Genomic DNA, 42,897 nt, shown 5'->3' with positions numbered 1-42,897 from the left:
AAATAAATGGATGCGGGCCACTGCTTTATGCGCTTGCCTGCTAGATCAGCGAATCACTGAGGTGATTCGGGGTGCCGAAGCGGTGAGCGGTGATGGATACGGCCTGCTCATGCAGGAACGGAAGCATCTCCACCCGTCCGGCAGCGGTCACCGGCGATGCGTAGATGGCCACATCCGGCTTGCCGTTGGCTGCCTCGGCGACAGCCTTCATCGAGCCGCCGATCAGGCGGATGCGGGCAGCGGACTCCGGACCGGTCTTCGCAGCCAGCTTCGCAGCACGGGCGGCGAATGCCGCAGCGTCTTCGCGCACCACGGTGACCGAGTTCTCGGCCAACAGGTTGCGCACGCCCAAGGGCAGCTGCACGTCAGCGGAGAAGATCACGCGGGAACCTGCGGTGACACCGGCGGCAATGACGCGCAGCGCCTCGGCCAGTCCGTGGCCGCTGGTGGCTTCTTCGAAGCGCACGGTCACGTCAACCGCGCGGTAGCGGAAGATGTTGCGCTCGGCGACCAGCCCCGAGCGGTCCTTGGCCTGGTTGAACTCGTTGTTCCACCACAGCTTGTCGCTGGCCAGTGCCGAGCCCAGCCACTGCGCCTGCTCCGAATCCAGTTCTGCGGTGTTCAGCAGGCGCTGGTCGAATGCCGAGAGCGCTGCGCCCTGCGTGGCGGGGGCGTCCACCCAGGAGCCCATGCCGACCAGGTAGTTCGGGCCGCCGGCCTTGGTGCCTGCGCCGATGGCCGACTTCTTCCAGCCGCCAAACGGCTGGCGCTGCACGATGGCACCGGTGATGCCGCGGTTGGCGTAGATGTTGCCCGCCTGGATGTTCTCCAGCCAGTAGCCCATCTCCGCCGAATCCAGCGAATGCAGGCCCGAGGTCAGGCCGTAGTCCACCTCGTTGACGATCTCCACCGCTTCTTCCAGGGTCTTGGCGGTCATCACGCCGAGAATCGGGCCGAAGTATTCGGTCTTGTGGTACTCGCTGCCGCGGGCCACATCGTAGCGCACGCCCGGCGAGTAGAGCTTGCCCGAGTCATCGAGCTGCTTCGGCTCAATGGCCCAACGCTCGCCGGCGCCCAGGGTGGTCAGGCCCCGCTTGAGCTTTTCGCCCGGCTCGCCGATCAATGGACCCATCTGGGATTCGGGGTTCCACGGGTAGCCGACCTTCAGCGACTTCACCGCATCGATCAGCTGGTTGTTGAAACGGCGGGATTCAGCCACCGAGCCCACCAGCACCACCAGCGAGGCTGCCGAGCACTTCTGTCCGGCGTGGCCGAAGGCCGACTGCACGACGTCGCGCGCAGCCAGATCCAGGTCGGCGTTCGGGGTGACGATGATGGCATTCTTGCCGGAGGTCTCAGCCAGCAGCGGCAGGTCCTTGCGGAAGGAGCGGAACAGTTCCGCGGTCTCGTAGCCGCCGGTGAGGATCAGGCGGTCCACGCGCTCATCGGAGACCAGCTGCTGGCCCAGGGAGCGATCGCCCACGAAGACCAGCTGCAGCACGTCCTTGGGCACGCCGGCATCCCACAGGCACTGCACCATGACGGCGCCCACGCGGGCGGCCTGGCTGGCAGGCTTGATGATCACCGAGGAACCGGCGGCCAGCGCCGAGAGGGTGGAACCGGCCGGGATCGCCATCGGGAAGTTCCATGGCGGGGTGACCACGGTCAGCTTCGACGGGACGAACTTCGCGCCATCCACGGTATCCAGTTCACGGCCCAGTTCCGCGTAGTAGTGCGCGAAGTCGATGGCCTCGGAAATTTCCACATCGCCCTGGTCAATGGTCTTGCCGCATTCGGAGCCCAGGACCTCGAGCAAGGTGGCGCGGCGCTCCTCGAAGAGCAGGCCGGCACGGTGCAGGATCTGCGCGCGCTGCGCCGAGCCCAGCTGCTGCCAGCCGGCGGCGGCATCCACGCCCATGGCGATGGACTCGTCGAGTTCGCCGGCGCTGTTCAGGGTGTTGTTCTTGACCAGTTCCTTGCCCAGCGGCGATTCCTGCATCTTGGCCAGGATCTCGCGTCCCCAGGCACGGTTCTGGTTCAGGTCCGGGTCGGTATCGGGGGTGTTGAAGAATTCGGTGGAGCCGTCGGCGAAACCGGCCACGCGGGTGCTCAGCGACGGATCCTGGACCTGGCGGTTCTGCACGCGATGCGGGGCAGGGACCACATTGGACATGGCTTCCAGGGATGCGAGGAAGCGGTTCTTCTCGCGTTCGAACAAGGCCTCGTTCTTGGCCAGCTCGAAGACTGCGGACATGAAGTTTTCCTGGCTGGCGCCCTCTTCGAGGCGGCGGATCAGGTAGGCGATGGCCACGTCGAATTCCTGCGGGTGCACCACCGGGGTGTAGAGCAGCAGCGAGCCGACGTCCTTTCGCACCGCTTCGGCCTGGCCGGTGGCCATGCCCAGCAGCATTTCGAATTCGATGCCGTCGGTGGCGTTGCGCGACTTGGCCAGCAGCCAAGCCAGCGCGACATCAAAGAGGTTATGCCCGGCGATGCCGATGCGGATGTTCTTCACGTGTTCCGGACGCAGCGCGTATTCCAGCACGGACTTGTAGCTGGTGTCGGAGTCCTGCTTGGTGTGCCAGGTGGCCAGCGGCCAGCCGTGGATGTCAGCTTCCATGGTTTCCATTGGCAAGTTGGCGCCCTTGACCACGCGGACCTTGATCGGTGCGCCGCCTTCGGCCACGCGGGCCGCGGAGAATTCCTGGAGCTGGATCATCGCGCCCAGGGCATCTGGCAGGTAGGCCTGCAGCACGATGCCGGCGGGCAGGTCCTTGAATTCGGGCTTGGACAGGATCTTGGTGAAGACCGCGATGGTCAGCTCCAGGTCCTTGTACTCTTCCATGTCCAGGTTGATGAATTTCTTCTTCGGGCTGTTGGCAGCCAGCTCATACAGCGGCTGCAGCTTGTCCACGATGTGCTCCACGGCTTCATCGAACGCCCAGTGGTTATGCGGGGCGACGGTGGAGGAGACCTTGATCGACACGTAGTCCACGTCATCGCGTTCCAGCAGCTTGGTGGTGCCATCCAGGCGGCGGGCCGCTTCGCCTTCGCCGAGGATCGCTTCGCCGAGCAGGTTGACGTTCAGATCCACGCCCTCGCGCTTGATCTTGGAGATCGCGCCGCCCAGCTTGGCATCCGAGGCGTCAATGATCAGGTGGCCGACCATCTCGCGCAAGACCTTGCGGGCGATGGGGACAACTACCTGCGGCACGATTGGGGCCATGGCGCCGCCAACTGCGACGGCCTTGCGCATGTACCAGGGAAGGAAGCCTGGAACCATTGGGGCCAGCGCCTTGAGGTTGGCTGCCGCGACGTTCAGGTCTTCGGGGCGGATCACGCCATCGACGAAGCCTACGGTGAAGTCCAGGCCCTTGGGGTCCTTGAGCACTCCGGCCAGGCGGGCGGCGGCGGCATCTACGGGATATTCGGAAGCTTCGGTGAGCCAGCGGCGCACCAGCTTGATGACGTCGTCAGCGAGTTCGGCCGGCGAGGTGAGCGGGTTGCCGTCGGCATCTAGTGCGGCTGGCACTACGTGCTGGGTGGAGGTGAAAGACACTGGTGGTCCCTTCGATGCAATTCGTACTTGTGGTTCGGCACCGAACGCTGATGTCGTTATGGCTAATCCGGCGGCCTGCTGCTGCCAGTGGGCCGATAAGAAAAGCTGTGTGCAAGATCGAGTATGAACCTATATTGTCTTAAGCAAAAGTGAACAAAACCGAAGATGTTCGTTCGGTTTTGCCGAAGTGTCTGGACTCCGTGAGTCCCCATTAACTGAATGGCGGGAAATCCGTGCTTGAACTGAGAAGATTGCGCTTGCTTCGCGAATTGCATATCCGCGGAACCATTGCCGAGGTGGCCGATGCGCTGAGCTACTCCCCCTCCTCCGTGTCGCAGCAGCTGAGCCAGCTGGAAACCGAAACCGGAGTGGAGCTGCTGCGGCGCACCGGACGCACCCTCAAGCTCACCCCGCAGGCCCAGATCCTGGTGGCCCACACCGAAGAGCTGCTCGATTCCATGGAACGCGCCGAAGCGGATCTGTCCGCGGCCATGTCCACGGTGTCCGGAACCGTCCGGCTAGCGGTTTTCCAGACGGCCATGCTCCGGCTCATGCCGCCGGTACTGCGCGAACTGCGCACCAGGCACCCCAATCTGCGGGTGGAAATGAGCCAGCAGGAGCCAGCCGACGCGCTGAATGAAACCAGCAGCCGAAGTTTCGATTTGGTGGTCGCGGAGCAGTACTCGGGGCATTCCGCACCGCACTATGACAACCTCGATCGGCGTGTTCTGACTCACGATCCGATCCGACTGGCCTTGCCGGCACGGGGCGCGGCCGGAAACGCGGAATTCGACCGGGTGCACACCTTGGAGCATGCCAATTCCCTGCCCTGGGTGGTGGAGCCAGCGGGCGCCGCCAGCCGGCACTGGGCCCTGCAGGCTTGCCGGCTTGCGGGGTTCGAGCCGGACCTGCGCTACGAAACCGCTGATTTGCAGGCTCACGTGCAGTTAGTCGCTTCAGGCAACGCCGTGGCGATGCTCCCGGAGCTGGTTTTGCGCGACCAGCGCAGCAGCCTGCGCACGGTGGATCTGCCCGGCTCTCCGGAGCGCACCATCTTCACCGCCATGCGGCATTCCTCCACCCAGTCCCCGGCCATCCGCGCGGTGCGCAAATCGCTGCACGCGCAGCCCGGAATGAGTGATGCAAGCAACTCCGCGATTTTGGCTACCCCTGCAGACTTCGATACGGTCGAGTAGATAACAGAATGATCACAGACCTGATGGCACCCGGCGACAAACCGGAGAATTAGTGCCATAGTGGTGACTCGCACCACAGAAATCCGCGCCTATGGCGGCTGAGAAAAGCCCCAGGCACAAACGGTAATGAGGAAAAATGTCCGACCAGACTTTCCAGATGATTGCGATCGCAATTTACATGGCCGCCATGCTTGGCATCGGCTATATTGCATATCGCCGCACCAACAACATTGACGATTACATGCTGGCCGACCGCGGCCTGAAGCCGTGGGTCGCAGCCCTTTCCGCAGGCGCATCCGACATGTCCGGCTGGCTGCTCATGGGCCTGCCCGGCGCCATCTACCTCGGTGGCTTGCACGAAGCATGGATCGGCATCGGCCTGATCATCGGCGCATGGCTGAACTGGAAGTTCGTCGCCCCGCGGTTGCGTTCCTACACCGCGATCTCGCAGAACGCCATCACCATCCCGAGCTTCTTCGAAAAGCGCCTGAAGGACAACAGCCACCTGCTGCGCATCGGCGCATCGGTGATCATCCTGGTGTTCTTCACCTTCTACGTATCCTCGGGAATGGTGGCTGCAGGCAAGTTCTTCGAGGCTTCCTTCGGCTGGCAGTACCTTGCGGGCATGTTCTTCGTGGCCGGAATCACCTTGCTCTACACCCTGTTCGGCGGCTTCCTCGGAGCATCCTTGACCGATATGGTCCAGGGCGTGCTGATGTTCGCCGCGCTGATTGCCGTGCCAATTGTGGCAGTCATCCAGATCGGCAGCATCGGGGACATCACCTCGAAGGTCACCGAAGTCAATCCCGAAGCGTTCAACCTGTTTTCCTCCTTCAGCGACAACAGCGCGATCCTGGCCGCCGTGGCCATCTTCTCCACCGCAGCGTGGGGCCTGGGCTACTTCGGCCAGCCGCACATCATCGTGCGCTTCATGGCGCTGCGTACCCCGGGCGAAGCGAAGACCGCACGGCGCATCGGCATTGGCTGGATGTTCCTGACCACCCTGGGCGCCATCGCCACCGCGTTCATCGGCGTCGCGTACTTCGCCGATCAGCCGCTGGACAAGGCCAGCAGCGAAACTGTCTTCCTGCTGCTGAGCCAGATCTTCTTCCACCCGCTGATCGCCGGCCTGGTGCTCGCCGCTGTGCTGGCGGCCATCATGTCCACCATGTCCTCGCAGCTGATCGTCTGCTCCTCGGCATTGGTGGAGGACCTGTACAACATCACCGGCCGCAAGGCTTCGCCCAAGGCCCTGGTCATGCTGGGCCGCTCGGGCGTGCTGCTGGTGGCCGTCATCGCCGCCCTGCTGGCGCTGAACCCGAACTCCTCCATCCTTGAGCTGGTTTCCTTCGCGTGGGCGGGCTTCGGCGCCGCCTTCGGCCCGGTTGTCCTGCTGGCCCTGTACTGGCGCAAGCGGACCGCCGTGGGCGGTTTCGCCGGCATGGTCACCGGCGCCGTCGTGGTGTTCATCTGGGGCAACGTGGACGTGCTGGCCTCGGCCATGTACGAGATCGTCCCGGGCTTCCTCGCCGCACTGGTTGTCGCATGGCTGGTTTCCCGGGCAACCTACCGCCCGAACCCGACCATCGATGCCGAGTTCACCGAAATGGAACAGGAAGTCGGCGCGAAGGTTACCGCCTAGCCAACGCCCCGATGCAAAGCTCCCTTGGTCCGCATGGACCAAGGGAGCTTTTCCTGTTCTGGGACCCTGGTGTAACAGTTCAGGCAGGCTTCGATGTCTATCCTGCCGAAGTGCACCGGGCACAGTAGCCTAGAGCTATGCCCGATAAACCGAGCTGGAAGGAACTATTCCAAGATGAGCACCACGAGTAAATTCACGCACTGGCAGCGCACCGAGTCACAGTTCCTGGCCGCTGACCCGCAGGCCGTCTACTCGATCGTGGGCAACCTGTCGCAGACCGGCCAGTGGATGAAGAGCTTCGACGGCTTCGTCGTGCATGACGACCAGCGCGGCGTGGGCACCAAGGTGGACCTGCTGCCGCCGGGCAAATTCTTCGGCCCGCTGCACCGCAGCACCGCGCCTTCGGGTTCCATCACCCGGCGCAACCAGGACACCCTCATGGTGGAGTTCACCCAGCCGCAGCCGGCCGGTGAAATGGTCTTGCGCTGGCAGGTAGAGCCCCATGAGCACGGATCCGTGCTGCACTTCACCGCTGAGCTCAACGGCCCGGGCACCACCGCTTTCAAATTCACCGTGGCCAACGCCCTGTGCAAGGACTTCGCCATCGCGGCGGCCCGCCTGTACCGGATCATCGCCCCGGGTGCGCACCGCAAGCGCGATGCCCATGTGGTGATCTCCGGCGGTCGCGGATTCCTTGGCCGCAACCTCGTCGCCGATCTGGTCTGCCGCGGCATTTCCGTATCGGTGCTGACCCGCAACCCGGAAAATGATTTCCCTGCCGAGCAGTACAGCTGGGATGGCGTGCACCAGGGGCCCTGGGCCCGCGCGCTGTCCAGCAAGAATACGGTGCACCTGGTCAATCTGGCTGGCGAGCGCGTCGATAAGCGCAACACCCCGGAGAACATCGCAGCGCTCACCGACTCGCGCGTGGGCTCCACCAAGACCTTGGCCGAAGCCGCAGCCTCGGTGCCCCAGCTGGCCACCTGGATCCAGGCCAGCACCACCGCCATCTTCGGTGACGCCGGCGAGGAAGAGCTGACCGAGTCCAGCCCCGTGCCCAGCGACCAGCGCGCCCTGCCGGAAATGACCGGGGTCGCTTCGGCATGGGAGCAGGCCTTCGCCGAAGCTGCGGTCAACGCCGAGCAGCGCTATCTCTTGCGCACCTCGCTGGTGATGCACCCCGATGCTCCCCTGCTTGGCCCGCTGAACCTGCTGGTGAATACCGGCATGGGCGGTCCGCTGGGGGACGGCAAGCAGTGGTTCAGCTGGATTGGGCTGGAAGACTGGCTGCGCTTGATCCGTTGCCTGCTCGGCTTCGAAGAGCCCTCCATCCCTGCCGGCCTGGTTCATGCCGCCAGCCCGAAGCCGCTGCGCAATGCCGAGGTCATGGCCGCCTTGCGATCCATCGCGGGGTTGCCTGGCCTGCCCACCGGCTCGGTGCTGCCCAAGATCGGCGCCGCGGTCATGGGATCCAATGCCCGGGTCGCGTTGACCGGCCGCAAGGTCACCAGCGAAGTCTTGCAGCAGGCCGGATTCGAATTCCAGCAGCTGGATTTCGCATCGACGGTGTCTGGCTAGCAGCCGCCAGTTACCGCAATAAGGAGTAACCTTTACCTAGCTTTGAGCCCGAACCTGCCGTTGCATGCCACGTCACAGGCCGCATCGGCGGGGCGGGCTCAATGTTCACCACGCGTTAAGCAGAACGTGTGCCGGTGCTTACGATGAGCGCTGAGCATGAAACTGTCACGCATTGTGCCGTGCAACCGCCCTTCTTCGGACAGTTTCAAAGGACATCTCCACATCATGGCCAACATTCTTGAAGCCCACGCCCCGGCTTCTCGCCACCGCATGCCCAAACCCAGCGATCTGGACAAGCTGCGCCACAAGGCGCGCGTTGTTACCGATCAGCTCAGCGCAAACGTCGCCGTCGACGCGGCCTACAACGAGTCCGAACCCGCGAATCTCCCGGCCAAGGTCCTGCGCATGGACCGCAAGCTGAAGAACATGAGCGAAGTTCGCCATTTCTTCCGCACCAATACCACTCCGATCTTCTTCCTCGGCGCCACCCCGGTCAATCTGCTGGGCCTTGACCGATGGGTCCGCAAATTCAGCTACATCACCTACTACGACGGCTGGGACGGCCACCACCCGCGGGTCTTCACCCCCGCCGAGAAGCCCTATGTCGATTTCCAGAGCGCCGAAGAGATCAACAACTGGCTGCTGGAGAACTCCGAGGTCCGCGAATACATCGATTCCCAGTGCACCCCGGGCGGTCCCCGGCCGAAGATCGCGATGGTCTTCTTCGACGAGGAAACCGAATCAATCTGCGAGGAACTGGGCTACGACCTGATCCTGCCCTCGGCCGCCTTGCGCACCGAACTGGACTCGAAGATCGTTACCACCAAGCTGGGCAATGCCGCCGGCGCACCATCGGTGCCCAACGTGCTGGGCACCGCCGATAACTACGACGAGCTCATGGAACTGGCCGGGGAAGCCGGCCTGGGCAAGGACCTGGTGGTCCAGACCCCCTACGGGGATTCGGGCAAGACGACCTTCTTCATCGACTCGAAGGCGCAGTTCAAGGCGCATGCCAAGAACATCATCGGCGAACAGCTCAAGATCATGAAGCGCATCAACAACCAGCCGGTAGCCGTTGAGGCAGTGCTGACCGAATGCGGCACGGTGGTGGGGCCGATCCTGACCGAACTGGCCGGCTACAAGGAACTGACTCCGTACAAGGGCGGCTGGTGCGGCAATGAGATGCACCCGGATGTGGTCACCGACTCGCAGCGTTCGCGCGCCATCGATCTGGTCCGCAAGGTGGGCAACGGTCTGAAGGACACCGGCTACCGCGGCTTCTTCGAGGTGGACGTGCTGGTGGACACCGACACCGACGAGGTGTACCTGGGCGAACTGAACCCGCGCATCTCCGGGGCCAGCGCCATCACCAACGTCACCGCCGGAGCCTATGCCGACGTGCCGCTGTTCCTCTTCCACCTGCTTGAATTCCTTGATGTGGAATTCGAGCTGGACGTTGACGAGATCAATGCTCGCTGGGAAGAGATGAGCGGGGCTGATGTCTGGAGCCACATGATCATCAAGGAAACCGATGACATCCTGCAGTACATCACCCATGCCCCACGCACCGGAAACTATTACCTCGACTCGCGCGGCAAGCTGCAATTTTCCCGTTCCGCATTGGACTGGCACCAGCTGCAGACCCACAAGGAAGCATTCTTCCTGCGCATCTACGGCGTAGAGGATTACCGATGGAAGGGAGCCGATCTTGGGGTCCTGGTCACCAAGGCCAAGCTGCAGTACGAAGGCAAGAAGAAAACCAAGCTCAGCATCGATGCCAAGCACTTCATCTCCTGCATCCGATCCCAATACAAGGGAATTGACGTTCCGCCATCAGAGCATGGCAACTGAAGCGACTGATGCCGCCGGGCACATGGCGGCCAACTTGGCAGGTCCTCCCAGCAAGGCGCTGAACATCGCCACCTGGCAGTACCCGCAGAATATCAAGCGCTCATTCCAGAACATCGCCAGGATCCATCCCACCGTGAAGGTTTCGCGCGGCGATGGCCCGATCGTCAGGCTGCACCTGGCCGAGGAGAAGCTGGGCAAACTGGAAGTGGCCAAGGCGAGCATTACCGACCCGGCGCTGACCGTGCGCGGGGTAATGCACGCGACCAATACCGACGCCGTGCTGGTTATGCACAATGGACGGATCCTCTGGGAGAAGTACTACAACACCATGACGTCGCTGACCGATCATCTGCTGATGTCGGTCAGCAAGACCCTGGTGGGTTCCCTGGCCGGGGCGCTGGTGGACGCCGGAATGCTTGATACCGAGCAGGCGGTAGCCACCTACGTGCCGGCGTTGGAACGCAGCGGCTATGCCGGCGCCCGGGTGCGCGACCTGCTGGATATGCGCTCCGGGATCAAATTCTCCGAAGAGTATCTGGATCCCAATGCCGAGGTGCGCCAGCTGGAGGAGGCCATCGGCTGGGCCCCGTCGCGTGGCGGCATCGGGCCTATCGGGATGTACGAGTTCTTGCTGACCCTGCAGGCCAAGGGACCGCACGGCGGGGTCTTCGAATACCGTTCCTGCGAGACCGACGCCCTGGGCTGGGTGCTGGAAGCCGCCGGCGGCGCCCCGCTGCAGGAACTGCTTTCGGATTATGTCTGGTCCAAGCTCGGTGCCCAGCAGGATCTGGTGATGGGCGTTGACCAATTCGGCACCGGAATGTTCGACGGCGGATTCAACGCCTGCCTGCGCGATTTGGCGCGTTTCGGCCATCTCTATGTCAATGGCGGGCGTGCGCTGACCGGCAAGCAGGTTCTCTCCGAGGCATGGATCGCCGACACCTTCGCCACCGGTCCCGCACTGGTCCAGGCGTTCGCCCAGTCCCCGGGCGACAACATGATGCCCGGCGGGCACTACCGGAACCAGATCTGGTTCCCGAACCCTGCCACCGGGGCCGCGGTGGCCCTGGGCATCCATGGCCAGATGATCTATATGGATCCGGCGACCAAGCTGGTCGCGGTCAAGCTTTCCAGCTGGCCGCTGCCGCAGGATGCTTCCAAGCTGTTCCCGACCATTCGTGCGTTCGAGGCGATCTCGGCGCATCTGGCCGGACGGAAAATACAGCCTTAGGGCTGCTTACGATTCAGGCCCTGATTTGCGCATTCGGTGCGCGAATCAGGGCCTTTGCCGTGCTGGCAGCTATTCTTGCGTGCAGCGTTCTTCGCCGCGGAAGCCGGAACCCACCCGGGGATGCCGGGTGGGTCCGCAAGCTGCGTTCAAGGCAAGCCGCTCTTCGCGCTCAGGACTGCTGCTCCGCGACCTGTTCCAGGGCTTCGCAGGTGAACACCTGGTAGCCCAGGTCCTGGTGGTAGCCGTGGATCTCTCTGGTATCGAGCCGGTCCATGTAATCCAGAATGCACAGGGTAATGACCTGGCCGGGGACCAGCACCGGGAATCCCGGCGGGTACGGGGTGACGAATACCGCCGACACGACGCGTTCTCCGTTCACCAGCTGGGTGCGGATCTGCGCGGAGGACAGGAAATGCGTCGCCGGGTCCTGGTAGGTCAGGTAGTAGGCCGAGCGCATGTCCCCGCTTCCGCCGCCTCCTGCGAATTCAGGAGCGAAGGCGCTGAAATCCGGCAAGGGAATCTGTTCGGCCGCAGGCTTCTTGCCCAGTGCCAGCACTCTCCCATCCAGGCGGCGTTTGCGGTCCAGTTCCTCGGCGATCTTCACCAGCACCTCGATCAGGTGCGCCACGGCCGAACGGGTGGTGCCGATATTGGTCATCAGCAGCACCGAGGTGCGGCTGGTCTTGTTGACCTGGATCGAATGCCCATCCATCAGGTACTCGTGCTTGAAGGTGTCCCCGTCTACGCCGGTGCGGCTGATGTCCAGGGTCAGGCGCGAGGGGTCGACCACGAACTCGTCTTCCGCCCAGGCTTCGTCCCAGGCTGCCAGCCCGTCGCGCACCGGGTTCTGCGTGGTGGACTGGCGGTACTTCTGCGGGATCAGGTCCGTCGAATGCAGGATCTTGAAATACTTGCCCAGCAGCTCGTTGCGCGCCATGGCCCGCGAAATCGACTGCGCCAAATCGACCTGGCGCTGCACCAGCGCATAGCCTTCCAGCTCGGCCTGGCGCCGGCCGATATCCAGCGAGGCGAGGATCTGGTAGTTCGGCGAGGTGGAGGTGTGGGTCATGTAGGCCTCGCGGAAGGCGTTGAGGTTGCGCACCGCGAAGTCCTGGTCGTAGATGTGGATCATCGAGCCCTGGCGCAAGGAGGTCAGGGTCTTATGCGTGGACTGGGTGGAGTACACCCGCAAGCGGACCTGCTCCGGATCCGGAATCAACCGGGTCTCCAGCCAGGCCTGGTCATTCTCCGGGTGCTCCATGGTGCCCGGTGCTGGAAGGGCCGCACGCTGCGCGGCGTAGCGCTGGTGGTAATCCGCGGTTTCCAGCTGCTTTTCCAGCACGGCCGCCACGGTCATGGCGGTGCGCTGGCGGTACACCGGGTGGAATCCTGCGAAGGCGAACCAGGCCTCGTCCCAGAGGAACACCAGATCCGGCTTGATGGCCAGGCATTCTTCCATCACCCGGCGCGGGTCGTAGATGATCCCGTCGAAGGTGCAGTTGGTCAAGGTGAGCATCTTGACCTTGTGCAGCAGGCCCTCGCGGCGCAGCTGCAACAGCCGTCCCTTGATCTCCTCCAGCGGCACCGCCCCGTACATCGAATGCTCGTTGAGCGGGTAGGCCTCCAGATAGCTCACGTTCGCCCCGGCGAGCACCAGCGAGTAGTGGTGGGACTTGTGGCAATTGCGGTCCACCAGCACGATGTCCCCCGGCGCGAGAATCGACTGGTGCACGATCTTGTTGGCGGTCGAAGTGCCATTGGTGACGAAGTAGGTGCGGTGGCTGCCAAAAGCCCGGGCCGCCAGCTCGTGGGCCTTCTTGATGGAGCTTTGCGGGTCCAAGAGGGAATCGAGCCCGCCGGAGGTGGCCGAGGTTTCGGCCAGCAGCAGGTTCTTGCCATAGAAGTCCACCAGGTCCCTGGCCCAGGGAGAGTTCTGCACCGAACCTGCGCGGGAAATCGGCATGGCGTGGAAGACCCCGCCAGGCCGCTTGGCGTACTTCTGCAGGGCGTTGAAGAACGGGGTCTGGTAGCGTTCGAGCACTTCCGAGACAATCGACAGGTGCAGGTCCATCCGGTCATTGCGCGAGAAGATCCGGCGGAAACGCCCGGTGATCTCGTGGGCAATGGATTCCAGGGCGACCCCGGCGATCAGGTACACCGGGACTTCGGGGCGCAGTTCATCGAGGATATTTTCCAGGTCCAGCAGGCCCTGGATCTGCCTGGTGGATTGGAAGTAGCCTTCCATCCGCCGGGCTATGAAATTCTTGAGCGTCGAGGAGAGCCGGCGACGCGTGCGCACATCAAAGCGGGCGGTCAGCACGACGGACTGGATGCCAGGATTGATCAGGATCGCGGCCAGGGCGTCTTCCACGCTGGGCACCACCACGAAGTTGTAGTGGAACGGATCGGTGCGCTGGCGCTGTTCGGCGATTTCTTCCTTGAAAAGCTCGATCTCCTCCGCCGGGCCATTATCCACCAACAGGATTTCCACCATCGGGGCCTGCACCCTGGCGTTGCCAGGTGCACCGTTGCCCAGCTGGGATGGATCCTGTTCCGCCTCGTCATGGCCTTCAAGGTCAATGTACTGGGTCAGCGTCCTGAAGGTCTGGTTCGCCTGGTAGACCAGCTTCATCGCATCTTCGTACTGCCCGCCGGACATGAGCCGGGAAACCTCGTTGAAGTATTCGATGCCGGGATTCGCCCAGTACGGTTCTATGGCTGCCAGCAGCCCCAGCAACCGGCCGGCTTCCAGCTCATGCTCCGTGCGGCGGTCTTCCTCCTGGTATTCAGAAGAGATCTCGCTGAGCACATAGCCCAAGTGCTCCCACGCGTCCTTGCGTTTGCGCCACGCGCTTTCAGGCGTAGCCGTTCCCTGGTTCGTCCCGTAGGTCAACCTCTTGCTCACGGTTGCCGGTATTCCTTTCACCCCTGCAGCGTTAACTGGTTGTTAACAGCGCGAGCGAAGCCATGCCGCTCGGTATCGTGAGACTATGCCACTTCCGAAGCGGTTCCGAACCCTTGAGGCGATATTACGCATTATTATCGCCTTACGGCGAAGTGTTCACCTGCCGTTCACCTTCCTGGGCCCAGCGGCGAACAGCGGCCAAAGACGAGTTGGACTCCAGTTGAATTCTGGTGCTGCACGACGCGGTTTCCTGGTCTGGTTCAGCTACTGATCAGCCGCCCACCGCGTTTGCGGGCGCTAACCACCAGAGAGGCCTTAACTTGCAGCATCGAGTTCCCCCAGGCGCTGTGGGAAATGAAGTCATAGAGCTCGGCCTGGTTGGCCACCGTCACGTCGACCACCAACTGGCAATCCCCGGCCACGGCCGCTGCATAGCGAACTTCCGGTCGGGTGGCGAGTCGCTGGCCCAATTTTTCGACTTGGGATGGCGTCGTCGAAACCCAGAGCAATGCCTCGACCGGCAACCCCACGGCCAGGGGCTCAACCAGGGCGCGAATGGCGATCTGCCCGGTGGATAGGAGCCAATCGATCCGCCGCGCAACAGAGGTCTCGCTCATCGCCACCCGGCGGGCAATCGACTCGAAGCTGGCTCTGCCGTCATCGTGCAAAGCATCGATGATCTGCTCGTCCTTGGAGTTGAGGTTCGGCTGGATGCGCCAGCTCGTGACATCCGGGTCCTTTTGCAAGGCAAGCTCTTCTGCGGGCTTCAAGGATCCCAGGCGCCACCCGCGGATCGTCTTGAAGTACTTCAACACCGGATACACGACAATCGACGAGACCCCCGGCGTAGCAGGCAGTTCCAGCGAGAGCACTTCGGTCACATCTCCGTTGTAGTGCATTTCCACGACGAGATCCTCCCGGCCAGTGACCTGGTAGGAAAAGCTGGTATCCGGCCGGGAAGACAAGGATTCACTGGCAATCCGCCCGGTGCCCGGGGCGCAAGTGCACGCGATCAGCAGCGAATGCTCGCGGTGGCGGATCGCCGCAACCGTAACCAGCCCATTCTCCAGCAGCCACGCGCCATGGCGGGCGACCGAGCGTTCAGGCAGGTCAAGCACGGCAGCTATCTTCCGCCAGGTGGCTCGCCCGTCCACTTGGAGGGCGGCAATGATGCGGCGTTGCACCGTGCTCAGCTCGATCATCCGTTCCTCTGTTCTAGTCATCCAGCGGCGTCCCGCACCTCCTGGTTGGCCGTTTTCGGCCGGCCAATCGATGCATACTTCAGCGCGCGCCGGCCAGGCAGCTGCGCGGCATCTGTCGCCGCAAGCTGCGCAAGCGCCGTGGACACTGCCGCTCCGACTTCCAGCGAGAAGCGCTTCGGAGCGGTGGTCACATCATACTCCTCGGGGACGATCACCTGTACTATCCCCGCACGTCGCAGCGAGTATGCATCGGTTTTCTGGGCATAAGCCAACGGTGCGGCGTGCTCCGTGTCCCGGTACATGATCGCGCTGGCTCCCTCCGGCGGCAACGGGGAGAGCCAGGAGTTTGCTGCGGCTATGGAGATATCAGCCGGCAGCAAGGCAAGTGCGCCGCCTCCGGTGCCCTGGCCCAGCAGCAGCGAAACGCTCGGAACGCCAATGCCCACCAAGGTGCTCAGCGAGCGGGCAATCTGCCCGGCCATGCCGCCTTCCTCGGCCTCACGGCTCAGCGCCGCTCCTTCGGTGTCGATCACGGTGAGCATCGCTATGCCCAGATTCTGTGCCAGCAGCGCCCCCCTCCGGGCTTCGCGCAGGAAGGCAGGCCCCAGCGGATCGAGGTTTTCGGAGTGGTCTATCCGCGACCGGTCCTGGCCGATGACCACCGCCGGCTGGCCCCCGATGCGCGCGAGCGCCAGGTACATCCGCGGATCGCTTTCCCCTTCGGTGCTCCCGGAAAGCTGCAACGCATCGCTGGCGGCGTACTTGATGACGTGGCGCACCGAGGGGCGTCGGGATTTGCGCGTGGCGAGTATGGCATCCCACACCTGGGATTCGGTAAGTCTCCGGTCATCTGCCAAGGGGTAGCCGGCAATCGAGTCGATCGGATCTCCCGGGGCGATGATTGCCAGCACCCGGTTGACCAGCCCGCCCAGCTCATGGACCGGGACCACGGCGTCGATCAGCCCGTGCTTCTGGAGATTCTCGGAGACTTGCACTCCCTGCGGGAAGGGTTTGCCGTAGATGGTCTCGTACACGCGCGGACCAAGGAATCCCAGCAGGGCACCGGGCTGGGCGATGGTGATGTGCCCGGTGGATCCCCACGACGCCATAACCCCTCCGGTGGTGGGATGCCGCAGGTACACCAGGTATGGCAACCCGGCAGCAGAATGCGCCCTAACCGCGGCCGTGATGTGCACCATCGACACGAACGCAGGGGTTCCCTCCTGCATCCGGGTTCCGCCCGAGGCCGGGGAAGCCAGTACCGGCAGTCCTAATGCGGCGGCTTTTTCGAATGCCGAAGCAATCCTGCGGGAGGTGCCCTGGCCTATTGATCCGGCCAGGAATCCGAATTCGGAGAGGACGACGGCCACTTTGCGGCCTTTGATTGTGCCGGAGCCGGTTAGCACAGCTTCGTCGGCCCCCGAACGACGCGCCGCTTCTTCCAGCTGGGTCCGGTAGGCGTCATCGGCAAATGAATAATCCGCCGGCTCATCCCAGCTCTCGTAGCTGCCCGCATCGAGCACCTGGTCGATCATGTGCTGTGCACTGATGTGCTCGATTTTCTCCTGCACCATACTCAACGCACCGCCTGCTGCGCGCGGGTCTTGAGCCATTCCCGGATCCGCTGCTCGTCTTGGTTAAGCAGTGGCGGAGCGGAGTGCCCGGTCCGGGTGACTTCCTTGCCGCCCTCGAAGAACCGCAGCGGCGCGCCTGGGAGGGTCAGCTCCCCTAGCAACGGGTGCTGGACATTCAATGCCAGGCCTTGCGAGCGCACCTGGTCCCATTCGTACACCTCATCCAGGGTTCTGACGATGCCGGCAGGGACGCCGGCTTCACCGAGCATTTCCAGCAGCTGGCTGGTACCGTGGCGCTTGAACTTTTCTTCGATGGCTTCGATGAGCTCGTCACGCCGTTCGACGCGATGCTCATTGGTTTCGAACCCCTCGGTTGGCAGCTGGAATGCCGCCACCAGTGAATCCCAGAGCTTCGGGCTGCCCACGCTAATTTGCACAAAGCCATCGGCGCTGCGGAACAGTCCATAGGGCGCGATGGATGGATGGTGGTTGCCCTGGGCGCGCGGAACCTGTCCTGCAACCGTGCTGCGGGTGCCCTGAAAGGCATGCACTCCGATGATCGATGCGAGCAGCGAGGTGCGCACATGCTGGCCTCTGCCCGTGCGCTCGCGTTCCAGCAGGGCCGCCAGCACGCCGTAGGATCCGTACATCCCGGCCAGCAGGTCTCCGATGGGAACGCCGACTTTCTGCGGGTCCTCCGGTCCGGAACCGGTCAGCGACATCAGCCCGGCCTCGCCCTGCAGAATCTGGTCGTATCCGCTGCGCCAGGCTTCAGGGCCGTCATGGCCGAAGCCGGAAATCGAGAGGGTTACGAGCTTTCCGTTAATCATCTGCAGGGCTGCATCGTCGAAGCCGAGCCGGTCCAACACTCCGGGGCGGAAATTCTCTACCAGGACATCGGCCTGCGTCAGCAGGCTGCGCAGGGTCTGGATTCCGTCGGGGCTCTTCAGATCCAGGGCAATGGATTCCTTGTTGCGGTTGCACGAGAGGAAATAGGTCGATTGGCGGTCCTCCTCCGGCCCGACGAAGGGCGGACCCCAGCCTCGGGTGTCATCGCCGCCCTGGATATTTTCCACCTTGATTACTCGGGCTCCCAGATCGCCAAGCATCATCGTGGCATGCGGTCCAGCCAAGGCCCGCGACAAGTCGATGACGGTGTACCCGGACAGCGGTCCGGTGCTGTGCTGTTCCTTGTTCATATTTGCCTCTCTAGAATTCCGGTATCAGGCGCTGGCGGTCTTGACTGCATTGACGGCCACCGACTGCGGATCAGTGGCCAGAACCGGCATCACGTCCGCGAAGCGGTTCTGCTCCTCGTAGCCGGCAGCCCAATTGAGCAGCTGGGCGTCCTTGTAGTGATTCGCCGCCAGCTGCCATCCCACCGGAAGCCCGGACTCGGTGAAGCCTCCTGGCATGGCGATGACCGGCAGGCTCGTGGCCGAGAGCAGGCAGGCAGATCGCATCCAGTCCAGATAGGTCTCGGCGCGGGTTCCAGCGATTTGCTCAGGCCAGCGCTGCGCTGCGTCGAAGGGCAAGACCTGGGTTGCCGGGGAGAGGAACAGATCGTAGCGCGAGAAGTAGCGCTGAACTGCTCGTTCCAGCCGGGTTCGGGCCGCCATCGTCGAAATCATGGCTTCTCCGTCGAGGTCCGTCCCCTTCTTGACATTCCAGAGGACCTCGGGCTTGATCAGCGAGCCGTGGCTCCGCACTAGTCCGCCAAGATTAGTGGCGAAATCGAAGGCCCTGGTGTTGCCGAAGACTTCGTCGGCATCGGTAAAGTCAATGCACGCCTCTTCGACAATTGCGCCAGCGGCCTCGAAAACCGAGAGTTGGCGATGCAATACCTCTACGACCTCGCGCTCGATCGGAACACCGATCCCGAAATCGAAGCTATAGCCGATGCGGACTCCGCGCAATTCTGGTTCGGGAGTGCCGAAATCGCTGGCTGAGAGCTTGTTCGGGGTCGGAAGCCTGTCGTCACCTGCGCTGGCTCGCATGAACAGCGCGATATCCTCCACCGTGCGTGCGATCGGTCCCGAACGGGCCAGCCAGGAGTAGGCATTGGATTCCGCCTCCAGCGGGATGACCCCGTAGGAGGGCCGGAAACCAATGACATTGCAGAAACTGGCCGGAATGCGCAGCGAACCGCCCATGTCTGAGCCGTCACCGAGCGGCTGGATCCTAGCGGCGACCGCGGCGGCTACGCCGCCTGAGGAGCCTCCGGCCGATCGATCCACCGCATAGGGATTCGTCGTGGTGCCGAACAATTCATTGAAGGTATGCGATCCGGCTCCGAATTCCGGGACATTGGTCTTCCCCGTCCTGATCGCGCCTGCTGCTGCCAGTCGGGCGATCTGCAAGTCGTCCTGCTCTGGGACGTTGTCCTTTAATGCCAGCGACCCCTGGGTGGACAGCAAGCCGGCGGTGTTGAACGTGTCCTTGTGCGTCATCGGCAGACCGTGGAGCACTCCAGTCGGCTCGTTTCCCGCCGTGGCTTCATCGGCCTTAGCAGCGAGGATTCGCGCGCGTTCGAAATCCTTGATGACCACGGCGTTGATTTGGGCGTTAACTTCATCGATTGCCTGGATATGGCTCTCCAAGGCCTCACGCGCCGACAACTCGCGCTTGCGGATCTTTGCCGTGAGCTCCGTGGCGCTCAATTGCTGGATCTCGTTCATGGCCGTGCCTTTCTAAAGGATGACTGCATTGCGATGTGTGTCACAATCTTCCGCCTACGTTGACCGCAAATGGAATACTCCTCAAGAAAACTCGCCATTTTGGGGGATCTCGCCATAAATATGGCTAATTCCGACATTCCTTGCCGAAGGCCTCCAATAGGAGGAACCTTGAATTCAATGAGACCGGCATCACATCATGCTGGTGAATATCGAAGGAGTTCCGATGCATTTCCCCCTTGCAGCCGGCGATCCAGTTTCAACTGACATCTGGGCCGTCGCCAACAGCCCGTTCCTGTGGTTCTGCGCTCTGGGCGTCTTCGCCGTGATCTTCGTCCAGACCATTCTCTATGTCCGTGCTGCCAAGGCCGCAGCACCCCATGTCGATATGCCCGTCCGCGAAGTCAAGGAAGCCTTCCGTGCCGGTGCCGTCGCCTCGATCGGGCCATCCCTCTCGGTGGTGCTGGTCGCCATCGCATTACTGGCTCTGTTCGGAACGCCAGCCGTTCTTGTCCGCATCGGGCTGATCGGCTCGGCCTCCACGGAAACGGCCAGCGCCAACTTGGCAGCCCAATCCATGGGCTCGATGCTCGGCGGGGATACCTACACCCAACAAGTTTTCGCCGTGGCCTTCATGGCCATGAGCCTATCGGGAGGCATGTGGATGCTCTGCACCTTGCTGCTGACCCCGGTCCTGAAACGCGGCGGCAAGTCCTTGGCCAAGCGCAACCCAGCGGCCATGGCCCTGATCCCCACCGCAGCCCTGCTCGGAGCGTTCAGCATGCTGACCATCGCCGAAATTCCCAAGTCCAGCATCCACATGACGCTGGTGCTGATCTCGGCAGCCTCCATGGCTTTGTTCCTCTTCTTGGCCAAAGTGCTCCAAGCCAAATGGCTCAAGGAATGGGCCTTGGGATTCGCGATCCTAATCTCGATCACCGCCGGCTACCTGATGCACACCGCATAGCGAATTAGAAAGGACAGAACCCATGAGCTCACCAGCAATGACCACTGCGGACGCCTCGATGGCCCGCTTCGAGCAGCAGACCACACGCTACGGTTCACTGACCATGACAGCCGGCTTGATCCTCTCGCTGCTCGGCCCGATCTACCTCGTATTCTTCACGGACCTCGACATCAGCCCTTCGATGATCTGGGTCGCCTTCGCCGCCGTTGCGGCCACCTTCGGAATTTTCTGGTTTGTCGAACCACTGACTTATTTCCCGATCCTGGGTTCGGCAGCTATGTACCAGGCCTTCATGATCGGCAATATCTCCAACAAGCTGCTGCCTGCCGCCATCGTGGCCCAGTCCGCGATCAACGCCAAGCCCGGCACCAGGCGCGGCGATCTGGCCTCGGTGATGGCCATCGGCGGCGCGGCCACCGTCCACCTGACCAGCCTGCTGGTCTTCGTGGGGATCTTCGGGTCCTGGCTGGTCTCGATCATTCCAAACGACATGATCGAGGTAGCCCGAATCTACATCTTGCCCTCCCTGATGGGAGCGGTACTTGTCCAGGCCATCGTCGCCATGAAGCAGGTTCGCCCGACCATAGTCGCCATCGTGCTGTCGCTGACCATGTATTTCGTGGTCATCCCGCTGGTTCCATCCTTGGCCCTGTTCGGCACAGCCCTGGTTGTGCTCTTCTCCATCATCGTTTCGTGGATCGTGCGCGATCGCAAAGCAGTCCACACGCCCGTTGCTGACTAAAGGAGTCACTTTGAATACCCAACCCGCTGGCGCATTGCAAACCGTCCTGACTGGCGAGCAAGCCGAGCTTATGCACGAAATGTATCGCCACCTGCATGCCAATCCCGAACTGTCAATGCAGGAACGCGCGACCGCCGCTTATATCGGCAAGCAACTCGACACCATGGGAATCGAGAACTTCGTCTGCGGCGGTACCGGCGTCGTCGGCATCCAACGCAATGGCGAGGGGCCTGTGGTAGGCTTCCGCGCCGATACCGATGGCCTGCCCATCGCGGAAGATACCGGAGCCAGTTATGCTTCGGAAGCTCGCGGCCAGCTGGCCGATGGCACTGACGTCCCGGTCATGCACGGATGCGGTCACGACACCCATGTCACCGCGGCGCTGACCGCCGCTGCCCGGCTCGCCGAGCAGACGGGGGCGTGGAACGGAACCATCGTGTGGATTTTCCAGCCCGGCGAGGAAACCAGCGCTGGTGCCAGGGCCATGCTCGAAGACGGATTGTGGGACAAGGCCCCGGTACCCTCGGTCATCCTCGGCCAGCATGTCTTTCCTTTCGCCGCGGGCTCGGTGGGCCTGACCAGCGGCCCCGCCATGGCAATGGCTGATTCGCTGAAGGTGACGCTGCACGGCAAGCAGTCCCACGGCTCACAGCCGCAAGACTCCATCGACCCGATCGTCCAGGGCGCGCACACGATCACGCGCCTGCAGAGCCTGGTTTCGCGGGAATTGCACCCTCAGACTCCTGCGGTGCTCACCTGCGGCTCGTTCCACGCCGGGTTGAAGGAGAACATCATCCCGGATCGCGCCGAATTCACCTTGAACATCAGGACCTTCGATGAGCAGACCCGCACCCAAATCCTGGATGGGGTCTCACGCATAGTGAGCGCCGAAGCCGCCGCGTCGAATGCTCCGGCACCTGAGATCGAAACGCTGAATTCCTTCCCCAAGCTGCACAATGATCCGGGCCACACCGAGCAGGTCAAGGAGGCTTTGAGCCGGGAACTCGGGGAAGGCAAAGTTGTCGACCTGCCCGCTGCCATGGGATCCGAGGATTTCGGGGCTCTGGGAGATGAGATTTCGGTGCCGTACGTCTACTGGTTCTTCGGCGGGTTCCTGCCCCGTGACGAGGCGCCACCGGTGAACCACTCGCCGTATTTCCTGCCTGATTACGAGCTTTCCCTGGCAACAGGGGTTCGCGCCGCGCTGGCGGGCCTGGGGCATTACCTGGCCAGGTAGCGGACTCCGGTTCCCAAGTCGATCGCGCCGCCGGCGGCATGCCAAGGCCCGGGTGGAGGAACACTCCTTCCGCCCGGGCCTTCGGAATGTTCTTGCCGGTTTGGCTAGAGCCGGGTACGCCCATCGAGGTAGGCGCCGAGCACCTGCAGCACACCGTGCTCGAGGTTGGAAGGCGCGGTGAAGTTCGCGGCTTCTGCCACCACCGGATGCGCATTGGCCATGGCGAAGGAGTAGGTGGCGGCCTTGATCATTTCCAGGTCATTGGGGTAGTCGCCGAAAACTGCCGTTTCATCCGCGCTGATTCCCAGCTTGTCCTGCAAGGCTGCCAGGGCCAGTCCCTTGTGCACGCCGTGGTTCATGGCATCCACCCAGTGGCTGCCGGAGATCACCACCTGCAGCGGCACGTGCAGCGCTGCCGCCATTTCCTGCACGGCGCCGGTCCCGACGTTGACGGCCATCTTGATGATCTCGTCCTCGACCTGGGCCAGGTCTTCAACCACCTGCACGGCGCGGTAGTACGGGGCCACGGCGTTGGCAAACCGTTCATCGGCGCGCTCCACATAGGCGGTGCGGCGTCCGCACAGCACCAATCCGGCATCCAGTGCGGCTTGCCCGCGCACGGCCTGGATGACGGCGGCTACCGATGGCGGGTCGATGATGTTGGAGTAGATCTCGTTCTCGCCGTGCATCACGACGGTCCCGTTCTCGGCAATGATCGCGATCTCCCCCAAGGTGGCGAACTGCTCGCGCAGGGTCGCGAACTGGCGCCCGGAAGCTGGCACGAACTTGATGCCGCGGGCCTGGAGCTTGTCGATCACAGCCCACGATGCCTCGGGGATCTTGCCTTCGCCGTCCAGGAAAGTGCCGTCCATGTCAACGGCGACGAGCTTGATCTGGGCCTTCGGGTCAATCGTATGCATAGGTTCCTAGTTGCCGGGTTTCAGCGCGCGGTGCGCAGCGCCCAAGACCCCGGCGGCGTTGTTGAATTGGGCAGGCACGATCCTGGCTCGCAGTTCCAGCTGCGGCAGGAACTTTTCGTGGTCTTCCGAGATCGCTCCGCCAATGATGATCAAATCCGGGCTGCACAGGAATTCCACGTGGGACAGGTAGCGTTGCAGGCGGGCGATGTACTGCTCCCAGCTGAGGTTTTCCTCGTGCATGACTCGCGCGGCGGCCTTGCTCTCGGCATTGAATCCGTCGATTTCGAGGTGGCCGAATTCGACGTTCGGGAAGAGCACGCCGTCGCGGAAGAAGGCCGAGCCGATGCCCGTGCCCAGGGTCAGCAGCAAGGTGCTGCCCTTGACGGGCTTGCCCTGCTCGGCTCCGGCACCCGCGTAGACCTCGGCCACGCCGGCGGCATCCGCGTCGTTGAGCACAAAGACGTCGCGGCCCAGGATCGCGCTGAAGCTGGCGGTGGCATCCAAGCCGATCCAGGCCTTGTCGATATTGGCCGCCGAGTGCACGACGCCGTCGATGACGATGCCAGGCACGGTGACGCCAGCGGGGATTCCTGCCAGCTCGTCGCCGGTGAGCTCCTGCAGGTCGGCAACGATGCCCGCCATCACCTGGGCGACAGCATCCGGATGCGCGCCCTCAGGGGTAGCTGCCTTGCTGAAGGTGCTCTCAACAAGCTTGCCGTCGGTTCCAACCAATCCGTACTTGATCGACGAGCCGCCCAGATCAAGCCCGATGGCAGCGAACTGCGACGTGGATGCCGATGCGTCAGATGGTGCCATCAGTGGTCTCCCCGGTGAAGCAAATAAAATTTTAAGGACTCTTTACAATATATAGCTTGGATCACTTTGGTCAACGTACCCGGTAGTTTTCCCATAAGTTGGCCAAGGCCAGCTCCCGGGCGCCGGCCAAAGCGCCGCGTGCCGCGGCCTCGGTTCCCAAGGTGGAAAGCTGAACATGAACCGGTTTGGGCAGCAAGCTGTTCAGTTCGCTTTCCAGCGCCGCGCACAATTGAGGCGTGAGCCCCGGGCCGATGGCCACCACTCGCTGCGGATCGACGAAGCCGATCAGGTTGGCCAGGACACGGCCGAACGGGGACAGGAAGGCTGGCCAGTTCCGTTCATCGGCCAGTTTTTCCCAGAGCACGCGGGTCTGGAACATCCCGGCCTCGCCGAGCGCATCGCGCAGGTTCGCGGTGCCTACCAGCTGGGTCTCCAGCTCGCCGGCGGTGCCGTGCTTGCCGCGGTGCAGCGCACCGTCGATGACCAGGCCTGCGCCCAGGCCGGAACCGATGTAGATCATCATCAAGGAACCGGCCAGCTCCCCGGCTTCGGCCAGGGCCATCCAATTCACGTCGTTATCCAGCAGCACCGGAACCCCGCCGGCGAACTGGCCGGCAAGGTTGGCCCCGGAGGAAGGGAAAATCGGGGTGGCCAGGACTCGCAGCCCGCCATCGCGTTGCACCGGGGCTGACTGGCTCACGGCCCCGGCCAGCAATGGGGAGCCGAGCTCAGCGGCCACGCGGGAGATCTCGCGGGCTCCCATTTGCTCTACCTGCGCGGCGGTGGTTTGCGCCGTCAGCGGGTAGAAGCGGTCCACCAGCGTCTTTCCGGCCAAGTCGGTGGCGCGGACCTGCAGGAATTCTGCCTGCAGGCACAGTGCCAGCAGGTGGCCGAAGCCGCTGTCCAGCGCATAGTGCTCGGGAACGCGGCCGCGCTTGGGCTCGTTGTCCCGCTCGATGGCCGAGGCCAGGCCGTTCTCCTGCAGGCGCGAGATCGCCTGCGATGCGGTGGGCTTGGAGATCCCCAGATCCGCAGCGATCTGGGTACGGGTCGCCGGGGCTTGGCAAAGGTAATCGAATACCCGGATGTCAGTCAGCGTTGCCAGGGCACGGGGCCCCGCAGTGGAATCAGTCACCCACCAATCCTACTGGCCTTCTGCCCTGATTTCAGGGCAGCAGAACTTGGCGCACCGACCGTCCCTCGGCTAGTGCATCCAGGGCGTCGTTGACCTCGGCCAGCGGCCTGGTTTCCACGAGTTTCTCCACAGGGAGCTTGCCGGAGCGCCAGAGCTGCTCGTAGTAGGGAATATCCTTCTTCGGCAGGGCAGAACCCATGTAGCTGCCGATGATCGTGCGTGCTCCTGCGGTCAGGCCCAGGGGCTCGATGCTGCTCATCGCGCCCGGAGCCGGAAGCCCCACGGTCACCAGGGTTCCGCCCACGCCGGTGGCCTGCAAGGCGGTTTCGAAGGCACGCGGATGCCCCGCGGCCTCGATCACGATTTCGGCGGTGCGCTGCCCCAGGGCCTGCGGCGTGAAGGCTTCATCGGCGCCCAATGCCAGCGCGGTGGCCAGCTTGTCCTCATTGGCGTCAACGGCCAGGATCCGGCCGGTGCTCCTTTGCCCCGCGGCCACCAGCAAGGCGGCCATGCCTACCCCGCCCAGGCCGACGATGGCAACATCCTGGGCGCCGGTTGCCCCGGCGGCATTGCGCAGTGCACCGCCGCCGGTGAGCACCGCGCAGCCCAGCACCGCGGCCACTTCAGCAGGAACATCCGCGCCCACCGGGATGAGGCTGCGCGCATCCATTACCGCGTAGTCGGCAAAGGCCGAGACACCGAGGTGGTGGTGGACCGGCTGGCCGTCGAGGGCCAACCGGCGAGCGCCGGTCAGCAGGGTCCCGGCGCCATTGGACGCGGTGCCGGCGCTGCACGGCAGCTTGCCGCCCTTGGCGCAGGCTTCGCATTTCTCGCAGCGCGGCAGGAAGACCGAGATCACCTGCTGGCCGATGTCCAGATCCACCCCATCACCCACCTGCTCGACGATGCCTGCTGACTCATGGCCCAGCACCATCGGCAGCGGACGCGGCCGGTTCCCGTCGATCACCGACAAGTCCGAATGGCACAGTCCGGCCGCGGTGATGCGCACCAGCACTTCGCCGGGCCCGGGCTCTTCGAGCTGCAGCTGGCGCATCGCCAGCGGCCGGTGCTTGGCATAGGGCCGCTGGTTCTCCCGGCGCTCAAGCACCGCGGCATGGATCCGGCGCATGCTCAGCCCGCGGTTGGCTGGTTGGCCTCGGCCGACTCCGGGTTCCACCCGCGCACGGCACCATCTGGCAACAAGTTCTTCACGATCAGCGAGCAGTCCTTGTCCCCCAGCCCCTGCTCGATCAGTTCGTCGAAGTGCTCGCGGGCCAAGCTGGCTGCCGGCAGCTGCACCCCGGTGCTTGCGCCCGCGTCCAGGGCCAGCCCGATGTCCTTGCGGGCCAAGTCGGTGCGGAAGGTGGCCTCGAAGTTGTTGTTCGCCGCGGCGGTATCGATGATGCCCGGCACCGGATACCAGGTCTGCTGCGCCCAGGAGCGTCCCGAGGAGACCGAGGCGATCTGCCAGAAGACTTCCGGGTCCAGGCCCAGGGCCTCGGCCAGCTGGGAGCCTTCGGCGCTGGCCATCAGGTCGATGAACAGCATCATGTTGTTGCAGATCTTGGCGGCAATGCCCATGGAGGGGCCCCCGGCGACGATGGTCTTCCCGCTCATCGGGGCGATGAATCCGGTGGCCTGCTCCATCAGTTCCGGTGCCCCGCCGAGCATGAAGGCCAGGGTTCCGGCCGCGGCCCCGGAGATGCCGCCGGAAACCGGCGCATCGACGAAGTGCAGGCCGCGCTGCGCGGAGCCCGCGTGGATGTAGCGGGAAGTTTCGATGTCCACCGTGGAGGAATCCAGCAGCAGCATGTCCTTGCTGGCGTTGGCCCAGATGCCGGCGCCGCCCTCATAGACCGCGCGCACGTGCGCTCCCTTGGGCAGCATGGTGAACACGGCGTCGGCCTGGTCCATGGCTTCGGCGATCGATCCGGCTATCTGGACTCCGCCGTCGGCCGCGGCGGCGCAGGCCTGCTCGTCCAGGTCGTAGCCGCGCACGGTGTGCCCTGCGGCCACCAGATTCGCGGTCATCGGTCCGCCCATGTTGCCCAGGCCAATCCATGCGTACGTGCTCATCTGCACACCCCTCGTCCTTGAGTATTGTCCTTGTCAGGCCAGCGTAGGGTGCGCGGCGTGCCAGACTCAATGCACTGGGGCACGCCAATTGCGCAGGCCTAGTGTGCGCTAGCGCACACGAGGCATGGCAGACTGTGGACCATGGACCGTCAGATCGATTACCGCCATCTCGAATCCCTCATTGCCCTGCTGACCGTTGCGCGCCTGGGCCGCTACACCGCCGCCGCGAATGTTCTCGGGGTGAACCACTCGACGATTTCCCGTCGCATCGACGCACTGCAAAAAGCCATGGGCGGCCACCTGCTCACGCGCTCTCCCAACGGCTGGGAACTGACGGACCTGGGGCGCCGGGCCATGTCCAGCGCGGAAGCCATCGAGCAGGCCGTGGAAGCCATCGGCTCCCAGAAGGAGACCGGTGCATTGGCCGGCCATGTGCGCGTCGCCGCTCCCGACGCCTTCAGCGCCCACCTGGCGGCTCCGGCCCTGGCAAAGCTCCAGCTAAAGCATCCGCAACTGGTCTTCGAGATCGTTTCGGAAACCACCCGTGCACGGCAGACGCGGACCGGCATGGATTTGGAGATTGTCATTGGCGAACCCAGCGTCCGCAAGGCGGCCTCCACAAAACTCCTGCATTACGAGCTGCGGCTCTACGCCACGGCCGAATACCTGGAAGCCCACGGCACCCCGGCACAGGTTGCCGACCTGGCCGGGCATAGCCTGAACTACTACATCGACACCGCGCTGACGGTGGACAAGCTCGACGAGGCCACCGGCGCCTTGCCGCCAATGCACCGCGCGATTTCCTCCACCAGCATCGCGGTGCAATATGCGGCCACCATGAACCATGCAGGCATCGGCTTGCTCCCCACTTTCCTCTCGGAGCACTACCCGAATATGGTTCCGGTGCTCCATGACCAGTTCACCTACCAGTCCGAGTACTGGCTGGTGGGACGCGAAGAAGCCTTGCGCAGCCGCGCGGTCCAGGAAACGGTGCGCGCGCTCAATGATGCAGCCACCGCCGGCGACTGGTTCATCCCGCCATTCCCGGCGTACAACTTGTCCTCCGGCTAGGCGCCGTTCACCGTGGCCCGGCGGATTCCCAGTCCACGATGGCTTGCAGCAGCTGCGCCACTGATCGGGCGCTGTCCAGCCGGAGCACCGGACGGACTTCGTTCTCCAGCCAGGCCTCATGGCGGGCGCGGCTGCGTCCGCTGAAGTCCGGGTCATCGTAGCCAGCTGCCCACGCCATGAATTGTTCCAGGGCTCCGAGTTCCAGGGATTGCCCGCTCAGGCGCTGCTTCTCGCGTTCTGCAAGACGGCGCAGGCGCACTTGGGGATCCAGCGTCAGGAAAACGAAGGCATCGCATTGCGACAGGACTTCTTCTCCCCATCCCTGCACTGATCCGGACAGTACCCAGGCTTTGCGCGGAACGAAGACCTGGTTCATGAGCATGGTTCGGGCAGCCGGCGCACGCTGCTGGCGGTATGGAGGATCGGTGGGAACCCAGAAGTAGTCGTCGCTATCGGCATGCGGCACGGACCAGGCATCGGCCACGGCGCGCGCGAGGGTCGTGGTGCCACTGCCGCTGGCACCGAAGATATGCAGCCTGCACCGCTTCATCCAGAGCCCCGACGGCAAACTTGGCTACTTTTCATTATTCTTCTTGCTGCTCCGGCGCCGCCCGTATGAAGCGCAAGCGGCAACGAAGCCAATACCGAACAGGAACGCCAACAGGTACTCGATTCCCATCTGCCCGTGCACCCCGCAATCGCATCATGCTGGGGACAGTGATTTCCACCGAACCCCATCCTTCTTGGCTGCCAGACTCGCAGATCGGCAACGGCGGCGCAAGCCGATGGCCCGCCCGCAGGCCACCGAACACGCCCAAGGCCAGCCCCGTCCGTGGAGCTGGCCTTCGGCGTCGTGCTGGATCTTGCGGCTTACTTCTGCATCTTCAGTTCATCGCGGGCGGCATTTTCGCCGTTCACTGCCAGCCGGTCCGCCTCGTCGATCTCGCCGAGGTCCAGCCCCTTGGTTTCCTTCATGAAGAACACCGCCACCAGGGTGACCAGGGCGGCGAACACGATGTAGCCGGCCACCGGAACCCAGGATCCGTAGACTTTGAGCAGGAAGGTGGCGATGATCGGGGCCATGGACCCGGCCACGATCGAGGTGACCTGGTAGCCCAGCGAAACGCCCGAGTAGCGCATGCGGGTCGGGAACATCTCGGCCATGATGGCCGGCTGCCCGGCGTACATCAGCGCGTGCACACCCAAGCCCAGCACGATGGTGGCCAGGATGACCGCATCGTTGGCGGTATTGAACAGCGGGAAGGCCGCCACGCCCCAGACGGCCATGAGCACCACGCCGGTGGCGTAGACCGGGCGGCGGCCGAGGGTGTCGGTGAAACGGCCGACGATCGGCACCAGGATCGCGTGGATCACGTGGGCAATGAGCATCAGGCCAAGGATCGTGGAGGTGTCCATGTCCAGCTGGGTGGCCATGTAGGTGATGGAGAAGGTCACCACCATGTAGTACATGATGTTCTCGCCGAAGCGCAGGCCCATGGCGGTGAACACCCCGCGCGGGTAGCGCTTGAAGACTTCGCCCACGCCGTAGCCGGCAGCCGCGTTCTGCTCCAGCTCAGCCTTGGCCTCCTTGAAGATCGGGGCATCGGAAACGCGGGTGCGGATGTAGTAGCCGACGACCACGATCACCACCGAGAGCCAGAAGCCGATGCGCCAGCCCCACGCCAGGAAGGCCGCTTCGCTCAGCGTTGCCGAGAGCACCAGCAGCACCACGGTGGCCAGCAGGTTGCCCACCGGCACTGCGGCCTGCGGCCAGGAGGACCAGAAGCCGCGTTCCTTGTTCGGCGCGTGCTCGGCCACCAGCAGCACCGCGCCTCCCCATTCCCCGCCCACGGCGAAGCCCTGGGCGAAGCGCAGCACGATCAGCAGGATCGGTGCGGCATAGCCGATGGAGTCGAAGGTGGGCAGGCAGCCCATCAGGAAGGTGGTTGCGCCGACCAGCACGATCGCCACCTGCAGCAGGTGCTTGCGTCCGTACTTGTCGCCGAAGTGGCCGAAGACGATGCCGCCGATGGGGCGGGCAATGAAACCGACCGCGTAGGTCAGGAAGGCCTTGATGATGTTATCCAGATCGTTGCCGGTATCCGGGAAGAAGATCTTGTTGAAGACCAGGGTTGCCGCGGTCGCGTAGAGGAAGAATTCATACCATTCGACGACGGTGCCAGCCATGGAGGCTGCTACGACCCGGCGCAATCCCTTGCGCTCGGCCTTCGATGACGTTTCGCTTGCCACTGTGCGTTCCTTCCGCCCACGCCAGTACCCCCTTTGGAACCGGCCTCATCAGCGAGTATGGCCTAGATCACATCGCGAAAGATAGGCGAAACGAGGCATAGTGGGATGCAGTTTCTGCACATTCAGCGTGCATTTCTGCACACGCAGCGGCGGCTGCATGAAAGGTCGAGGATGATGGCTTGGGAAAACCCCGTGCACCAGGTGGCGTTGCGAGGCGTGCGCATGGATGCGCAAACCCGTTGCGCCCACTACCACTCCTTGTTCGATGTGATCGCACTGAAGCACGACTGCTGCGCCACCTTCTACCCCTGCCACCTCTGCCATGGCGAACTGGCCGATCACGAGGCAACGCCGTGGCCGGCGGACCGGTTCGATGAACCCGCCGTGCTCTGCGGGGTCTGCAGCACGCAGCTGAGCCCGGCGAAGTACCTCGATGCCAGTTCCTGCCCGAACTGCCAGGCCCTGTTCAATCCCGGCTGCAAATTGCATCTGGACTTGTACTTCGAGATGAAGCCAGCCAGCTAGTCCCAGGGCAGTTCGTTCTCTTGTGCAGGCTGCTGCGGGATCACCAGCACCGGACGATGCTGCTTGTGGGCCAGCGCCACGGCGATCGACCCGTCCATCAGCTGGGCCATCTTGCTGCGGATCCCCGGACGGCGGGTGCCGACGACGATCATCTGCGCATCGAGCTGCTCGGCTACCGCAGCCAGCACCTTGGCAGGGGCGCCGGCCACGGTGTAGCTCTCGAGCTCGACGCCGGTAATCACCGAAGTGATTTCCCAGGCGAGCTCCTCGGAAACCGGGCTGGCCGAAGCCAGCAGGTCGCCCTCGGACAGCTTGTCGGCAATCAGGCGTCCGGAATCAGCGTGGATGCACACCAATCGTGCATCCAGCCCGCGTGCCAGGGCACCGGCCGCCGCCAAGACCGCCGGGGACATGCCCGATTCCACGCCCATGACCATAGTGCTCATCAGCTCTACCCGCTTCCCTTATTGGCAGTTCCGGTCGAAGGAACTGCAGTTCACAAATCCTTGAGCGCTATGGCCGGATCGCTGAGCCGGTCAGCGTCGATCTCCCGGCCCACCAGCCCGCGCAGGGTGTCATTGGAATCCCAGATGTTCACGTTCGCCGCAGCGGTGATTTCCGATCCGTCCTGCCAGAACATCAAGAACTCCCCGGATTCCATATCCCCGCGCACCACCGTCGTATCCCCGGGCGAACCATGGCCGACATATTCCATCCCGAGATCGAATTGGTCGGTGAAGAAGTAGGGCAGCCAGTCATAGGACCTTTCCTCCCCGGCCAGCGTGGCCGCGGCCAGCTTGCCTTGGCGAATCGCGTTATCCCAGTGCTCGACGCGCAGCTGCCTGTGCAATGCGGTGTTGAAGGCCTGGGCAATGTCCCCCACGGCTAGTATCCGCGCGTCGCTGCTGCGCAGCGAGGCATCCACCACGACGCCGGAGTCCACGTCCAGCCCGGCAGTCTCGGCCAGCTGCACATTCGGCTGCGCACCCACGGCCAGCAGCACCAGGTCGGCACGCGAGGAGCCCGCATCGGAAAGCACCTGCAGGTGCCCGTCGGCTTCTTCGATGCCGTGCACCCGTGCAGTGCGCACATCCACGCCATGGGACTGGTGCAGCTCCAAGAGGTGATTTCCAAGCCGTTCGCCGAACACCTTGGCCAACGGGACCTCGGAGGGCGAGTAGACAGTCACCCGTGCCCCGCGCTGGCGGGCGGCTGCCGCCACTTCCATGCCGATCCAACCCGAACCCACCACCGCCACCTGGGCGCCCTCGACCAGTTCTGCACGCAGGGACTTCGCATCGTCCAAGGTGCGCAGCACGTGCACTGCGGGCAGGTCGTAACCGGGTATCGGGGTTCGGCCGCCCAGGCTGGCCCGCGAACCGGTGGCCAGCACCAGCTGGTCGTAGTCCAGTACGCTGCCATCGGCCAGCAGCACCTGCCGCTTGGCGGTTTCGATGCTGGTGGCTGCGACGCCCAGGCGCAATGCGACATCATGGCTTGCGTACCAGGACGCGTCATGGACGGTGAAATCCGCCGGTTCCTCCTTGCCCTGCAAGAACCCCTTGGACAGCGGCGGGCGCTCATAGGGCAGCTGCGTTTCCTCGCTGACCAAGCTCAGCGCCCCGGTGTAGCCGAGCTCGCGCAGTTCGCCAACAACGCTCGCGGCGGCCAGGCCGCCCCCAAGGACAACGATCGATTCCATGCTGCACCCCACTGCTCAACGACGATGTACTTTGATCCTCACACCCCATGGCCAGCTTGGCAACCTCTGGCCAGTTCACTGCCGGGAAAAGGAGAAACCGGCGAGCGGGCCGCTGCCTGCGGCCACCCCCCCGGCTGTCAGTCATCCGCCTGCCCCGGCGGCTGCTACCGCTCGCCGTCCTTCTTCCGGCGCCCCCGGTCTGCGTTCTCCTCGCGGCGGCCAAAGGCACCCCGGGTGCGCGTCACCCGGTAGTCGATGCGGTCATCGACGTAGCGGCGCAGCTCCGGCTGGTCTTCGAGCGTGGCCCACAGCTCGTCGGAGACGTGCTCGGTGACCCGCTCGAGGCGGAGCTTGGCCTCGATGATCTCCAGCGTCTTGCTCTCGTGGCGCAGCCCCTTGATGGTCGCCACCGCCATCATGATCATGATGATGCTGAAGGGCAGCGCCGTGGCCAGCGAACCGGCCTGCAGCGCCTGCAATCCGCCAGCCATCAGCAGCGCCGCGGCGAGCAAGCCCTCGAGCACCGCCCACAGCACGCGGGACCAGGTCGGCGGGTTCGGGTGCCCGCCGGAAGCCAGCATGTCCACCACCAGCGACCCGGAGTCCGAGGAGGTGATGAAGAAGATCGCCACCAGGATGATTGCCATCACCGAGAGGATCGAGCCCAATGGCAGGTCCTGCAGGATCTGGAACAGCGAGCCCTCGGCGGAAACCGCCCCGTCCTGGACCATGTCCCCCGCTCCGAAGAACTGGCGGTACAGCCCCGCGCCGCCCATCACAGAGAACCAGAGGAAACCGACGATGGTCGGCACCAGCAGCACACCCAGGACGAACTGGCGCACGGTGCGGCCGCGCGAAATGCGGGCGATGAAGATGCCCACGAACGGGGCCCATGCGATCCACCAGCCCCAGTAGAAGACCGTCCAGCTGGAGAACCAGGTCTGCGCTTCCTCACTCTGCTGGAAGGCGCCGACGTCGAAGGTCATGTTCATCCAATTGGCCAGGTACACGCCCAGGGACTGCACGAAGTTCTGGAAGAGGAACAGCGTTGGGCCCAGCAGCAGCACGCTGATCATCAGCAGCCCGGCCATGGACAGGTTGATGTTCGAGAGCCATTTGATGCCTGCGCCCAGGCCGCTGACCACGCTCATGGTGGCCAGGAACGTGATCACGACGATGAGGATGACCAGCAGCGTGTTGTCCACCGAATCCACCAGCCCGATGGATTGCAGTCCCGAGCTGATCTGCTGCACGCCCAGGCCCAGCGAGGTCGCGATGCCGAAGACCGTGCCGAAGATGGCCAGCACGTCGATCACATCGCCCAGCCAGCCCTTGACCCGCTCCCCGAGCACCGGTTCCAGCGCCCATCGGATGGAGACCGGGCGGCCGCGGCGGTGGATCGCATAAGCCAGGGCCAAGCCGATGACTGCGTAGATGGCCCACGGATGCAAGCCCCAGTGGATGAAGGTCTGGGCCATGGCCAGGCCCGCCAGTTCCCCTTCGGTGCCTTCCCATCCGGGCTTCGGGTCGACGGTGGCGTACATCAGCGGTTCGCCCACTCCGTAGAAGACCAGGCCGATGCCCATGCCGGCGGCGAAGAGCATCGCGAACCAGCTGAACAGCCCGAATTCTGGCTTCTCCCCGTCATTGCCCAGGGTGATCCGGCCCAGCTTGGAGAAGCCGATGACGATCACCAAAGCCACGAAGCCGCCGATGATCAGCATGTAGTACCAGCCCAGGTTCGTCACGATCCAGTTCTGCATCGCGTTGAACGTAGTGCTTGCGGTATCCGGCAGCACGATGGCGAACACGGCCACCGCGAGGATCACGACCAGCGCCGGCCAGAAGACCGCCGGAGCGATCCCGCCCTTGCCCAGGCGCACGCCCTGCCGGCGCAGCTTCGCGGTGATCTGCGCGTCGGTGTCATTTTCTGCAATATGCATATGCACCGGAATCGGCGCAGTATGCGGGGATGCCTCCGGCTCCGCGTCCAGCGGCCTGGGCAGCTCGCTGTTGGACTCCGCGGAGTCCGAGTCGTCGATTTTCTGGGTCATCGTCTCCAACCTTCCTTGCATTGTTGTCCTTCTGCTTTACACCCTTGTAGCTTGTGCGCCCAGAAGCAAGCTGATCTGCGATAAAAAGCTTGCGAAGCCGGGAATGGGAGTTTGCGCAAAGTCCTCACCGCCCCGGGCTAAACGTCTGGCGCAGCGGGTAGGGTGCGAAGTAACTCGCCAAGCACGCACCGGCGTATGCCGGAAAACCAGCTAAGGAGCCAGCCATGCATACTTCCCGCCACCAAAGCACCGAAGCCGCTGAAGTCCCGGGCCGCTACGTGCTCGTCTTCGACCAGCCAGCTGCCGGCGCCCCTGGCCTGGCCCAAGTCCAACGCGACACCGAACTGCCCCAGCTGCTGGCCGAACAGGGCTACTCCACCAGCGAATACTTCCCGATGCTGGGCATCGCGGTGGTCTCCAGCGGCACCGAGCAGCTGGAGGACTTCCGCCAGCGCTGCGCCGGGCATCGGCTGCCGGCCTCGGTGGTGCCGGAACTGGTCTACCGGATTCTGCCCGATGCCGCCAAGGCCCCGGGCCAGTCCCCGTTCGCGGACACCGCGGAATTCACCTGGGGCCTGCAAGCGGTGGGCGCAGAGCTGTCCAGCTACACGGGCAAGGGAATCAACGTGGCTGTGCTGGATACCGGCTTCGACAGCGCGCACCCGGATTTCGCCGGCCGCACCGTGGATGCCAAGTCCTTTGTCGATGGCGAGGACGCCAACGACGGCCATGGGCATGGCACCCACTGCATCGGCACCGCCTGCGGTCCGCGCGACCCGCAGCAGGGACCGGGCTACGGGGTCGCCTCCGAGGCCAATATCTTCGCCGGAAAGGTGCTGGGCAGCAACGGATCGGGTTCCGACTCCACGATCCTGGCCGGAATCAACTGGGCATTGGAAAACAAGTGCGAGGTCATCTCGATGTCCCTGGGTGCCGACGTGAGAACCGTGCACCCGCCCTATGTCACCGCGGGCCGGCGCGCCCTGGAGCTGGGTTCGCTGATCGTGGCCGCCGCCGGCAACAACGCGCAGCGCTCCGCCGGGAACCCGGGGTTCGTCGGCGCCCCGGCCAACAGCCCCTACATCATGGCGGTGGCCGCCGTGGATCCGCACCTGGCCGTCGCCGACTTCTCGGCACAGGCGCTGGATGCCCAGGGCGGCGCAGTGGATATCGCCGGCCCCGGCGTGGACATCTATTCTGCTTGGCCGGGAGAAAAACGCTACAACACGATCAGCGGCACCTCCATGGCCACCCCGCATGTGGCCGGCGTGGCGGCGCTGCTGGCCGAATCCACCGGGCTGCGTGCCCAAGAGCTGTGGGACAAGCTCCTGTCCACCTCCCGCGATGCCGCGCTGCCTGCTGAGGATGCCGGTGCCGGGCTGGCCCAAGCCCCGGCCGGGGCGGAAGGCCACTAGGATGTGCGACGTCCAGGTGCACATCTACGTGGTCACCGTGGTGGCCACCGTGGCCCCCGAATCCATCGTTGACCAGCTGCAAGCCCGCGGACTGCAGGTTAAGCAGGTGCTCGCTGCCCTGGGCCAGATTATTGGCGAGGGCAGCGAGCAGGTGGCCGCAGCGCTGCGGGATCTCGACGCGGTCGAATCGGTTGATGCCCAGCAGCGCTACCGGGCCATCGACGAGGGCAGCTAGCGCAGGATCACCGTGCGCTGCGCGCACCGCGCAAGGCCGGGCTATGGCACCGCTGGCGCGGCGAACTCTGCCATGGCATCGAGCAGCCAGCGCACGGCGTGCTCGGTGAACGAGGCACGCGGCATGATCCGCCAGCTCTGCTCGCCGGTGCGCCACAGCAGCACCGGAATATTCGCCAGCGAGGTGCTGATCGCCTGGTTCACGCCGAAGGCGCGCGGGTGCAGGTCCGCCGGGCAGCTCTTGCGCAGCACCAGCGGCGCATCCGGGCCGGAAAGTTCCAGCACGCTGCGGTTGGCCGAGAGGTCCACCACCTGCCCGGGCTGCTCGCCCAGGGCCGCGGTCAGCGCCCCGGCCAGCTCGGCGTTCTCCGCACTGGTGGCCAGGAACTCATCCGGCGCCAGCCACAGCACCGCGGTACCCGGCGCCTCGCCGGCCACCTGGCCCACCGCGGCGGGCAAGCCCACTCCGGTGGCCGCGGCCACCGCCGCATGCGCCGGACTGCCCGGCGCGCAGCGCAGCGAGATCTGGGTGGCGAAGGCGATTTCGCGCAGGCCCACGCGGCCGGCGATGCTGGCCGCTTCCATTTCCTGGGCCAGGTGCTGGGCCGGGGAACGGCGTACTTCGCTGTCAATCATGGTGTTGCTAGCCATCGCGACGGCTTCCTTCCGGGTCGTAGAGCACGGTTTCACAGACTTCGACGTCGACCAGCTGGCCGCCCACCGGGGTCTTGAGCACTTCGCCAATGCGGCTGCGCCCGTTCTTGATCAGCGCCAGGCCGAAGGTGCGTCCCAGCGCCGGCGAGTCGTAGAAGCTGGTGACCCAGCCTTCCATCGGGGTGATGCCCTCGGTGGCCATCGCGTCGGCGGCCACCAGCGCGGCACCCTCGGGCAGCCGCAGGGACTTGTCCACCGGCAGCACCGAGACCAGGTGCTTGCGGTCCTCCCGGAGGTTGTCCGCCCGGGAGTAGGAGCGGTTGCCGATGAAGTCCTTGACCTTGGAGACCACCCATTCCATGCCGGCATCCTGCGGGGTCACCGTGCCGTCGGTGTCCTGCCCGACGATGATGAAGCCCTTCTCGGCGCGCAGCACGTGCATGGTTTCGGTGCCGTACGGGGTGATGCCGTATTCCTGGCCGGCGGCGTACACGTCTTCCCAGACGCGCAGCCCGTGCCAAGCCGGCACCGCGATCTCGAAGGCCAGCTCCCCGGAGAAGGAAATGCGCGAGATGCGCGCTTCGATCCCGGAATCCAGCACCACGTCCTTGAAGGCCATGAACTTGAAGCCCTCGTTGGACACGTCCACGGTGGAGGCGACCTTGGCGATCACCTCGCGCGACTTCGGCCCAACCACCGCGACGGTGGCCAGCTGCTCGGTGACCGAGGTGCACACGACATCCAGCTCGGGCCATTCGGTCTGCAGCCACTCCTCCAGCCAGTCCAGCACGTCTCCCGCGCCGCCGGTGGTGGTGTGCAGCAAGAAGCGGTCCTGCGCCAGGCGCAGGGCTACCCCGTCGTCGAAGATCATGCCGTCGGCCTTGCACATCACGCCGTAGCGGCCCATGCCGACCTTCAGCTTGGTGTAGCCGTTGGTGTAGATGCGGTTCAGGAACTCGGCCGCATCCGCCCCGCGGATCTCGATCTTGCCCAGCGTGCTCGCATCGAGCATGCCCACCGAAGCGCGCACCGCGGCGGACTCGCGGTAGACCGCCTGGTCCATGGTTTCCCCCGGCTGCGGGTAGTACCAGGGGCGCTTCCACTGCCCGACGTCCTCGAAGGCCGCGCCGTGGGCCAGGTGCCAGGAGTGCATCGCGGTGATGCGCGCCGCATCCAGCTGCTGCCCGCGGTTGCGCCCGGCCAGGGCCGCGAAGGCCACAGGGGTGTAGGGGGCGCGGAAGGTGGTGGTGCCGATCTGCGCCGGGTTCTCGATGCCCAGCACCGCGGCGATCACGCCGATCGCCGCCACCCCGGAGGTCTTGCCCTGGTCGTTGGCGGTGGAGATCGAGGTGTACCGCTTGATGTGCTCCACCGACTTCATGCCCGCGCCGGTGGCGCGCAGCACGTCGGCCACGGACTGGTCGCGCTGCAGGTCCACGAAGTGGGCCGTGTAGTTCGCGGCGTCATCGCCCTTGGCCGATGGCACCAGCCAGACCGGACGGGTCTGGCCCAGCGCGGTCTCCAACGCCTGCGGGGTGCGGGCCACGGTGGCGAATCCTGCCGCGGTGGCAGCCGCGGCGCCGGTGGCGGCCCCGGTGGACAGGGCGCTGGCGGTATCCAGGCGCCCGGTCACCGCGCCGGCCAGGTGCTGGTTGGCCACCGCGGCGGCCGGGACGAAGGCGTGGATGGTGGTATCCCAGTCCAGCTTGCCCTGGCGCTGGGAGTGCAGGTGCACCACCGGGTTGAAGCCGCCGGCCACGGCCAGCACATCGGCTTCTAAGCGCTGGGTGGCCCCCAGTTCGCGGTGCTCGTCGAGCGTTGCGACCACGATGGCCGACAGCTCGCCGGCGGCATCCGCTTCGGTATCCACCACCACCGAACCCGGGATCACGGTGACTCCCTCGGCCACGGCGGCCGCGGCGGCGGCCGAAATGTTCTGCCGGGCGTCGATCACGGCAACCACCCCGCCGCTGGCCGCCAGTTCGGCTACCAGCTCGTAGGCCGAGTCGTTGGTGGTGGCCACGGCGATCTTCTGCCCGGCGCGCACGCCGTAGCGGTTCAGGTAGCTGCGCACCGCGCCGGCGAGCATGATGCCCGGGCGGTCGTTGTTCTCGAAGACGATCGGGCGCTCGTGGGCGCCGGTGGCCAGCACCACCTGCTGGGCGCGGATATGCCAGATGCGCTCGCGGGATACCCCGGGCTGCGACGGGCCGTCCAGGTGCACGGTGCGGCGCTGCGCGGCGATCAGGTAGTTCGCGTCGTAGGACCCGAAGACGGTGGTGCGCTGCAGGTGGGTGGTTTCTTCTGCTTCGGCCAGTTCGCCGGTGACCTGCTCGATCCACTGGCTGCTGTCCAGGCCGTCGATCTGCTCCCCGGCGGTGTCCAGCAAGGTGCCCCCGGCCTCGGCGCGCTCGTCGAGCAGCATCACCCGGGCCCCGGAGCGCGAGGCTTCGCGGGCCGCGGCCAGGCCGGCCGGACCGGCGCCGACCACCAGCACGTCGGTGTGCACGTGCACGTGGTCGTAGTAGGCCGGATCGGTGGCCGGGTCCAGCACGCCCAGGCCCGACAGCAAGGTGGCGTCCAGCCCGTCGGTGACCGCAACGGTGGTGGCCGGCAGCATCGACTCGTCGATGTCCTGCTCATGCCGGGCGCCGACGGTGACCAGCGCGTTGGGTTCCTCGACCCCGGCGGCGAAGATGCCGCGCGGGCGGTCCAGGTACAGCGAGTTGCCGGCCTTGCGCAGCCCGTTGGCCAGCATGGCGCTGGCCACGGTGGCGCCGCGGAAAGCGGAGAGCTGCGCGCCGCCAATGGACAGGGCCAGTGGTTCCTCGCGGTTGATGCGGGCGCGGGTGCTCTGCGCTGCAGGCAGGCGTTGCGGCTTGCTCATCGGGTGCCTCCTTCGGCGCTGCGGATGTCGGTGGTGCTCAGTTCGGGGCGTGGTTCGCTGGCCTGGTAGATGGCCTTGAACTCGTAGGTGACGGTGTCGCGCAGGGCGTTGAACCACTTGCGGCAGCCGCCGGCGTGGACCCAGCGTTCGGCGAAGATGCCCTTCTTGTTCTGCCGGTAGAACAGGTAGCGGGACCATTCCTTGTCGCTCAGGGCGCTCGGGTCCGCCGGGTAGGCCACGTGGGCTTCTCCCCCGTACTTGAATTCGTTCTCATTGCGTGGCCCGCAGTTCGGGCAATCAATCAGCATCATGGCGGTTGCTCCTAGTGTGCGACGGCTGCTGCGCCGTGCTCGTCGATCAGGTGGCCGGTTTCGAAGCGATCCAGGCTGAACGGCTTGTTCAGCTCGTGCGGCTCGTCGTTGGCGATGGTGTGCGCCAGGGTGAATCCGGCACCCGGGGTGCCCTTGAATCCGCCGGTGCCCCAGCCGCAGTTCACGTACAGGTTCTGGATCGGGGTCTTGGAGATGATCGGCGAGGCGTCCATGGTGGTGTCCACGATGCCGCCCCAGGTGCGCAGCACATGCGCCCGGGCGAAGATCGGGAACAGCTCCACGGCCGCGGCCATCTGCTCCTGGATGACATGGAAGGCGCCGCGCTGGCCGTAGCCGTTGTAGTTGTCGATGCCCGCGCCCATGACCAGCTCCCCCTTGTGGGCCTGGGAGACGTAGACGTGGATGTGGTTGGACATGACCACCGTCGGGTGCACCGGTTCGAACAGCTCGGAGACCAGTGCCTGCAGCGGGTGGGACTGGATCGGCAGTTCGAAGCCGGCCATTTCGGCCAGCACCGAGGAGTGCCCTGCCCCAGCCAGTGCGACCTTGCCCGCGTGGATGGTGCCGCGGGTGGTCTTCACGCCGGTGACCTTCTCGCCGTCCTTGATGAAGCCGGTGACTTCGCAGTTCTGGATGATATCCACGCCCAGCTCGTTGGCCTTGCGGGCGAAGGCCCAGGCCACGTGGTCGTGCTTGGCGATGCCGGCACGCGGCTGCCAGGTCGCGCCCATGACCGGGTAGCGGATGTCATCGCCGATGTTGATGATCGGGCAGGCTTCCTTGACCTGGGAAGGGTCCAGCCATTCGGCATCCACGCCGTTGAGCTTGTTCGCTTCCACGCGGCGCACGGATTCGCGCACGTCGCCCAGGGTGTGGGCCAGGTTCATCACGCCGCGCTGGGAGAACAGGAAGTCGTATTCCAGGTCCTCGGGCAGCTGCTCCCACAGCTTCAGCGACTTCTCGTAGATGCCCGCCGACTCGTCCCAGAGGTAGTTGGAGCGGATGATGGTGGTGTTGCGGGCCATGTTCCCGCCGGCCAGCCAGCCCTTTTCCAGGACGGCGACGTTGGTGATGCCGTGGTTCTTGGCCAGGAAGTAGGCGGTAGCCAGGCCGTGGCCGCCGCCTCCGACGATCACTGCGTCGTAGGACTTCTTCGGTTCCGGGTTGGCCCAGAGGAATTCCGGGTGCTCAGGCAGCAGATCAGCCATGGCTATTCTCCAATCTTCTTCAGGTTCGGGTACAGCGGGTGGGCCGCGGCAAGCTGCAGAACACGATCCTTCAGCTCCGGCAACACCGCCGCATTACCCTCAGCACCAGCAATCAACGCCTGCGCAATGATCTCCGCAACCTCAGCAAACGCAGCCTCCGAGAAACCACGGGTAGCCAACGCCGGGGTACCAATACGCAACCCCGAAGTCACCATCGGCGGACGAGGATCAAACGGCACCGAATTGCGGTTCACCGTGATCTCCACCTGCGCCAAAAGATCCTCACCCTGCTGCCCATCCAACTCGCTATTACGCAAGTCAACGAGCACCATGTGAACATCCGTGCCACCAGTCAAAACGCTGATGCCCTTGGCAACAACATCTTCCTGGGTCAAACGCTCAGCCAAAATACGCGCACCAGCCAAGGTCCGCTCCTGGCGCTCCTTGAACTCCGGCGAAGCGGCAATCTTGAACGCCACCGCCTTGCCAGCAATCACGTGCTCCAACGGACCACCCTGCTGGCCAGGGAACACCGCCGAGTTCAGCTTCTTCGCAATCTCCGCATCATTCGAGAGAATAATGCCGCCACGAGGACCAGCAAGCGTCTTATGCGTCGTGGAAGTCACCACGTGAGCGTGCGGGACCGGCGAAGGATGCAACCCGGTTGCCACCAGGCCAGCGAAGTGCGCCATATCCACGAACAGGTACGCGCCAACCTTGTCAGCGATCTCGCGGAAGCGCTGGAAATCCAGCTGGCGCGGATACGCCGACCAGCCAGCAACAATCATCTTCGGCTGGTTCTCGATGGCAAGGCGCTCCACCTCGTCCATGTCCACTTCATAGGTTTCCTCGTCCACACCGTAAGGAACGATGTTGAACAAGCGGCCCGAGAAGTTCAGCTTCATCCCGTGGGTCAGGTGGCCACCGTGGTTCAGGTTCAGCCCCAGCACGGTATCGCCCGGACGAACCAGCGCGTGGTACACCGACGCGTTGGCCTGCGCACCGGAATGCGGCTGCACGTTGGCGAACTTCGCCCCGAACAGGTCCTTGAGCCGCTCGATCGCCAGCGTCTCGATGACATCAACTTCCTCGCAACCGCCGTAATAGCGGCGGCCCGGGTAGCCCTCGGCATACTTGTTGGTCAGTACCGAACCCTGCGCCTGCATGATTGCTTGCGCAGTGTGGTTCTCCGAAGCGATCATTTCCAGACCGCGCTGCTGGCGCGCCAGCTCAGCGTCGATACGCTGCGCGACCTCCGG

Annotated in this window: 33 protein-coding genes; 12 read left to right on the top strand and 21 right to left on the bottom strand. The window is 64.4% G+C overall.

All coding sequences use genetic code 11. The annotated features are described in order from the left end of the window. Positions 1 to 40: 40 nt before the first annotated feature. Positions 41 to 3,559: a proline dehydrogenase family protein gene (locus tag ACNPM8_RS00540; protein ID WP_359192599.1), complete on the bottom strand. Its 3,519-nt coding sequence runs from the start codon at positions 3,557 to 3,559 to the stop codon at positions 41 to 43. A 233-nt stretch (positions 3,560 to 3,792) separates the two neighbouring features. Between ACNPM8_RS00540 and ACNPM8_RS00535 the strand changes: the two genes are divergently transcribed. The 5 genes from ACNPM8_RS00535 (at position 3,793) to ACNPM8_RS00515 (ending at position 11,057) form a co-directional block, all read left to right on the top strand. Then, positions 3,793 to 4,755, top strand: coding sequence for a LysR family transcriptional regulator (locus tag ACNPM8_RS00535; protein WP_359192602.1), 963 nt, complete (start codon positions 3,793 to 3,795; stop codon positions 4,753 to 4,755). Between the two features lie 136 nt (positions 4,756 to 4,891). Beyond that, on the top strand, positions 4,892 to 6,397 hold the full coding sequence (gene putP / locus ACNPM8_RS00530; protein WP_448939025.1) for a sodium/proline symporter PutP: 1,506 nt from the start codon (positions 4,892 to 4,894) through the stop codon (positions 6,395 to 6,397). Positions 6,398 to 6,571: 174 nt separating this feature from the next. After that, complete coding sequence (locus ACNPM8_RS00525) at positions 6,572 to 7,975, top strand: NAD-dependent epimerase/dehydratase family protein (protein ID WP_166650866.1); 1,404 nt, start codon at positions 6,572 to 6,574, stop codon at positions 7,973 to 7,975. Between the two features lie 225 nt (positions 7,976 to 8,200). Then, positions 8,201 to 9,826: a biotin carboxylase gene (locus ACNPM8_RS00520; protein ID WP_105658878.1), complete on the top strand. Its 1,626-nt coding sequence runs from the start codon at positions 8,201 to 8,203 to the stop codon at positions 9,824 to 9,826. Beyond that, positions 9,816 to 11,057, top strand: coding sequence for a serine hydrolase domain-containing protein (locus ACNPM8_RS00515; protein ID WP_359192609.1), 1,242 nt, complete (start codon positions 9,816 to 9,818; stop codon positions 11,055 to 11,057). Before ACNPM8_RS00520 ends, ACNPM8_RS00515 begins: the two co-directional genes overlap by 11 nt. 169 nt (positions 11,058 to 11,226) lie before the next feature. On the opposite strand, the gene ACNPM8_RS00510 is transcribed toward ACNPM8_RS00515, so the two are convergent. From ACNPM8_RS00510 to ACNPM8_RS00490, 5 genes are all read right to left on the bottom strand, one after another. Beyond that, entirely contained in the window at positions 11,227 to 13,962 is a 2,736-nt protein-coding gene (locus ACNPM8_RS00510; protein ID WP_359192612.1) for an aminotransferase class I/II-fold pyridoxal phosphate-dependent enzyme, read from the bottom strand. Between the two features lie 260 nt (positions 13,963 to 14,222). Continuing rightward, positions 14,223 to 15,185, bottom strand: a complete 963-nt coding sequence (locus tag ACNPM8_RS00505) for an Lrp/AsnC family transcriptional regulator (RefSeq protein ID WP_286134385.1) — start codon at positions 15,183 to 15,185, stop codon at positions 14,223 to 14,225. After that, a complete protein-coding gene (locus ACNPM8_RS00500; protein WP_448939024.1) occupies positions 15,182 to 16,777 on the bottom strand; it encodes a carboxyl transferase domain-containing protein in 1,596 nt (531 codons plus the stop codon). Before ACNPM8_RS00500 ends, ACNPM8_RS00505 begins: the two co-directional genes overlap by 4 nt. Beyond that, a complete protein-coding gene (locus ACNPM8_RS00495; RefSeq protein ID WP_359192619.1) occupies positions 16,741 to 17,937 on the bottom strand; it encodes a CaiB/BaiF CoA transferase family protein in 1,197 nt (398 codons plus the stop codon). Before ACNPM8_RS00495 ends, ACNPM8_RS00500 begins: the two co-directional genes overlap by 37 nt. A gap of 24 nt (positions 17,938 to 17,961) precedes the next feature. After that, the gene (locus ACNPM8_RS00490; protein ID WP_359192622.1) at positions 17,962 to 19,416 is read right to left on the bottom strand and encodes an amidase; all 1,455 of its coding nucleotides are present in this window, start codon (positions 19,414 to 19,416) and stop codon (positions 17,962 to 17,964) included. Positions 19,417 to 19,639: 223 nt separating this feature from the next. Here ACNPM8_RS00490 and ACNPM8_RS00485 point away from each other — a divergent pair, with 223 nt between their 5' ends. From ACNPM8_RS00485 to ACNPM8_RS00475, 3 genes are all read left to right on the top strand, one after another. Next, positions 19,640 to 20,380, top strand: a complete 741-nt coding sequence (locus ACNPM8_RS00485) for a DUF5058 family protein (protein ID WP_105658905.1) — start codon at positions 19,640 to 19,642, stop codon at positions 20,378 to 20,380. Between the two features lie 22 nt (positions 20,381 to 20,402). Next, complete coding sequence (locus tag ACNPM8_RS00480) at positions 20,403 to 21,122, top strand: hypothetical protein (protein ID WP_105658885.1); 720 nt, start codon at positions 20,403 to 20,405, stop codon at positions 21,120 to 21,122. 70 nt (positions 21,123 to 21,192) lie between these two features. Next, complete coding sequence (locus tag ACNPM8_RS00475; protein ID WP_105658906.1) at positions 21,193 to 22,359, top strand: amidohydrolase; 1,167 nt, start codon at positions 21,193 to 21,195, stop codon at positions 22,357 to 22,359. A 104-nt stretch (positions 22,360 to 22,463) separates the two neighbouring features. Here the strand turns inward: ACNPM8_RS00475 and ACNPM8_RS00470 are convergent, their stop codons facing one another. The 5 genes from ACNPM8_RS00470 to mmsB all read right to left on the bottom strand — a co-directional run bounded on the left by ACNPM8_RS00470 (position 22,464) and on the right by mmsB (position 27,306). Next, positions 22,464 to 23,279: a Cof-type HAD-IIB family hydrolase gene (locus tag ACNPM8_RS00470; protein WP_332488029.1), complete on the bottom strand. Its 816-nt coding sequence runs from the start codon at positions 23,277 to 23,279 to the stop codon at positions 22,464 to 22,466. Positions 23,280 to 23,285: 6 nt separating this feature from the next. After that, positions 23,286 to 24,095, bottom strand: coding sequence for a polyphosphate--glucose phosphotransferase (gene ppgK / locus ACNPM8_RS00465; protein WP_332488031.1), 810 nt, complete (start codon positions 24,093 to 24,095; stop codon positions 23,286 to 23,288). Between the two features lie 70 nt (positions 24,096 to 24,165). Beyond that, the gene (locus ACNPM8_RS00460; protein ID WP_105658888.1) at positions 24,166 to 25,230 is read right to left on the bottom strand and encodes an ROK family transcriptional regulator; all 1,065 of its coding nucleotides are present in this window, start codon (positions 25,228 to 25,230) and stop codon (positions 24,166 to 24,168) included. Positions 25,231 to 25,261: 31 nt separating this feature from the next. Then, a complete protein-coding gene (locus ACNPM8_RS00455; RefSeq protein ID WP_133834921.1) occupies positions 25,262 to 26,359 on the bottom strand; it encodes an alcohol dehydrogenase catalytic domain-containing protein in 1,098 nt (365 codons plus the stop codon). Between the two features lie 2 nt (positions 26,360 to 26,361). Further along, on the bottom strand, positions 26,362 to 27,306 hold the full coding sequence (gene mmsB, locus ACNPM8_RS00450) for a 3-hydroxyisobutyrate dehydrogenase (RefSeq protein ID WP_133834901.1): 945 nt from the start codon (positions 27,304 to 27,306) through the stop codon (positions 26,362 to 26,364). 141 nt (positions 27,307 to 27,447) lie between these two features. Here mmsB and ACNPM8_RS00445 point away from each other — a divergent pair, with 141 nt between their 5' ends. After that, complete coding sequence (locus ACNPM8_RS00445) at positions 27,448 to 28,377, top strand: LysR family transcriptional regulator (RefSeq protein WP_359192634.1); 930 nt, start codon at positions 27,448 to 27,450, stop codon at positions 28,375 to 28,377. 7 nt (positions 28,378 to 28,384) lie between these two features. Here ACNPM8_RS00445 and ACNPM8_RS00440 read toward each other — a convergent pair whose 3' ends face one another. Both ACNPM8_RS00440 and ACNPM8_RS00435 read right to left on the bottom strand, forming a co-directional pair. Next, on the bottom strand, positions 28,385 to 28,927 hold the full coding sequence (locus tag ACNPM8_RS00440) for a hypothetical protein (RefSeq protein ID WP_448939023.1): 543 nt from the start codon (positions 28,925 to 28,927) through the stop codon (positions 28,385 to 28,387). A gap of 320 nt (positions 28,928 to 29,247) precedes the next feature. Then, positions 29,248 to 30,627: an MFS transporter gene (locus ACNPM8_RS00435; RefSeq protein WP_133834904.1), complete on the bottom strand. Its 1,380-nt coding sequence runs from the start codon at positions 30,625 to 30,627 to the stop codon at positions 29,248 to 29,250. Between the two features lie 174 nt (positions 30,628 to 30,801). Between ACNPM8_RS00435 and ACNPM8_RS00430 the strand changes: the two genes are divergently transcribed. Then, on the top strand, positions 30,802 to 31,152 hold the full coding sequence (locus ACNPM8_RS00430) for a CHY zinc finger protein (protein WP_286172321.1): 351 nt from the start codon (positions 30,802 to 30,804) through the stop codon (positions 31,150 to 31,152). On the opposite strand, the gene ACNPM8_RS00425 is transcribed toward ACNPM8_RS00430, so the two are convergent. From ACNPM8_RS00425 to ACNPM8_RS00415, 3 genes are all read right to left on the bottom strand, one after another. Further along, positions 31,149 to 31,598 carry a universal stress protein gene (locus ACNPM8_RS00425; protein WP_448939022.1) on the bottom strand — a complete coding sequence of 150 codons (450 nt, stop codon included), beginning with the start codon at positions 31,596 to 31,598 and terminating at the stop codon, positions 31,149 to 31,151. The two genes, ACNPM8_RS00430 and ACNPM8_RS00425, sit on opposite strands and share 4 nt — an antisense overlap. Before the next feature lie 50 nt (positions 31,599 to 31,648). Then, entirely contained in the window at positions 31,649 to 32,854 is a 1,206-nt protein-coding gene (locus ACNPM8_RS00420; RefSeq protein WP_448939021.1) for an NAD(P)/FAD-dependent oxidoreductase, read from the bottom strand. Between the two features lie 164 nt (positions 32,855 to 33,018). Beyond that, positions 33,019 to 34,908: a BCCT family transporter gene (locus ACNPM8_RS00415; RefSeq protein WP_388025288.1), complete on the bottom strand. Its 1,890-nt coding sequence runs from the start codon at positions 34,906 to 34,908 to the stop codon at positions 33,019 to 33,021. A gap of 224 nt (positions 34,909 to 35,132) precedes the next feature. Between ACNPM8_RS00415 and ACNPM8_RS00410 the strand changes: the two genes are divergently transcribed. After that, on the top strand, positions 35,133 to 36,323 hold the full coding sequence (locus ACNPM8_RS00410) for a S8 family serine peptidase (protein WP_448938858.1): 1,191 nt from the start codon (positions 35,133 to 35,135) through the stop codon (positions 36,321 to 36,323). Between the two features lies 1 nt (position 36,324). Next, on the top strand, positions 36,325 to 36,558 hold the full coding sequence (locus ACNPM8_RS00405; RefSeq protein ID WP_426733596.1) for a hypothetical protein: 234 nt from the start codon (positions 36,325 to 36,327) through the stop codon (positions 36,556 to 36,558). 41 nt (positions 36,559 to 36,599) lie between these two features. On the opposite strand, the gene ACNPM8_RS00400 is transcribed toward ACNPM8_RS00405, so the two are convergent. The 5 genes from ACNPM8_RS00400 to glyA form a co-directional block, all read right to left on the bottom strand. Then, complete coding sequence (locus ACNPM8_RS00400; RefSeq protein WP_133834910.1) at positions 36,600 to 37,208, bottom strand: sarcosine oxidase subunit gamma; 609 nt, start codon at positions 37,206 to 37,208, stop codon at positions 36,600 to 36,602. Continuing rightward, positions 37,201 to 40,098, bottom strand: a complete 2,898-nt coding sequence (locus ACNPM8_RS00395) for a sarcosine oxidase subunit alpha family protein (RefSeq protein ID WP_448939020.1) — start codon at positions 40,096 to 40,098, stop codon at positions 37,201 to 37,203. The genes ACNPM8_RS00400 and ACNPM8_RS00395 overlap by 8 nt, the downstream gene beginning before the upstream one ends. Then, complete coding sequence (locus tag ACNPM8_RS00390; protein ID WP_133834912.1) at positions 40,095 to 40,409, bottom strand: sarcosine oxidase subunit delta; 315 nt, start codon at positions 40,407 to 40,409, stop codon at positions 40,095 to 40,097. Before ACNPM8_RS00390 ends, ACNPM8_RS00395 begins: the two co-directional genes overlap by 4 nt. 11 nt (positions 40,410 to 40,420) lie before the next feature. Then, on the bottom strand, positions 40,421 to 41,638 hold the full coding sequence (locus ACNPM8_RS00385) for a sarcosine oxidase subunit beta family protein (RefSeq protein WP_359192659.1): 1,218 nt from the start codon (positions 41,636 to 41,638) through the stop codon (positions 40,421 to 40,423). Between the two features lie 2 nt (positions 41,639 to 41,640). Beyond that, positions 41,641 to 42,897 (bottom strand): serine hydroxymethyltransferase (gene glyA, locus ACNPM8_RS00380; protein WP_448939019.1); only part of this gene is annotated, 1,257 nt, incomplete at its 5' end.

It is taken from the genome of Glutamicibacter sp. AGC46, from assembly GCF_053543715.1.
This window is presented reverse-complemented; position numbering and strand designations above follow the sequence as displayed.

Bases quoted from the DNA above. Each gene is read 5' to 3' on its own strand.
- putP (WP_448939025.1), top strand. From the start codon at position 4,892: ATGTCCGACCAGACTTTCCAGATGATTGCGATCGCAATTTACATGGCC.
- ACNPM8_RS00525 (WP_166650866.1), top strand. From the start codon at position 6,572: ATGAGCACCACGAGTAAATTCACGCACTGGCAGCGCACCGAGTCACAG.
- ACNPM8_RS00520 (WP_105658878.1), top strand. From the start codon at position 8,201: ATGGCCAACATTCTTGAAGCCCACGCCCCGGCTTCTCGCCACCGCATG.
- ACNPM8_RS00515 (WP_359192609.1), top strand. From the start codon at position 9,816: ATGGCAACTGAAGCGACTGATGCCGCCGGGCACATGGCGGCCAACTTG.
- ACNPM8_RS00505 (WP_286134385.1), bottom strand. From the start codon at position 15,185: ATGACTAGAACAGAGGAACGGATGATCGAGCTGAGCACGGTGCAACGC.
- ACNPM8_RS00500 (WP_448939024.1), bottom strand. From the start codon at position 16,777: ATGGCTCAAGACCCGCGCGCAGCAGGCGGTGCGTTGAGTATGGTGCAG.
- ACNPM8_RS00495 (WP_359192619.1), bottom strand. From the start codon at position 17,937: ATGAACAAGGAACAGCACAGCACCGGACCGCTGTCCGGGTACACCGTC.
- ACNPM8_RS00490 (WP_359192622.1), bottom strand. From the start codon at position 19,416: ATGAACGAGATCCAGCAATTGAGCGCCACGGAGCTCACGGCAAAGATC.
- ACNPM8_RS00485 (WP_105658905.1), top strand. From the start codon at position 19,640: ATGCATTTCCCCCTTGCAGCCGGCGATCCAGTTTCAACTGACATCTGG.
- ACNPM8_RS00480 (WP_105658885.1), top strand. From the start codon at position 20,403: ATGAGCTCACCAGCAATGACCACTGCGGACGCCTCGATGGCCCGCTTC.
- ACNPM8_RS00475 (WP_105658906.1), top strand. From the start codon at position 21,193: ATGCACGAAATGTATCGCCACCTGCATGCCAATCCCGAACTGTCAATG.
- ACNPM8_RS00470 (WP_332488029.1), bottom strand. From the start codon at position 23,279: ATGCATACGATTGACCCGAAGGCCCAGATCAAGCTCGTCGCCGTTGAC.
- ppgK (WP_332488031.1), bottom strand. From the start codon at position 24,095: ATGGCACCATCTGACGCATCGGCATCCACGTCGCAGTTCGCTGCCATC.
- ACNPM8_RS00455 (WP_133834921.1), bottom strand. From the start codon at position 26,359: ATGCGCCGGATCCATGCCGCGGTGCTTGAGCGCCGGGAGAACCAGCGG.
- mmsB (WP_133834901.1), bottom strand. From the start codon at position 27,306: ATGAGCACGTACGCATGGATTGGCCTGGGCAACATGGGCGGACCGATG.
- ACNPM8_RS00445 (WP_359192634.1), top strand. From the start codon at position 27,448: ATGGACCGTCAGATCGATTACCGCCATCTCGAATCCCTCATTGCCCTG.
- ACNPM8_RS00440 (WP_448939023.1), bottom strand. From the start codon at position 28,927: ATGAAGCGGTGCAGGCTGCATATCTTCGGTGCCAGCGGCAGTGGCACC.
- ACNPM8_RS00430 (WP_286172321.1), top strand. From the start codon at position 30,802: ATGGCTTGGGAAAACCCCGTGCACCAGGTGGCGTTGCGAGGCGTGCGC.
- ACNPM8_RS00425 (WP_448939022.1), bottom strand. From the start codon at position 31,598: ATGAGCACTATGGTCATGGGCGTGGAATCGGGCATGTCCCCGGCGGTC.
- ACNPM8_RS00420 (WP_448939021.1), bottom strand. From the start codon at position 32,854: ATGGAATCGATCGTTGTCCTTGGGGGCGGCCTGGCCGCCGCGAGCGTT.
- ACNPM8_RS00415 (WP_388025288.1), bottom strand. From the start codon at position 34,908: ATGACCCAGAAAATCGACGACTCGGACTCCGCGGAGTCCAACAGCGAG.
- ACNPM8_RS00410 (WP_448938858.1), top strand. From the start codon at position 35,133: ATGCATACTTCCCGCCACCAAAGCACCGAAGCCGCTGAAGTCCCGGGC.
- ACNPM8_RS00405 (WP_426733596.1), top strand. From the start codon at position 36,325: ATGTGCGACGTCCAGGTGCACATCTACGTGGTCACCGTGGTGGCCACC.
- ACNPM8_RS00400 (WP_133834910.1), bottom strand. From the start codon at position 37,208: ATGGCTAGCAACACCATGATTGACAGCGAAGTACGCCGTTCCCCGGCC.
- ACNPM8_RS00395 (WP_448939020.1), bottom strand. From the start codon at position 40,098: ATGAGCAAGCCGCAACGCCTGCCTGCAGCGCAGAGCACCCGCGCCCGC.
- ACNPM8_RS00390 (WP_133834912.1), bottom strand. From the start codon at position 40,409: ATGATGCTGATTGATTGCCCGAACTGCGGGCCACGCAATGAGAACGAA.
- ACNPM8_RS00385 (WP_359192659.1), bottom strand. From the start codon at position 41,638: ATGGCTGATCTGCTGCCTGAGCACCCGGAATTCCTCTGGGCCAACCCG.